The organism is Phocaeicola sp. ICN-14070 (assembly GCF_037892625.1).
In the GTDB taxonomy this organism is placed as follows: domain Bacteria; phylum Bacteroidota; class Bacteroidia; order Bacteroidales; family Bacteroidaceae; genus Phocaeicola; species Phocaeicola plebeius.
In genome coordinates this window covers 1-53,210 of sequence record NZ_JBBKBF010000020.1, presented here as the reverse complement: position 1 = coordinate 53,210, position 53,210 = coordinate 1, and the positions used below count along the sequence as shown (strand labels likewise).

At 47.3% G+C, this 53,210-nt stretch carries 34 protein-coding genes and 1 pseudogene; 20 read left to right on the top strand and 15 right to left on the bottom strand.

Annotated features, from left to right (window positions below; translation table 11 throughout):
- The 4 genes from WKT20_RS07685 to WKT20_RS07670 all read left to right on the top strand — a co-directional run.
- Positions 1-710, top strand: a 710-nt coding sequence (locus WKT20_RS07685) for a phage integrase SAM-like domain-containing protein (RefSeq protein ID WP_445323272.1), incomplete at its 5' end; no start/stop codon positions are given.
- Positions 711-814: 104 nt separating this feature from the next.
- Complete coding sequence (locus WKT20_RS07680) at positions 815-4,120, top strand: SusC/RagA family TonB-linked outer membrane protein (protein ID WP_118164448.1); 3,306 nt, start codon at positions 815-817, stop codon at positions 4,118-4,120.
- A 26-nt stretch (positions 4,121-4,146) separates the two neighbouring features.
- Positions 4,147-6,477 (top strand): RagB/SusD family nutrient uptake outer membrane protein, encoded by a 2,331-nt coding sequence (locus WKT20_RS07675; protein WP_118164450.1) that lies wholly within the window; start codon positions 4,147-4,149, stop codon positions 6,475-6,477.
- 145 nt (positions 6,478-6,622) lie between these two features.
- Positions 6,623-9,622: a glycoside hydrolase family 2 protein gene (locus WKT20_RS07670; protein WP_118441080.1), complete on the top strand. Its 3,000-nt coding sequence runs from the start codon at positions 6,623-6,625 to the stop codon at positions 9,620-9,622.
- Positions 9,623-9,695: 73 nt separating this feature from the next.
- Here the strand turns inward: WKT20_RS07670 and WKT20_RS07665 are convergent, their stop codons facing one another.
- Positions 9,696-12,134, bottom strand: coding sequence for a glycoside hydrolase family 2 TIM barrel-domain containing protein (locus WKT20_RS07665; protein ID WP_278454754.1), 2,439 nt, complete (start codon positions 12,132-12,134; stop codon positions 9,696-9,698).
- A 140-nt stretch (positions 12,135-12,274) separates the two neighbouring features.
- On the opposite strand from WKT20_RS07665, the gene leuS reads away from it, so the two are divergent.
- The 7 genes and pseudogenes from leuS to WKT20_RS07630 all read left to right on the top strand — a co-directional run bounded on the left by leuS (position 12,275) and on the right by WKT20_RS07630 (position 26,495).
- A complete protein-coding gene (leuS, locus tag WKT20_RS07660; RefSeq protein ID WP_117701123.1) occupies positions 12,275-15,109 on the top strand; it encodes a leucine--tRNA ligase in 2,835 nt (944 codons plus the stop codon).
- A gap of 69 nt (positions 15,110-15,178) precedes the next feature.
- Positions 15,179-16,075 (top strand): YitT family protein, encoded by an 897-nt coding sequence (locus WKT20_RS07655; RefSeq protein WP_007559540.1) that lies wholly within the window; start codon positions 15,179-15,181, stop codon positions 16,073-16,075.
- 117 nt (positions 16,076-16,192) lie between these two features.
- Positions 16,193-18,766 carry a beta-mannosidase gene (locus WKT20_RS07650; RefSeq protein ID WP_118164459.1) on the top strand — a complete coding sequence of 858 codons (2,574 nt, stop codon included), beginning with the start codon at positions 16,193-16,195 and terminating at the stop codon, positions 18,764-18,766.
- A gap of 33 nt (positions 18,767-18,799) precedes the next feature.
- On the top strand, positions 18,800-21,136 hold the full coding sequence (locus WKT20_RS07645) for a glycoside hydrolase family 20 protein (RefSeq protein WP_278454755.1): 2,337 nt from the start codon (positions 18,800-18,802) through the stop codon (positions 21,134-21,136).
- 5 nt (positions 21,137-21,141) lie between these two features.
- Positions 21,142-21,723, top strand: a complete 582-nt coding sequence (locus WKT20_RS07640; protein WP_118164464.1) for a non-canonical purine NTP diphosphatase — start codon at positions 21,142-21,144, stop codon at positions 21,721-21,723.
- A 178-nt stretch (positions 21,724-21,901) separates the two neighbouring features.
- Positions 21,902-24,990 (top strand): annotated as a pseudogene (locus WKT20_RS07635) (SusC/RagA family TonB-linked outer membrane protein).
- A 14-nt stretch (positions 24,991-25,004) separates the two neighbouring features.
- Positions 25,005-26,495 carry a RagB/SusD family nutrient uptake outer membrane protein gene (locus tag WKT20_RS07630; RefSeq protein WP_118243571.1) on the top strand — a complete coding sequence of 497 codons (1,491 nt, stop codon included), beginning with the start codon at positions 25,005-25,007 and terminating at the stop codon, positions 26,493-26,495.
- Here the strand turns inward: WKT20_RS07630 and WKT20_RS07625 are convergent.
- From WKT20_RS07625 to polA, 6 genes are all read right to left on the bottom strand, one after another.
- Entirely contained in the window at positions 26,492-27,460 is a 969-nt protein-coding gene (locus WKT20_RS07625; RefSeq protein WP_340417131.1) for a winged helix-turn-helix domain-containing protein, read from the bottom strand. The genes WKT20_RS07630 and WKT20_RS07625 overlap by 4 nt on opposite strands.
- 24 nt (positions 27,461-27,484) lie before the next feature.
- Positions 27,485-28,135 (bottom strand): chloramphenicol acetyltransferase, encoded by a 651-nt coding sequence (locus tag WKT20_RS07620; protein WP_007559524.1) that lies wholly within the window; start codon positions 28,133-28,135, stop codon positions 27,485-27,487.
- Positions 28,132-29,043, bottom strand: a complete 912-nt coding sequence (locus WKT20_RS07615; RefSeq protein ID WP_340417130.1) for a ketopantoate reductase family protein — start codon at positions 29,041-29,043, stop codon at positions 28,132-28,134. Before WKT20_RS07615 ends, WKT20_RS07620 begins: the two co-directional genes overlap by 4 nt.
- Before the next feature lie 66 nt (positions 29,044-29,109).
- A complete protein-coding gene (gene ychF, locus WKT20_RS07610) occupies positions 29,110-30,213 on the bottom strand; it encodes a redox-regulated ATPase YchF (protein ID WP_340417129.1) in 1,104 nt (367 codons plus the stop codon).
- 201 nt (positions 30,214-30,414) lie between these two features.
- Positions 30,415-30,801 carry a DUF3836 domain-containing protein gene (locus WKT20_RS07605; RefSeq protein ID WP_117701105.1) on the bottom strand — a complete coding sequence of 129 codons (387 nt, stop codon included), beginning with the start codon at positions 30,799-30,801 and terminating at the stop codon, positions 30,415-30,417.
- 153 nt (positions 30,802-30,954) lie between these two features.
- Positions 30,955-33,723: a DNA polymerase I gene (polA, locus tag WKT20_RS07600; RefSeq protein ID WP_340417128.1), complete on the bottom strand. Its 2,769-nt coding sequence runs from the start codon at positions 33,721-33,723 to the stop codon at positions 30,955-30,957.
- Between the two features lie 94 nt (positions 33,724-33,817).
- On the opposite strand from polA, the gene WKT20_RS07595 reads away from it, so the two are divergent.
- Positions 33,818-34,792 carry a polyprenyl synthetase family protein gene (locus WKT20_RS07595; protein ID WP_117701254.1) on the top strand — a complete coding sequence of 325 codons (975 nt, stop codon included), beginning with the start codon at positions 33,818-33,820 and terminating at the stop codon, positions 34,790-34,792.
- A gap of 64 nt (positions 34,793-34,856) precedes the next feature.
- Here the strand turns inward: WKT20_RS07595 and deoC are convergent, their stop codons facing one another.
- From deoC to WKT20_RS07555, 8 genes are all read right to left on the bottom strand, one after another.
- Positions 34,857-35,798, bottom strand: coding sequence for a deoxyribose-phosphate aldolase (deoC, locus tag WKT20_RS07590; protein WP_022053717.1), 942 nt, complete (start codon positions 35,796-35,798; stop codon positions 34,857-34,859).
- 5 nt (positions 35,799-35,803) lie between these two features.
- The gene (locus WKT20_RS07585; protein WP_007559509.1) at positions 35,804-36,124 is read right to left on the bottom strand and encodes a nucleotide pyrophosphohydrolase; all 321 of its coding nucleotides are present in this window, start codon (positions 36,122-36,124) and stop codon (positions 35,804-35,806) included.
- 2 nt (positions 36,125-36,126) lie between these two features.
- On the bottom strand, positions 36,127-36,579 hold the full coding sequence (dtd, locus tag WKT20_RS07580) for a D-aminoacyl-tRNA deacylase (protein ID WP_007559507.1): 453 nt from the start codon (positions 36,577-36,579) through the stop codon (positions 36,127-36,129).
- A gap of 32 nt (positions 36,580-36,611) precedes the next feature.
- Positions 36,612-38,444 (bottom strand): excinuclease ABC subunit UvrC, encoded by a 1,833-nt coding sequence (uvrC, locus tag WKT20_RS07575; RefSeq protein ID WP_340417127.1) that lies wholly within the window; start codon positions 38,442-38,444, stop codon positions 36,612-36,614.
- Between the two features lie 104 nt (positions 38,445-38,548).
- Positions 38,549-39,073 carry an adenine phosphoribosyltransferase gene (locus WKT20_RS07570; RefSeq protein WP_007559502.1) on the bottom strand — a complete coding sequence of 175 codons (525 nt, stop codon included), beginning with the start codon at positions 39,071-39,073 and terminating at the stop codon, positions 38,549-38,551.
- 57 nt (positions 39,074-39,130) lie between these two features.
- Positions 39,131-41,002, bottom strand: coding sequence for a tRNA uridine-5-carboxymethylaminomethyl(34) synthesis enzyme MnmG (gene mnmG, locus WKT20_RS07565; protein ID WP_117701102.1), 1,872 nt, complete (start codon positions 41,000-41,002; stop codon positions 39,131-39,133).
- A gap of 37 nt (positions 41,003-41,039) precedes the next feature.
- Positions 41,040-41,462, bottom strand: coding sequence for an rRNA maturation RNase YbeY (ybeY, locus tag WKT20_RS07560; RefSeq protein WP_007559498.1), 423 nt, complete (start codon positions 41,460-41,462; stop codon positions 41,040-41,042).
- Between the two features lie 8 nt (positions 41,463-41,470).
- On the bottom strand, positions 41,471-42,703 hold the full coding sequence (locus tag WKT20_RS07555) for a nucleoside recognition domain-containing protein (RefSeq protein ID WP_304216107.1): 1,233 nt from the start codon (positions 42,701-42,703) through the stop codon (positions 41,471-41,473).
- 99 nt (positions 42,704-42,802) lie between these two features.
- On the opposite strand from WKT20_RS07555, the gene WKT20_RS07550 reads away from it, so the two are divergent.
- From WKT20_RS07550 to WKT20_RS07515, 8 genes are all read left to right on the top strand, one after another.
- Positions 42,803-43,852: a DUF3810 domain-containing protein gene (locus WKT20_RS07550; RefSeq protein ID WP_340417126.1), complete on the top strand. Its 1,050-nt coding sequence runs from the start codon at positions 42,803-42,805 to the stop codon at positions 43,850-43,852.
- 315 nt (positions 43,853-44,167) lie between these two features.
- Positions 44,168-45,298 (top strand): N-acetyltransferase, encoded by a 1,131-nt coding sequence (locus tag WKT20_RS07545; RefSeq protein WP_007559490.1) that lies wholly within the window; start codon positions 44,168-44,170, stop codon positions 45,296-45,298.
- 20 nt (positions 45,299-45,318) lie between these two features.
- A complete protein-coding gene (locus tag WKT20_RS07540) occupies positions 45,319-47,256 on the top strand; it encodes a DNA topoisomerase IV subunit B (protein WP_007559488.1) in 1,938 nt (645 codons plus the stop codon).
- A gap of 34 nt (positions 47,257-47,290) precedes the next feature.
- Positions 47,291-47,746 (top strand): pantetheine-phosphate adenylyltransferase, encoded by a 456-nt coding sequence (coaD, locus tag WKT20_RS07535; RefSeq protein WP_040312467.1) that lies wholly within the window; start codon positions 47,291-47,293, stop codon positions 47,744-47,746.
- 9 nt (positions 47,747-47,755) lie between these two features.
- Positions 47,756-49,351, top strand: coding sequence for a S41 family peptidase (locus WKT20_RS07530; protein WP_181976288.1), 1,596 nt, complete (start codon positions 47,756-47,758; stop codon positions 49,349-49,351).
- A 263-nt stretch (positions 49,352-49,614) separates the two neighbouring features.
- Entirely contained in the window at positions 49,615-50,304 is a 690-nt protein-coding gene (locus WKT20_RS07525) for a succinate dehydrogenase/fumarate reductase cytochrome b subunit (protein WP_007559482.1), read from the top strand.
- Positions 50,305-50,337: 33 nt separating this feature from the next.
- Entirely contained in the window at positions 50,338-52,320 is a 1,983-nt protein-coding gene (locus WKT20_RS07520; protein ID WP_117701095.1) for a fumarate reductase/succinate dehydrogenase flavoprotein subunit, read from the top strand.
- Between the two features lie 35 nt (positions 52,321-52,355).
- Positions 52,356-53,111: a succinate dehydrogenase/fumarate reductase iron-sulfur subunit gene (locus WKT20_RS07515; protein ID WP_007559479.1), complete on the top strand. Its 756-nt coding sequence runs from the start codon at positions 52,356-52,358 to the stop codon at positions 53,109-53,111.
- Positions 53,112-53,210: the final 99 nt, after the last annotated feature.

Genomic DNA, 53,210 nt, shown 5'->3' with positions numbered 1-53,210 from the left:
TTCTAGAAAAAAGAGAACTGTCCAGTACAACCGTCCGTATTTATCTTACTCTGATAAAAGTTATCCTTAATTATGCTATTAAAATGGACTATATTCATTATAAAGTCCACCCATTTGCTGCATGTATATTGCCTTCTTCTCGTATCAGAAATCTTGATTTAACAGTTGATGAATTAAAATCATTGCGAGATGTTTCATTAAAAGAACAGAATCTATTAATCGTACGAGATTTATTTATGCTGACATATTATCTAGGAGGTATTAATCTAAAAGATTTATTAGATTATCATTTCGAGGAAAACAATCTGATATTATCCTACATAAGGCATAAAACTTATCGAACAAAACATGGAGAAAATGAAATCGTTTTTTCTATTCAACCTGAGGCACAACAAATTATTTCAAAATATAGAACTGATAAAGGTTTCTTGAAGTTTGGCCCTTATGAGAGTTACAATAAGGTTTATAGTTTAATTTATCGTTACCTTACCCGTATAGCTCGTGAAGCAGGAATTACTTCTTCTATTTCCTATTATTCTGCTAGAAAATCCTTCGCCCAGCATGGATATAATATCGGAATACAAATAGAAACAATTGAATATTGTATTGGGCATAGTATGAAAAGTAACCGTCCTATAGGCAATTATATTAGAGTTATGCGTTCTCATGCCGATATTGCGATGAGAAGAATTTTTGATGAACTTTTTTAAAGTTATTCTTCATAATTACATAGTAACAATTTTTAGCATCTAATAATCAAGCAATTGTATTAAGACTAGAACTAACTTTTGTTTAACTTAACCAAATTAGAGGTATGAAAGACAGAAATTGTTCTAGTCTGATGCGTTGCGCTTCCAGCCTGCAACGTTTGTTCTTCTTGGCCTTGTTGTCTATCATCGCGATTGGCGCGTATGCACAAGGCAAGACAGTGTCGGGAACTGTACTCGACAAAAGTGGGGAATCTGTAATTGGTGCGAGCGTAGTAGTAAAAGGAACTACCAACGGTACCATTACTGACTTTGACGGTAAGTTTACCTTATCTAATGTACCAAACAATGCTTCGCTTGAAATCAGTTTCGTGGGCTACAAGACTCAAGTGATTCCAGTACAAGGAAAAACTACATTCAATGTGACGATGGTAGAAGATACTGAAGTACTCGATGAAGTTGTTGTGGTAGGTTACGGTGTGCAGAAAAAGTCAGACGTTACTGGTGCGATGGCACGTGTAACGAGTAAAGTGATTGAAGACAGACCTGTACAGAATGCTTTGCAGGCTATGCAAGGTAAGGTAACAGGTGTGGATATTACTTCAAATAACCGTCCTGGAGAGTTAGGTGAGGTTCGTGTTCGTGGTAATCGTTCTATTACAGCTAATAATGATCCGCTTTATGTAATTGATGGTATACCAATGACAGCAGGCTCTATTTCTGATATTAATCCATCTGATATTGAGTCTATGGAAATTCTGAAAGATGCTTCTGCTACTGCTATTTATGGTTCTCGTGGTGCGAATGGTGTGATTTTGGTAACTACTAAAAAAGGAAAAGCAGGAAAAACTACTATTAGTTATGATGGTTCAGTGGTCTTTAGTCGCTTGAATTCAACTACTGATTATATGGATGCAGGTCAACTGCTGGATTATAATCGGCAGTCTGCAATTAATGGTGGAACTTATAATGGTGCTTATGGCACAGCACCGGATCCGAATAGAGACCGTGCTTTATGGTTGGGAACTCAGTCTTATATGGATGGAAGAGTGGCACAAGCTTATCAGTTGAATGCTGATGGAACTCCTGTTTTGCGCCAATCTACAGCAGAAGAAAGAGCTATGGGTTATGCCGATATGGTGCCTGTGTATGATGCTTCTAAGCTTCCGACTACAGATTGGGGAAAACTTGCGACTCGTACAGGGGTAACTCATACTCATCAGATTTCTTTATCTGCAGGTACAGAAACTGCTAAACTTTATTTCTCATTAGGTTATTTAGGTCAGGAATCACCAATGAGAGACCAGGATTATAAGCGTTATACAGCTAATTTGAATGGAGAAATCACTCCTATGAAATGGTTGAAAGTTGGAATGAGTCTGAATGCAAATACGTCTATTAAGAATTATGGTATTGTTAGTAACTTTTCAAATACCGTAGCTAAGGATTCATACGGGTTGGCAATGAACCTGATGCCATGGACACCGGCATATAATGAGGATGGAACTGTATTAATAACGAATGATGGAGATGCGGAACATAATATTGTACGTAATATTAATTCGGCTCAGAATGAATATCGCTATTATGGAGTGAATATGTCTTCTTATGCAGAAATTACAATCTTGCCTTGGTTGAAATGGAGAACAAACTTAGGTGCTCAGTATAGAAACTCACGTGAAGGAAGTTTTTACGGAGAAGATTTTTCTAATCCTTATGGATTTGATTCTACAGCTCCTGGAGCTGCGTACAATAATCAGAGTCAGAATTTGTCATGGGCTTTGGAGAACTTGGTGTATATCAATAAGAATTTTAAAGATATACATTCTTTGAATGTCACTTTGTTGCAATCTGCAGAACGAAGTAGATCTGAAGGATTGTATGTTAGAGCTTATGAAGTGGTTTATCCAACTTCTTTGTGGTATAACATCGGCCAGTCAAACAACTCCAAATATGGTCCGGGTTCAAGTTATTCTACTTGGTCTCGTGCTTCTTATATGGCAAGAATTAACTATGGCCTGATGGATAAATATTTGTTGACTTTGACAGGACGTTACGATGGAGCTTCTATGTTGGCAAGTGGAAATAAATGGGATTTCTTCCCTTCTGCAGCTTTGGCTTGGCGTATGGAACAGGAAGAATTTATTAAGAAAGTGAATTGGATTAATCAGTTAAAACTACGTGTGGGTTATGGTGTAACGGGTAACTCCGCTGTGACTCCTTACCAGACAGGTGGATCTGTAACTTCCGTATATGCCAATATACCATTTGGTGTAGGGAATATCTCTCAGAATACAACAGGAACAAAGACCAATGTGATGCCTAATTATGATTTGGGATGGGAAAAAACGGCCTCATTAAATGTGGGATTGGATTTTGCAGTGTTGAATAATCGTATTTCTGGTAGCTTGGAATACTATATTGCAAAGACTTCTGATTTGTTGATGAATAAAACAATTCCTGTAATTACAGGGTATGGTCAGGTCCTGAGTAATGTCGGAAAAACAGAGAACCGTGGGTTTGAAGTTTCTTTGTCTACAATTAACGTAAAAACAAAGGATTTTACTTGGCAAACAGACTGGACATTCTCATTGAATAAAGAAAAGATTACAGAATTGGCAAATGATGTAGATTTTGACTCTAATGGCCCTTGGAAAGTAGGTGAACCTATTAATGTGTTCTGGGATTATCAATATGATCGTATGTGGCAGGACACTCCAGAAGATAACCGCTTGATGGAGTTGTATTCTAAAATTGGTAAGCTGACATTCCTGGCAGGGCAATATAAGATTGTGGATCAGCCTTTGGTGGAAGTGCCGAAAGGAACAGAGAATTCCAAGACGGTAACGCTGGATTCTGGAGAAGAGGTGACTTATCTGGACAATGGATTTGGTACATTTAATGATGATGACAAAGTATTCTATAACAAATCTCCCAAATGGACAGGTGGTTTAAATAACTCATTTACTTATAAAAACTGGAACTTTAGTTTCTTCACTTACTTCCGTTTTGGAAATACATATTACGGTTTGACACAAACTATAGGTCGTCGTAAAGAAAGTGACACATGGTCTCCTAATAATACTGGAGCTAAATTTGCTCAACCTACTACTGCAACTCGAACTACGACTTATGATTACGTACGTAATTATACAAAAGGGAACATGGTATTGGTAAAGAATATCGCTCTTTCTTATACATTGCCTCAAAAGTTCTTGAAGAAGGTTGGTGCAAGTAGTGCTTCGGTTTATGCGCAGGTCCTGAATCCGTTCTTATGGGGAGGCGAGCTTGTGAAAGCAGGTATCAATCCGGATGATATTACCGGTTGGGATGCAGGAAACCATATTGGTGGTCAGACTAATAATACATGTATTACAAGAAGTTATGTGCTGGGATTGAGATTTAGCTTCTAATAATTGTTTGTTTAATTTATAGCGTTATGAAAAAGATAAAAAACTATATATATATGGGTGTGGCAGCCACTGCGTTAGCTTCATGTACAGACAGTTTTCTGGAAGAGAAAATGGTTGCGACTATCACCCAGGATTATTTGAATACGGAACAAGGTTTGGACCAGTTGATTGTGGGCACTTATAATGCGGAACGTGTAAACTGGGGAAATAGTGAGGGTATTTTTATGTTTGAGACAGGGCATGATTGTGCTCGCGCAAGTGGAAATAATGACTTGAATAAGTTTTCTACCTCTAAATGGAGTGCTACTGGGGAAATTGGTACTCAAACGAATTATTATATGGGATTTCAGTCTAAGCAATCTGACGGATTCCTGATAAATAATTATCCGATTATTGATAACTGTAATAAAGCGATTGAAGCTATCCGTTCTGGCAAGACAGAAGGAAGATATGCAAGTGATTCAGAGTATGCTGCTCAACGTTTGTCAGAAGCTCTTTTTAATCGTGCATATTGTTATTATGGTATGAATACGGTTTTGGGAGATGTTTATTTTTCTACGAAAAGCAGTACGTCTTTACCTGCCAATTATAATTATCAACGTACTCCTGCGGAAGTGATGTTTAAAGAGTTGATTGGAGATTTGCGTTATGCTTTTGAACATTTGCCTGAATCTTATGGAGATGCAGAATATGGTCGTGCTACAAAATATGCGGCTGCTCATTTGTTGGCTAAAATCTATTTGAATCGTGTTCAAGGACAGGAGTATGGAACTGAAGCTTACGGACGTAAAGCAGATGGTACGATTGATAATTCGAATTCTCAGTCTTATTTAGGAATGCTATATAAGGGGAAAGGTACAAACGATTTGGATTCTTGTATTTATTATGCTACACAGGTGATAAATGCTCACCCTTTAGCTTATGATTATTACGATTTGTTCCGTCATGATTTAGGTGATTTTTCAAATGAAAAAACATCGGAGAATGTGCTGAACGCCATATTCTCAGAGAGTGGAGATAACTACCGTTATGGAGTGCGTATCCTGTCTGTTTTTGTGGGGAATGTAGTAGATGAAAAGTATGGTATCCCTGATTATTGTTGGGAATATCCGACTAAACCAGCTAATTATTTCCATAATAATGATTTTGGATTGGATGTATTTACCGATAAGGTAAATGATTCCCGTTATCAGAAATCATTTTGGTTAGAGTTTAAAACCGCACTTAATACAAGTGGGGCTTCTACTCCGAGTGCTAATGCTGATTATTATTCATATAATAGCGCAGAGAATAAGACTTATGTATGGACTGAGGCTCAGGCAAATACATTTAATAATAAATATAAAGCAGATTATACGCGTGAATCTTGGGGAGGGCGTTCTGCTGTAGCTGGAGAACATAAGATGGGTACAGGTGACCTTGCTTATGCTATTCTTGAGAACACAAAAGAGACTGCTATTAATGTAGAAGATGCTGATGCTCAGCCTTACGTGCTTTATGCTCGTTGGATGAAAGATGGCAACAAATACTATTATCGTCCGGAAATCGTGAAGAATGGTGATAATTATACATTTAAGAATACAGCTAGTTTCTATGGCCTGGAAAAGAGTTCCAATACAGGGGTACCTACTTCTAAGAAGTATCATGACCCGAACCGTTCAGGAAAGAATTCATTTTATGGTGGGCGAGATGTACCTGTAATGCGTTCTGCTGAGATGTATTTGGTAAGGGCTGAAGCATACGGACGTCAAGGAAAATATAATGAAGCTATTGACGATATTAATGCGTTGAGACAGCGTGCTGCATTTAAAGCTGGAGAAAATCGTGCTGAGGTAATTGCCCGTTTTGCAGATTTGTATGCAGGAAATCATGTCTTGTCATCAACAGAGTCACATTATCCTTATACTGTTGCAGCTGATTGTTATGATAAGATAAAAGTTGACGCAAGTTATTGGGATGGTACATCAGCACATTCATTGGCTGAAAATTATTGTCCGTCTGCCAATACAAACGAAAAGCGTTTCTTGGAGTTTATTTATAATGAATATGCTCGTGAATTTAACCAAGAAATGATTTATTATGGGGTTATACACCATGCAGGTGTGCAGGCCGCGCGTATTCAATGGCATAACCAGCTGGCGGCAAATATGCAGAATGCTACTTATCAGACAGGTACGTGGGAAACTTCGGATAATTTGTTGGGAACAGATGGGCAAAATGGTCAGCCTAAAGGTGGTTTCCAGAATTATATGACTTTGAAACCGTTCCCACAGTCATTCTTGGATATGCTGACAGATGATAATAATGTATTATTAGATAATGCGGGTAAAAAGGCTTATCAAAATTATGGTTATTAAACTAATAAATAACTGAAGTGAGTGAAAAGTCCGGTGTTATGCCGGACTTTTCTTGTTTATGTACCAATAATTCCAGTTATAATCTTTATTTTTTCATGTATTCTTACAAGAGATAATGTATTTTTACACAAAATATTTAGATAATATGAGACTGAGATTTTTATGGATAAGTTTATGTCTGTTGATGGTTATAAGCAGTATTCATGCCGCAGGACGTGAAAAATATAATTTCAACAGCGACTGGAAATTAAAGGTGGGTGATATAGTTCAGGCAGAGGAGATGGACTATTCGGATGCAGAATGGAAGTCGGTTACACTTCCTCATGCATTCAATGAGGATGAAGCTTTCAAACTGAATATCAAGGATCTTACCGATACAATTGTGTGGTATCGAAAACATTTTCGCTTACCTGCTGATGTGAAAGGACGAAAGGTGTTCATTGAATTTGAAGGAGTACGGCAAGGAATTGATCTGTATGTGAACGGTCACTTGGTCGGCCAGCATGAAAATGGAGTGATGGCTTTTGGTTTCGACCTTACTGCATTTGTAAAGCCGGGTAAGGAAAATGTTATAGCTGCACGTATTGATAACAATTGGGACTATGCAGAGAAGGCTACTGGCGTGAAGTATCAGTGGAGTAACCGTAATTTTAATGCAAATTACGGAGGTTTACCCAAGAATGTGTGGTTGCATGTGACGGATAAATTATACCAGACCTTACCTTTATATAGTAACCTGCAAACTACGGGTGTCTATATTTATGCGGAAGATATTCAGGTACGTGCTCGTAAAGCTCGAATTCATGCCGAATCGGAAGTGAAAAATGAAACAAAGAAAAGCCAGACGGTTGGTTATTTGGTGGAGCTTTTTGACCGTGATGGGAAGCTTGTAAAGTCGTTCCGTGGCGCGGAGAAAAGAATTAATCCAGGAGAAAAAATAGTGCTTTCAGCTGAAAGTGAAGTGGAGGGCTTACATTTCTGGAGCTGGGGGTATGGCTATCTGTATACGGTAAAGACTGCTTTGTGCATAGAGGGAAAGAAAACGGATGAAGTAATTACGCGTACAGGTTTTCGCAAGACACGATTTGCTGATGGAAAAGTATGGTTGAACGACCGGGTGATTCAGTTGAAGGGATTTGCCCAGCGAACAAGTAATGAATGGCCTGCTGTAGGAATGTCGGTACCGGCCTGGTTGAGTGATTATAGCAATGGCCTCATGGTGAAAGCCAATGCTAATCTGGTGCGTTGGATGCATGTAACTCCCTGGAAGCAGGATGTAGAGTCATGCGACCGTGTCGGTTTGATTCAGGCCATGCCGGCAGGAGATGCAGAAAAAGACTGCAAAGGACGTCAGTGGGAACAGCGTAAACTGGTAATGAGGGATGCAATTATCTATAACCGCAACAATCCGAGTATCCTTTTTTATGAATGTGGCAATGAATCAATCAGCCGTGAACACATGCTGGAGATGAAGAAGATACGTGATGAGTTTGATTATCATGGTGGGCGTGCAATCGGTTCTCGTGAGATGCTGGATATTCGTGATGCCGAGTATGGGGGAGAGATGTTGTATATTAACAAAAGTGCTCATCATCCTATGTGGGCCATGGAGTATTGCCGTGATGAAGGCTTGCGCAAGTATTGGGATAATTACTCCTATCCATATCATAAGGATGGAGAAGGAAACAGTGCTTATCATTCTGCGGCCACCGGAAAAACGAAAAAACAGGCAGATGCCAGTGTATACAATCGCAATCAGGACTCTTTCACCATTGAGAATGTGATTCGTTGGTTTGATTACTGGCGTGAACGTCCGGGGACAGGGAAAAGGGTAAGCTCAGGCGGCGCTAAGATTATTTTTTCAGATACAAATACTCATTTTCGTGGGGTAGAGAATTACCGGCGTAGTGGGGATACAGACCCGATGCGTATTCCGAAAGATTCTTATTTCGCTCATCAAGTGATGTGGGACGGATGGGTAGATACGGAAAATCCTCGTTTGCATATCGTAGGACACTGGAATTATGAACCGGGAGTAGTCAAGCCTGTGTATGTGGTTTCTAATACGGATAGTGTGGCGTTATTTTTTAACGGAAAACCAATGGGACAGGCTCAGCGTGACTATCATTTTTTGTTTACTTTTGATAAAATCGCCTTCACTCCTGGAGTATTGGAAGCTGTGGGGTATAATGACGGAAAAGAAGCTGCGCGTATGCAGTTAAGAACCGCAGGTAAACCAGCTAAATTGAAATTAGCTGCCATTCAGCATCCGAAAGGATGGAAAGCCGATGGAGCCGATTTGGTGTTGTTGCAAGTGGAGGTCGCTGATGCGGAAGGGAATCGTTGTCCGCTGGCGAACGATTTGATTCATTTTACGGTAGAAGGTCCGGCAGAATGGCGAGGAGGTATAGCGCAAGGCCCGGATAATTATATCTTGTCGGAAAAACTTCCTGTGGAATGTGGGGTGAACCGTGCGTTATTGCGCTCGTCTGTTACAGCAGGGAAGGTGGTTGTACGAGCTGAAGCAGAAGGATTGGCTTCTGCCTCATTGGAACTGGTTTCTTCTCCTGTAGAAGTACAAAACGGACTGAGTACATACATTCCTGGAGATGATTTGGAAGGAAGTTTAGATCGTGGAGAAACCCCTTTGTCTCCTTCTTATATAGATCGTGCGGTGGATGTGGCTGTGCTCTCTGCAGAGGCCGGAATAAATACGGAGGAAGCTTGTAAGAGTTGTGATGACAATGAATTGAGTGAATGGAAAAATGATGGAAAAGCTTCCACTGCATGGATTAAGTATCATCTTGAAAGGATAGCGCGTGTGGATGAGGTATGTATGAAACTTACAGGATGGCGTATGCGCAGTTATCCTTTGGAAATTTATGCGGGCGATGAACTGATTTGGAGCGGAGAAACTGAAAAAAGTCTGGGTTACGTTCATCTGAAAGTGAAACCGGTTCCTGCTTCTGAAATAACTATCCGGTTGAAGGGTTCAAGTAAAGAGGATGATGCCTTTGGACAGATTGTGGAAGTGGCTGCTCCAGTAGCCAATGAATTGGATTTGTTTAAGGCGAAAGATGGAGATAAAACCAATCATGAACTTCGTATTGTAGAAGTTGAATTTAAGGAAAGCCTGAACAGATAGCAGGCTGGGTGAAAATATAAACGGGGAAAAGCAGACATAACGTGGTTGCTTTTCCCCGCTGTTGTTTTGAGGGTTATTTTACTTCGATTTGTATCTTTCCTGATTTCAGCCCTTTTGCGGTGACTTGTAACTCAAGGGTACCTGCTTCTTTTCCTGATTGCACAATTGCAGTCAGCATGCCGTTGAAGGCGTGCATCTGAGGCAGGTGGAACAAATCCAGACAAGTTGGATCTCCATTGGCTGAGGCTTTGTAGCTTCCAGCTCCTTTTACTTTAAATTTCACCAAGCGCATATCTGTGGGGCAGAGATTTCCGTCTTTGTCCACAACACGTACGGTTACGTAAGCCAAATCTTTTCCATCGGCTGTGAGCGACTGGCGTGAAGAAACCAATTCAATATGGTGAGGTTTGCCTGCCGTGCGGATTATCTTTTCTGCTTTAGCCGTACCGTGTTCATCGTATGCCACGACTTTTACTTCTCCCGGTTCGTAAATGGCGTTGTGCCACATCAGGCGGTAACGGTTCTCTACGCTTTGGTTGTTCTTCGTCTGTTTCCCATAACTTTTTCCGTTGATGAAAAGTTCGGCTGTCGGATAGTTGGTATAGACGAATACAGGTACCTCTTTTCCTTCTCTTCCTTCCCAGTTCCAATGAGGAAGAATATGAAGTGTTTCAGCTTGTTTGTTCCATACGCTGCGGTATAAATAGTACCGGTCTTTGGGCAAGGCAGCCAGGTCGATAATACCGAACATAGAGCTGTGGTTGGGCCATGCATCCGTATCGTATGGACTGGGTTCACCTAGATAATCAAAACCTGTCCAGACAAACTGCCCCAAAGTCCATTGGTGGTCATCAGCCAGAGCAAAGTCTATATCGGGAATGTTAGACCAGGAGCAGTATTCCAGGTCGTAAGAAGAAGACTGATGGTCTTCGTATTTTGCATCGGCTTTACGCTCTGCCGGGAATTTGTATATACCGCGTGAACTGACGGTAGAAGAGGTTTCTGAGCCTAATACAAGATTTTGAGGCAGGCGTTGGTAAGCTTCTTCATAGCGGTGTGCGCGATAATTGAATCCTGGAATATCGAGCATGGCCGCAAAACCGTTGTCGAGTACACAACTAACCTGGTCCATGCCGCAGGTAACCGGACGGGTAGGATCTTCCCGATGGCAAATGTCTTGCAGGAACTTGGCTACTTTGTATCCTTCACTGCTGCATTGGGTGGGTACTTCATTACCGATACTCCACATCACTACACAGGGATTATTCCGGTATTGCCGTAGCATGTTTACCATGTCTTTTTCGGCCCATTCCTTAAAATAACGATGGTATCCGTTTTCACATTTGGCAATGTCCCATTCATCGAAAGGTTCAATCATCATCATGAATCCCATTTCATCGCAGAGTCTGACAAGTTCGGGTGCCGGCATGTTGTGTGCGGTACGAATGGCATCGCAGCCCATGTCTTTTAATAATGTAAGCTGGTGGCGTAGAGCCGATACGTTGATGGCAGCTCCTAAAGGACCTAAGTCGTGGTGGTTGCATACCCCCTGGAATTTACGGTGCTGGCCGTTCAGGAAAAAGCCTTTGTCAGCTACAAATTCGATGGAACGGATACCAAAGCGGGTGGTATAAGTATCTGTTAGTTTTCCGTTGGCATAGATTTTAGATACGGCCTGATATAAGAACGGTGTTTCGGGCGACCACAATTGCGGGTTTTCTACAATAAAATTTTGTGTAAACGGTTGCCCGTGATTGATACGTCCGCTGTTTTTCTTGAAAGAAACTCTTTTTCCGTTCGGGTCCAGAATTTCTGTTTCTATGGTAATTTCTTCTTTTCCTGCATTCTGTAAAGAGGTACGAAGGCAAACTGAAGCATAGTCATTAGCAACGTGTGGGGTGGTAACCTGTGTTCCCCATACAGGTACATGTATTTTTTCTGCAGTAATCAGATGGACATTCCGGTAAAGTCCGGCTCCCGGATACCAGCGGGAAGATTGAGGACGGTTTTCCAGACGTACGGCCAATACATTGTCTTTTCCTTCTTTGTGCAGAAGCTCAGTAATGTCGCAATGGAAGGAATTGTAACCGAAAGGCCAGAAGCAGGCTTCTTTTCCATTGACATACACGCGGGCTTCACTCATGGCTCCATCAAAAACCAGTGTTGTCTTTTTGTCAGGGTCTGCATCGAAACAGGTACGATACCATCCTACTCCCACATAAGGAAGTCCTCCGGTACGTCCGGTCTTGACAGATGCCTGTTTCTCCAAGTTCTGAGTAATGGCTACATTTTGTAAATCATTATTACGGTCAAACGGTCCATAAATGGCCCAGTCGTGTGGAATACAGACAGATTCCCATTGAGAATCATTCAATGAAACAGTTTCAGCTCCATTGGTTTCTCCTTTGTGGAATTTCCAGCCGGTTTCCAAGAGTTGTTCATGTCGCTGTGCGTTGAGACTGCATACACTACAGAGGATAGTAGCGAGCAGAAAGAATTTACGGATGTACATAGATTTCTAAGATTAGGTTTTCATTTATCAAGCAAAGATAAACTTTTCGTTCGAAACTATCCTTATTTATTCCTGAACTCTTACTATATTTGCGGAGAAATTGGAGAAATACGTAATAATCAATCATATAATATTTCGCTATGGAATATAATTTCAGAGAAATTGAGAAAAAGTGGCAGCAGAGATGGGTGGAACGTAAGACCTATAAAGTTGTCGAAGATGAATCCAAGAAAAAGTTCTACGTGTTGAACATGTTCCCTTATCCGTCGGGAGCGGGACTTCACGTAGGTCATCCGCTGGGATACATTGCCAGCGATATTTATGCACGTTACAAACGATTGCAAGGATTCAATGTGTTGAATCCGATGGGATATGACGCATACGGTTTGCCTGCTGAACAGTATGCCATTCAAACGGGCCAGCATCCGGCCGTTACTACCGCAGCTAACATTGCACGCTATCGCGAGCAGTTGGACAAGATTGGTTTTTCGTTCGACTGGGATCGTGAGGTACGTACGTGCGAACCTGGATATTATCACTGGACACAGTGGGCTTTCCAGAAAATGTTCAACAGCTTCTATTGTAATTCATGCCAGAAAGCACAGCCTATCAGCAAACTGATTGCTCATTTTGAGGCTGAAGGAACCAAGGGGCTGGACGTAGCATGCAGCGAAGAACTGAATTTTACTGCAGAAGAATGGAAAGCTAAGACAGAAAAGGAACAGCAGGAAATTCTGATGAACTACCGTATCGCTTACTTAGGAGAGACCATGGTAAACTGGTGTCCGGCATTGGGTACGGTATTGGCCAATGATGAAGTAGTAGACGGGGTATCTGAACGTGGAGGCCATCCGGTGGTGCAGAAAAAGATGCGCCAGTGGTGTTTGCGTGTGTCTGCTTATGCACAGCGTTTACTTGACGGACTGGAAACGGTAGACTGGACAGATTCTTTGAAAGAAACTCAGCGTAACTGGATTGGTCGTTCAGAAGGTACTGAAGTACGTTTCAAGGTAAAAGACAGCGATTTGGAATTTACTATCTTTACTACGCGTGCCGATACGATGTTCGGTGTGACTTTCATGGTACTTGCACCTGAAAGTGAACTGGTGCCGATGCTGACAACCGAAGCACAGCGTGCAGAAGTTGAGGCTTATCTGGACCGTACAAAGAAGCGTACAGAACGTGAACGTATTGCTGACCGTCGTGTAACGGGTGTGTTCAGTGGTTCGTATGCCGTAAATCCGTTTACAGGAGAATCTGTTCCAGTATGGATTAGTGATTATGTATTGGCTGGTTATGGAACAGGAGCCATCATGGCGGTACCTGCGCACGATAGTCGTGACTATGCATTTGCCAAACATTTCAACTTGCCGATTGTACCGTTGGTAGAAGGTTGTGACGTAAGCGAAGAAAGCTTCGATGCGAAGGAAGGAATCGTTTGCAACTCTCCGAAAGCCGGGGTAACTCCTTATTGCGAGTTGACGCTGAATGGCCTGACAATTAAAGAAGCCATTGCAGCTACCAAGAAATATGTGAAAGAGCATAATCTGGGCCGTGTGAAAGTCAACTTCCGTTTGCGTGATGCGATTTTCTCTCGCCAGCGTTATTGGGGTGAACCGTTCCCGGTATATTACAAGGACGGCATGCCGTATATGATTGACGAAAGCAAGCTTCCGCTGGAACTTCCTGAGGTTGCTAAGTTCTTGCCTACAGAAAGTGGAGAACCTCCTTTGGGACATGCAACCCGTTGGGCATGGGATGTAGCCAAAGGTGAAGTCGTAGAAAATACGAAGATTGATAACGTGAATGTATTCCCTCTGGAATTGAATACTATGCCGGGATTTGCCGGTTCCAGCGCATATTATTTGCGTTACATGGATCCGCATAACAATGAAGCGATGGTTTCTGAGAAGGCAGACCATTACTGGCAGAATGTAGACCTTTATGTAGGAGGTACGGAACATGCTACCGGCCACTTGATTTATTCTCGCTTCTGGAATAAGTTCTTGTTCGACTTGGGTATCAGCATTAAGGAAGAGCCGTTCCAGAAACTGGTGAATCAGGGAATGATTCAGGGACGAAGCAACTTTGTATATCGTATCAAGGATACCAATACTTTTGTGTCATTGGGATTGAAAGACCAGTATGAAGTAACTCCGTTGCACGTAGATGTAAACATTGTATCGAATGATGTACTGGATGTGGAAGCCTTCAAGAACTGGCGCCCGGAATATCATAATGCAGAGTTTATTTTGGAAGATGGCAAGTATATCTGTGGTTGGGCAGTTGAAAAGATGAGTAAGTCCATGTATAACGTGGTGAACCCGGATATGATTGTAGAACGTTATGGAGCAGATACATTGCGTATGTATGAAATGTTCCTTGGCCCGGTAGAACAGTCTAAGCCATGGGATACCAATGGTATTGACGGAGTACACCGCTTCCTGAAGAAGCTTTGGAATTTGTTCTATGACCGTCAGGGTACTTTCTTGCCTGCTGAAGGAGAAGCTACCAAAGAAGAACTGAAAGCCATTCATAAATTGATTAAGAAGGTGACAGGAGATATTGAAACCTTCTCTTACAACACCTCTATCAGCGCCTTTATGATTTGTGTCAATGAATTGACTTCATTGAAATGTCGCAACAAGGCTGTGATGAGCAATCTGGTAGTGCTTTTGGCTCCGTTTGCTCCGCATTTGGCAGAAGAATTGTGGGAAGCTTTGGGCAATACTTCTTCTGTATGCGATGCACATTGGCCGGAATTCAATGAGGAATATTTGAAAGAAAACAGCGTAAAATATACTATTTCTTTCAATGGTAAGGCTCGCTTTACAATGGAGTTCCCTGCAGATGCAGACAATAATACCATCCAGGCTGCTGTACTGGCTGAAGAACAGTCACAGAAGTGGATTGAGGGCAAGACTCCGAAGAAGGTGATTATTGTACCGAAGAAAATTGTAAATATTGTACTTTAACCTTTTAAATGCTCGTCCGGAATGAACAGGAGGTATCTTCTGTTCATTCCGGACTGTTTTTTATTGTCTATGGAAGCTTTATTAAAGAAAAAGTTGGGCCGGGAGTCCAGAGACTATTTGGCCATAACCTTCGGGCTGATTTGTTATTCCATTGGCTGGGCTGCATTTATGCTTCCCTATCAGATTACTACCGGAGGAGTAACGGGTATTGCGGCAATTATTTATTATGCCACAGGCATAGAGATTCAGGTCTCCTATTTTGTGATTAATGCAATATTCTTGGGTTTTGCCTTGAAAATATTAGGGCCTAAATTTAGTATTAAGACCATCTTTGCCATCTTTATGCTGACTTTCCTGCTCTGGTTCTTTCAGATGATTTTGAAGGATGAGAATGGCAATCTTCCTCAGTTGTTAGGTCCTGGTCAGGATTTTATGGCTTGTGTGATAGGTGCTGGTCTGCTGGGTTTTGGAATTGGTATCGTGTTCTGTAATAATGGAAGTACGGGTGGAACGGATATCATTGCCTGGATTATCAATAAGTATAAGGATGTTACGTTGGGGCGGATGATGATGTATTGCGATATCGTCATCATTTCATCCTGTTATTTTATTTTTCACGACTGGCGCAGGGTATTGTTCGGTTTTTGTGTCTTATTTGTGATGAGTATCGTCATTGACTATGTGATTAACAGTACACGGCAGTCTGTGCAGTTTCTGATATTCTCACGCAAATATGAGGAGATAGCCGAAGGGATTGCGACAAAGATTGATCGTGGAGTGACTTTGCTTGATGGAAAGGGATGGTATAGTAAACAGGAAATAAAGGTAGTAGTGGTTTTGGCTAAAAAAAGGGAATCACTCGATATCTTCCGTTTAGTAAAGGACATTGATCCGAATGCCTTCATTTCACAAAGTAATGTAGTTGGAGTATATGGCGAAGGCTTTGATAAGCTTAAAGTAAAATAAACTTTTCCCTTAAAAAACTAAAATAAAATAAGTTTTTTCGATTAATTTGGCTTATCGGAAAAACTTATTTTATTTTGTACCTGATATTGCGATACTTGAATCTATAACGTGAAAAATATGTCAAAAGTCACTCTGATGATGTTACTGGCCTTTTTACTGACTTATGGAAATCATGCGTCGGGCAGTAGTTTATCTCAAATCCATCAGCTGCATACTGGATGGGAATTTTCAACGTACGGTAGTAATGAATGGTTGTCTGCACAGGTGCCGGGCACGGTGCATCAGGACCTGATAGCTCATGATAAATTGCCTGATCCTTTTTATGGCATGAATGAGCAGAAAATACAATGGGTAGAAAAGGAAGACTGGTTGTATCGCACTTCATTTGTACTGACAGAAGAGCAGCTACATCATGAAGGGGTGTATCTGGTTTTTGAAGGGCTTGATACCTATGCAGATGTTTTCTTAAATGGTTCTTTGTTGCTGAAAGCAGATAATATGTTTGTGGGATATCGGGTACCTGTCAAGTCTGTTTTAAGAAAAGGAGAAAACAGACTTGTAGTACGTTTTCGTTCGCCTATTCGTGAACTGATGCCTCAATGGGAGAGCAACGGTTTTGATTATCCTGCAGATAATGACCATTATCCTCAAAAATTAAGTGTGTTTAGTCGGAAAGCACCTTATTCCTACGGATGGGACTGGGGCATCCGTATGGTGACTTGTGGTATTTGGCGGCCAGTGTATTTGCAGTTTGCAGACCGGGCGGTAGTGGAAGATTATTTCGTGCACCAGCAGTCAGTCAGTGCTGAACAGGCAGAGGTAGACAATCGCCTAGAAATAAATAATATTGGTAATCATACACAGCAGGCTGTGGTACGTGTGACGTACAGTTATGCGGGTGAGTCAGATAAAAGCATAGAAAAGGTGGTGGAATTGCAGCCAGGGCTTAATCATATTTCTCTTCCTGTAACAGTGGAGCGGCCGCACTTGTGGATGCCTAACGGTTGGGGAGAGCCTGCGTTGTATATGTTTGAGGCTTCAGTGTCGGTCGATGGGCAAGTGGTGTCACAGAAGAGTCACCAGATTGGTCTGCGCTCGATACGTGTAGTCCAGGAGGAGGATAAGGACGGTCAGAGTTTCTACTTCGAAGTGAACGGGGTACCGATGTTTGCTAAAGGTACGAACTTGATTCCGTCGGATGCCCTGCTGCCGCGTGTCACACGCCAGCGCTACAGCCGTCTGCTGGAGGATGTGCAGTCATCCAATATGAACATGATTCGTGTGTGGGGCGGTGGTATCTATGAAGACGACGCGTTCTTTGAGGAAGCCGATAGGCGCGGCATTCTGGTATGGCAGGACTTCATGTTTGCTTGTACCACCTATCCCCATGACCCGGCCTTTCTGCGTCGTGTAGAAGCGGAAGCGGAATATAACATTCGTCGTCTGCGCAACCATGCGTCGCTGGCCATGTGGTGCGGCAATAATGAGATTTACGAGGGTATGCGCTATTGGGGGTGGAAGGAGAAATATTCGCCCGAAGTCTATCAGCAGATGCAGGAGGGATATGATATACTTTTCCGTCAGCTTTTGCCACAGAAGGTGAAAGAATTTGATCCGGGTCGCTTCTACCTGGAAGGCTCGCCGCTGGAGGCCAACTGGGGCAGGCCGGAGAGCTGGAAAGTGGGCGACAGCCATAACTGGGGCACGTGGTACGGGCAGAAGCCTTTCGAGAGTTTAGATAAGGAGATACCGCGTTTCATGAGCGAGTACGGCTTTCAGGCCTTTCCGGAGATGAAGACCATCCGCACCTTTGCTTCGCCCGAGGATTATGAGCTGGAGTCGCCCGTAATGAATGCGCATCAGAAGAGCACGATAGGGAATGCCTTGATTAAGAAAACCATGAGCCTGTATTATCCGGTGCCGGAGAAGTTTGAAGACCTGGTGTACGTGGGGCTGGTGCTGCAGGGCCACGGCATGCGCCGGGGCATGGTGGCGCACCGCCGCAATCGTCCGTACTGCATGGGCAGCTTGCCCTGGCAGCTGAACGACAGCTGGCCCGTGGTGTCGTGGTCGGCCATCGATTATTACGGCAACTGGAAAGCCATGCAGTATCACACGCGCCGTGCCTTTGCGCCCGTGCTGGTGGATGCCATCCGCCAGGGCGACAAGCTGCGCTTTTATGTGCTGTCCGACCGCCTGCAGACGGAGAAGGTGACACTGCACCTGGCGCTGACGGACTTTCAGGGAAAGGTGATCCGCCGCCATCGGGTGGAAGGGATGCTGCCGGTAAATGCTTCGGAGGTGTTCTTTGAGCAGGACTGGCAGAAGGCTTTCGAGGGCTGGGATACTACGGCTTCGTTCATCCGCATGACGCTCAAGGGCGCGGACGGACGGGAGGTGCTCTCGGACGAGGTGTTCTATCCGGTGCATCCCAAGGAGCAGCATCTGCCTAGGGCTGAAATCTCCTGCCGCAAGGTGAAGAAGGGCGGGGTGGTGGAACTGACGCTGAAGTCGCGTGTGCTGGCGCGCGACGTGTTCGTGGAGGTGCCCTTGCAGGGGGCGCGTTTCTCCGACAATTTCTTCGACCTGCTGCCGGGCGAGATGAAGCGCATCACGGTGTCTTCGGCCGACGGTACGCCGCTGGAGGACGTTTCCGTGGTGATTCACCAGCTGGCCGATGTGAGGGAATAAAATCTGATTACTAATCTTTTATATGTATTGATTATGAAACCATTTTCAAAAATGAATTGTATGGGGCTGGCATTTGCCGGAATGCTGATGGCCTCGTGTGCGGACAGTCCGACGGCAGTGGCTGACTATCAGGTGGTGCCCATGCCGCTGGAGATTACGGCAGCATCGCAGGGTTCGTTCCTGCTGAAGAGTGGGGAAACTATCTGCTATACGGCAGGGAATGACAAGATGAAGAAGAACGCCGAGTTCCTGGCGGCTTTTATCAAGGAACAGACGGGCATCGCGCTGAAGGTAGCGGAAGGTGACGGGGAAGAGGGCATCGTGCTCCGACTGGGGCTGGAAGCTGATTCTCCGGAAGCGTATCAGCTGAAGGTGGACGACCGCAAGGTGGTGATTGCCGCTCCTTCGGAAGCGGGTGTGTTCTATGGCATCCAGACGCTCCGCAAGTCGGTGTCGGTGCATGAGGGGGCAGGAGCGGTGGAACTGCCGGCAGTGGAAATCAACGACTTGCCGCGCTTCAGCTACCGTGGTATGATGCTCGATGTGGGCCGTCACATGTTCAGCATGGATGAAATCAAGACGTACATCGACATGCTGGCTTTGCACAACATCAACCGCTTCCACTGGCATCTGTCGGAAGATCAGGGGTGGCGTATCGAAATCAAGAAGTATCCCAAGCTGACGGAAATCGGCTCCAAACGCAGCGAGACGGTGATCGGACGTAACTCGGGCGAGTATGACGGCAAGCCTTACGGCGGTTTCTATACGCAGGAACAGGCCAGGGAAATCGTGGCTTACGCGGCGGAACGCTATATCACGGTCATTCCGGAAATCGACCTTCCGGGTCACATGCAGGCGGCGCTGGCGGCTTATCCGGAACTGGGATGTACGGGCGGTCCGTATGAAGTATGGCGCATGTGGGGTATTTCCGACAACGTGCTTTGTGCGGGTAACGACAAGACCATCCAGTTCATCAAGGATGTGCTGGCTGAAATCATCGACATCTTCCCGTCGGAATACATCCATGTGGGTGGCGACGAATGTCCGAAGGTGAAGTGGGAGACTTGTCCGAAGTGTCAGGCCCGTATCAAGGCGCTGGGCATCAAGGGCGACAGCAAGCACTCGAAGGAAGAGTATCTGCAGAGCTACGTGATACATGAAGCAGAGAAGTTCCTCACCGAGAACGGACGCAGCATGATTGGCTGGGATGAAATCCTGGAAGGCGGTCTGGCTCCGAATGCCACGGTGATGTCGTGGAGAGGGGAAGCCGGTGGTATTGAAGCGGCTCGTCAGCAGCACAATGTCATCATGACGCCGAACACGTACCTGTATTTCGACTATTATCAGGCAAAGGATACGGACAGTGAACCGCTGGCCATCGGTGGCTATCTGCCTATGGAACGGGTGTACAGCTACGAACCGATGCCGTCTGCCCTTTCTCCGGAAGAACAGAAGTTCATTACCGGTGTGCAGGCGAACCTCTGGACGGAATATATCCCGACCATGGCACAGGCACAGTACATGGTATTGCCGCGTATGGCTGCGCTTTGTGAAACACAGTGGAGTGCTCCTGAAAAGAAGCAGGATTATCAGGGATTCCTGAAACGCACGGCTCGTCTGACAAAGATTTATCAGCTGAAGGGATGGAACTACGCGACGCATATCTTCGATGTGAATGTGCACATCGCTCTCAACACGGAAACGGGCAAGCTGGATGTAACGGCAAGCACCATCGACGATGCGCCTGTGTACTATACCCTCGACGGTACGGAACCTACCACTGCTTCGTCCAAGTATGAAAACGGACTGACCATTGATGCGGCATGTGTGCTGCGCATGATGGCCGTGCGCCCGGAAGGCAACTCGCGCATTACGCGTGACAGCATTGCGTTCAGCAAGTCTACGGCGAAACCCATCATCCTATTGCAGCCTATCAATAAGCCTTACGAGTTTAAGGGCGCCACTACGCTGGTAGACGGTATGACGGGCGACCGCAACTACAAGACCGGACGCTGGATTGCTTTCTACAAGAATGACATGGAGGCGGTGATTGACTTGAAGGAGGCTACCGAAATCAGTTCCATGACCCTGCGCACTTGCGTGGAAAAGGGCGACTGGACGTTTGATACCAGAGGCATTACCGTAGAGGTGTCAGACGACAACAAGACTTTCAAGAAAGTGGCTTCGGAAGTTTATCCGGCTATGAAGGAAACGGATGCCAACCAGATTTATACCCATACCCTGACGTTTGACCCGGTAAAGACCCGTTACGTGAAGGTAACGGCTTTGTCCGAAAAGAATATCCCGGCATGGCACGGCGGCAAGGGCAATCCCGGATTCTTGTTTGTAGATGAAATCGTATTGAACTGACGGCTATGCGTAAACTGGTTTTTGCTACTAACAATGCCCATAAACTGGAGGAGATACGTGCCATTCTGGGAGATAAAGTGGAAGTGCTGAGTTTGAAAGATATCCGTTGTGAGGCCGATATTCCGGAAACGGCGGATACGCTGGAAGGAAATGCCGCGCTGAAGGCGGAATATATTCATGCGCATTATGGCATGGATTGCTTTGCCGACGATACCGGTCTGGAGGTGGAAGCGCTGGACGGGGCTCCCGGGGTGTATTCGGCACGTTATGCGGGCGGTGAAGGGCACGACTCGGAAGCCAACATGAAGAAGCTGCTGGCAGAACTGGAAGGCAAGGAGAACCGGAAGGCGCAGTTCCGCACGGCCATCTGCCTGATAGAAGGAGGAGAAAAGCACTTGTTCGAAGGCATTGTGAAGGGAGAAATCATCCGGGAGAAAAAAGGAAGCTCCGGCTTCGGCTACGACCCGGTGTTCGTGCCGGAAGGTTATTCCGAGACTTTTGCGGAGATGGGGGCTGAAGAAAAGAACAGGATCAGTCACCGGGCAAGAGCCGTACAGAAGCTGTGTGACTATCTGAACAGTAAATAAAGCAGAATAAAGGCTGTGGATTATTTCTACAAATGTGCAGAAATTCCACAGCCTTTCTTTTTTTTAATCGCGTGTAACGTTCTTGTAATCAAATTTTTAAAAAATAAAGTATAAAAAGGCTGTTTTTGGCGTGTGTTTTGCGAAGTATTCTACGGAATTAAAAACAAAAATCGTCAAAATGCAAAGAATCAGACTTTTAGTTTTATTGCTGCTGTGTGTGGTGTGTCAACAGACTTTTGCACAACAGCGTACCATCAGCGGACTGGTTATTTCAGCTGAAGATCACGAGCCGCTTATCGGTGCTACGATTTCCGTACAGGGAAACGAAGCGCATGGGGTAGTGACCGACATTGATGGAAAGTATACATTGGAAGTGGGACCGGATGACAAGATTCTGGTCGTGGCTTACCTGGGTATGAAAACTCAGTTGATAAAGGTTCCTAAGAAAGAACACCTGAACGTGGTGCTCCAGCCTGAAACCATGAACCTGGAAGAGGTGGTGGTGACGGGATACGGTAATTTCACCAAGTCTTCTTTTACGGGGTCTGCCAATACCCTGAAGGGAGACATGATGAAAGACATCCCCGTGATGAGCGTGGAGCAGAAGCTGCAGGGAATGACCACGGGCGTGTCTATTACCAGCAGTTCTGGACAGCCGGGAGCCAATCAGGGCATCCGTATCCGTGGTATGGGCTCGTTCAATGCCTCTCAGGAACCGCTGTTCGTGATTGACGGGGTGCCGGTCACTTCCGGTAGCCTGAGTGCCGGAGGAGCCGATGCGGCCTATATGAACAACTCCAAAACCAATATCATGAGCACGCTGAATCCGGCCGATATTGAAAACATTACGATTATCAAGGATGCGGCGGCAGCCTCTCTGTATGGTTCGCGTGCAGCCAATGGCGTAATCCTGATTACGACCAAGAAAGGAAAGGCGGGCAAGGCACAGGTTTCCTTTAACATGTCGGGAGGTTTCTCGAATGCGGCGGTTGATTTCCGTCCGACACTGAACGGCGACCAGCGCCGTGAACTGTTGTACGAGGGCCTGGTGAACTACGCTACTGACAAGCAGATGGCAGACCCTACCGGCTATGCAGACGGTGAGATTGACAAGTATGCGTCTGTGCCTTCCATGGGCTATACCGACTGGAGAAAGGAACTGCTTCGTACCGCCATCCAGCAGGATTACGAGGCATCTGTATCCGGAGGAAACGAGAAGACCACTTTCTATGCCTCTTTGGGCTATAACAGCCAGGAAGGACTGGCCAAGAACTCCAGCCTGGATCGCTACTCCGCCCGTCTGAACATGACCCAGAAGGTAGGCCGGTACGGTGAGGTAGGCGCCAACATGATGTTTACCCAGATGAACCAGGAGATGAACGAAGAACGTGGCTCTGCCATCAACCCGTATTTGTGTGTGGCAATGACCATGACTCCTTCCATGCTGGTGAGAGATGAAGCCGGAAATTATGTGGGAGCGTACGACGGTACACAGTTGAACCCGCTGCGTGATATTCTGACGGACTATAACCGCACGCGGATGACGCGTATGTTCTCCACCGGTTATGCGGCCGTAGAACCGATAAAGGGCCTGAAAATAAAGGAAACGTTAAGCTATGACTATACCATCCAGAAGGATTCGCGCTACTACAATCCGTTGAGTTCTGCAGGACCGAAGAGCGGTTCCGATGCACAGTCCTCCAAAGGATTCATCGAGTATGGAAAGCTGATTTCTTCTACTTCGGTGAATTACGTGAAGACCTTTGCGCAGAAGCACCACCTGGATGTCTTGGCTGCGTACGAAGTGGAAAGCTACCAGACGGATAAGGCATCCGGCGAACGTTCCAAATTGCCGTCGTATGTAGGGCTTACTGAACCTGATAACGGAGCAGTGTTGAACAGCTTCGTTTCATCAACGCAGGATTATCGTATGCTGTCGTATATTTCACGTTTGAACTACGATTATGACGACCGTTATTATGTGGCAGGAAGCTTCCGTCGCGACGGTAGTTCCCGTCTTTCACCCGATAACCGTTGGGGAAATTTCTGGTCCGTATCTGGTCCGTATCGGGTATGTGGCATGTAAGCAACGAAGCCTTCATGCAGCCCGTGAAGCACATTCTGAGCGATTTGAAGATTCGTGCCTCTTACGGTGTGAACGGTAACCAGCCAGGCTCTCTGTATGGCTATATGGGATTGTATTCTTTGGGACAAAGCTATATGGGAGGTTTGGGTTCTTATGAATCTGCTATCTCCAACCCCAACTTGGGATGGGAAAAGAACTATAATCTGAACGTGGGACTGGACGTGTCGTTCATCAACCGTATTTTCCTGAGCGTGGAATACTATAACCGCGATACGAAGGATTTGCTGTACAGCCTTCCCATCAGTGCCACTACCGGATTTACGAACTACCTGAGCAATGTGGGACAGTTGAATAACCGGGGCGTGGAACTGGAATTGCGTACCATCAACTTCGCCAATGACAACTTTAACTGGACCACGGTCTTCAATCTGAGTCACAACAAGAACAAGATTGTGTCACTCAACGGACAGCTGGAGCAGTCAATCGAGGGCACATGGTTCATCCACAAAGTAGGATTGCCCTACTACACCTTCTACGTAAAAGAATACGCCGGGGTAAATCCGGATACAGGTAAGGCCATGTATTACCGTAACCAGGAAATACCTCAGGAAGACGGTTCGGTGATTGTAGACCGGAGCCTGACGGAGAGTGCCAGTGAGGCGCAGGCCATTCCTTATAAGTCGGTTAACCCGAAAGTGTCTGGCGGTCTGACGAACATGCTGAACTACAAATGGCTGGACCTGAGCTTTACGCTGACCTATTCCTTGGGCGGATATTCTTATGATAAAACTGGCACCTATATAGAGAATGGTACCAAGAACATTTATGATTCAAGATATAATCTTCCGATATATGCCATGGACCGCTGGCAGGAGCCGGGCGACCAGACCAATGTGCCGCGCTTTGTGTATGGGGAAGATGCCGGACCTCAGAACTCTTCGCGTTACATTCACAGCACCAATCATCTGCGTCTGAAAAATCTTACGTTCGGATTTACGCTTCCTTCTGAATGGACCCGCAAGGCCCTGATAGACAAAGCTCGTATTTATTTCTCAGGCAGCAACCTGCTGACATGGGCCAAATGGAAACAGTATGACCCCGAAACTCCGGTTAACGGAGAAGTGTTCTGCGAGGCACCCGCCATGCGTACCTTCAATTTCGGCGTACAATTAACTTTCTAAAAACGAATTGGATTATGAAACCACTCTATATTTATTTTCTTGCCGCCTCACTGGCATGTACCTCTTGTTCGGACAGCTGGCTGGACCTGAATCCGTCCACGTCCGTACCCACCGACCAGGCTTTCTCTTCTTTGGAAGATGCCCAAAGCGCATTAAACGGCATTTATAGGCTGGCGTCAGCACATAGTTATTATGGTGACAATTTTTTTTATTTTGGCGATTGCCGGGCTGCGGATGTGCAGGCTCGTATGACGAAAGGAGACGGACGTAGGGTTTCACCTTATTATGAGTATAATGTGAAGGCTACTGACAGTTTTAATTCAAGCCTGCCGTGGAATCAGGTCTATAAAGTGATTCGACAAACCAACAATCTGATAGCCGCAACTGAAAGTGGGTTGATAAAAACTACTGATGAGGCTGCTCTGAATGAGATTAAGGCTCAGGCCTTGGCCATGAGAGGGCTTGCTTTATACGATCTTATACGCGTGTTTGCCATGCCTTATTCGTATGATAACGGCCAGTCATTAGGGGTGCCTATCGTTACAACAGCCACAGATCAGTCTTCGAAGCCAGCACGCAATACGGTGGCCGAATGCTATGACCAGATTATCACTGACCTGACCAACTCGCTGGCCGGCCTTAGTAAGGAGAAGAAGGACGGCTGTCTGAACTACTGGGCCGTGCAAGGTATTCTGTCAAGAGTTTATTTGAACAAGCTGGATTATCCGAACGCCTATAAGGCAGCTACAGATGTCATCGAAAACAGTAAAAGCCTGTATCAGTTGTACACCCGCGACGAGTACCCCACCGTCTGGGGAAAGGAATATACCAGCGAGTCGCTTTTCGAATTCTACTTCTCGCTGACGGAACCTTCAGGTGGTTCGGGTGGAGAAGGAGCTCCTATGGTCTATGCCAATGAGGAAAAAGTGGACTGGAACAACCTGATACTGTCGGAAGACTACCTGAACCTGCTGGATGAAGACCCGCAGGACGTGCGCCACAGCGTGATGCAGGTGTCTGCCATTGCCAATAACACCGACCTCCCCGAAGCAGCCCGTGACAAGAAAGTCTATCTGGCGAAGTTCCCCGGCAAGACTGGCGATCCGCGCGACAACAACCTCTGCATCGTGCGCCTATCAGAGATTTATTTGAATGCAGCCGAGGCAGGCCTGAAAATAGGGGGCGAGCAGGCGACCAAGGGAATGGAATACCTGAACGAAGTGATTACCAACCGTACCACGAATACCGCCATGAAGGTAAATGCCGCTGCCGATTTCACCCTGGAGCGCATTCTGAAAGAAAGAAGAAAGGAACTGGTGGGCGAGGGCCTGGCAGTGTACGATTATACGCGTAATAAATTGCCCGTGGAGCGTAAGGGAAGCTGGCACCTGACTTCGCTGGATACTTCCGGTGCCTATACCATCCAGCCGAATGACTCACGTCTGGCCATCCCCATTCCGCAGACCGAGATAGACGCCAATCCTAATCTGGTGCAGAATCCTTAACTGGAGGCAGCAGTCAGATAATATCCCCGTCCTCTGGCGGTGGAAATCCGATAATCCGGGAAGTCTTGCAGGACTTTCCGGATTGTTTGTATATGCGCGTCTAATTTCTCATCCGCCTGCGGGTCGTGCGGCCAGCAAGCCGTTTTCAAGTCTTCACGGTTCACACATTCTCCTTTCTTTTCCCATAGCAGGTAAAGAAGCTGCAAGTCGAGACTGGAAATGGCACACTGCATGCCGTCGATAAGCAATATCTGCTGCTTCAGGTCGATGTACAGCCCTTTTTCAGGCTTATTTTGCCGTTTTTTCAGGTAAAGGCAGACTTGTATACCTGTGGCCGCAAGCAGCAGGCACAGCAGCCCGTAAAACCCCGCGTGGATATGGCGGAGTAAAGTCAGCCGGTCGTAGTCAGCCCACCCTTGCAGTTGCAGGCTGTGAGTCAGGTCGAGCGAGCAGACCGGAGTCTTATAGGCTGAGGATGTGGGTAAGATACCTGCCCGTGTGCGGGTGCGGGCCGACTTGTCGGAATAAAACACACCCGCCGTTCCGCTGACATGCCTTTGTTCGAGCTGTTCCTGAAACAGCCGGTTCACTTCCTCCACCCTGACAGGCTGTATGTCTGCCAGCAGGTATTCGTTCAGCAGTTTCCGGGCTTTCTCCTCCGGGATGCTGTCCTTGAACAGGTAAGTGGTTTTCCCTTCTGTAGTCTGAAGCGTATAGCTTTTGATTTTCCGGCTGGAGACGGGCGCGAAAAGATAAGCCTTCAGGGCCGGGTCTACGTAGATGTGCGGGTTTCTGCTGAACGCATTCAGACGGTCGTTGTAGTGAAGGCGTTCGGCTTCCTGCAAGGATTGATTGATAAGGGCATGCACCTGCGTCCGGCTATGCCGCAGCGCCGCGTAACCGCCCCCCATGAGTACGATGACAGTGGCGGCTACAGACAGGAACCAGCTTGTTTTCTTTGTCATAACAATATTCTTTAAGAAGCAGGTTTATCTTTCCTTCAGGTACTTTTCTACCTTCTCGAAGAACAGTGAGATGTGCGCCCCGTCTACAAAGGCATGGCTTACGGTCAGTGCAATGGGCATGACCAGCCTTCCCTCACGCGTCACCGCCTTGCCCGCGTTCATCAGCGGATAGTCCAGCGGATGGCCCGGGGCATACTGCGTGTAAGAGATGGAAGTAAAGTACAGCTTGGGCGTGGCACTGAGCAGGATGACGTCAAAATCGCCCTGAGCCGCAATCTCCTTGTCGGTGCCGTACGGGTCTCCGTCCTCCGGGATAGAAGTGATGATGCGCCGGGCTTCCTCGTAGAAAGCCTTGAAATCACTGTTCCAGGGAATGCGAACAGTGTAGAATGTCTTTCCCGGCACGGCGATGGGCGTCGTGATGTCTACCGTATCGTGGTAGACCACCTGCCCGTGCTTGTCCCACCGGTAACGGAACTCCTTGATTTCATTTGCCGCACGAAGAATGGCGTACAGGTAATACAGAAAGAAGGAACGGCCCTGTGCCTTCGCTTCCGCATACGCCTCCGTGCAGTCCACTTCGCTGGTCATGGCAATCCAGGAATTATGGAAATCGCGGAAGAAAAGATAGTTCTCCTTCCGCTCCCAGGTGTCAATATCGATAAGATGCTTCATGCTTGCTGGAATTTTTGCGCCACCTTCCGGTAGGTAGGCATGTCAATGTGTAACTGTGCGCCCAGGTCAATCATATCGAACAGCAGACCCTGAATCTCCGACTCATGCCCCCGGGCAATGTCCTTCTGCATGGAAGCCGTGCTGTGCGGGTCGAGCTTGTCAATCACCATCAGGTTGTAGGCCACGGGGTCGCCGGGGTAGGCGATGCCCAGTTTCTCCCCAATCTGCGCACTCTCACGCGACAGACCGACGAACGTGTCGCGCACCTCACCCTCGTGCTGCACTTCGCCCATCGGCACGTCGTGATAGGCACCCGTGCAGGCCATGGCCGAGATGAACGACCATTTGATGAACGTATCCCGGTTGATGTCGTCCGACACGTCCACCTTGATACCACACTCGCGGAGTTCACCGGCAATCCTCTCCAGCCGTTCTGGAGCCACCTGCTGCTGCGGACGCGCACCGAACACCAGGCGGAAGATGCTACCCATCTGGCTGATTTCCCCTTCGCCCGACACGAAGCCCACGATGTAGATACACCCGTCGAGCACCTTGACCGAAGGCACCAGGCGACCGATGCGGGGCCCCGTGCCATACACATTCAGGATGGGGATGACCAGGGTGTGGGGGGTAGCCGCACGCTCCAGCACGGGGCGGATGGAGTCAATGGAATAGCCTTTCACGCACACCAGGATGACATCCGCCTTTCCCTGATATTCTTCTGCGGTGCATGCCTTTACGGGGAGGAAATGCTCCCCCTTCAGGTCCGATTTCAGGTGCAGCCCCTGCCGGCGGATGGCTTCCAGGTGCTTTCCGCGGGCAATGCAGGTCACGTCCTTGCCTGCCAGTGCCAGAAAGCCGGCGATGCATCCTCCTACACCGCCCGTTCCGATGATGAGATAATTCATGGTGAAAAAAGTTATAAAGAAAAACAAGCACGGAGCGTGTAAGCCCGTGCTTGATAAATAAGTTGATTATACGTTGAAACGGAAGTGCATGATGTCGCCGTCTTCCACCACGTATTCCTTGCCTTCCACGTTGAGCTTTCCGGCCTCACGTACGGCAGCTTCCGAGCCATAGTGGATAAAGTCGTCGTACTTGATGACCTCCGCGCGGATAAATCCCTTTTCAAAATCCGTGTGGATGACACCGGCACACTGCGGAGCCTTCCATCCCTTGTGGAACGTCCAGGCACGCACCTCCATCTTTCCGGCCGTGAAGTACGTCTCCAGGTTCAGCAGCTTGTAGGCCGCACGTATCAGCCGGCTCACGCCCGACTCTTCCAGCCCCACTTCCTGCAGGAACATCTGGCGGTCTTCGTACGTCTCCAGTTCGGCAATGTCGGCTTCCGTCTTGGCCGCTACAATCAGGATTTCAGCACCTTCCTCTTTCACTGCCTCACGCACCTGCTCCACGTACTTGTTGCCGCTTACGGCACTGGCTTCGTCCACGTTGCACACATACATCACCGGCTTCGAGGTGAGCAGGAACAGTTCGTGTGCTATTTTCTGTTCGTCTTTCGTTTCAAACTGCACGGTACGTGCCGATTTGCCTTGCAACAGCGCCTCACGGTAACGAACCAGCACCTCATACGTCTGTTTGGCCACCTTGTCGCCCCCGGTCTGCGCCTGTTTCTGCACCTTCTGAATGCGGCTTTCAATGGTTTCCAAGTCCTTCAACTGAAGTTCCGTATCAATGATTTCCTTGTCGCGTACCGGGTCCACACTGCCGTCCACATGCGTCACGTTCTCATCGTCGAAGCAGCGCAGCACGTGCAGAATGGCATCCGTTTCACGAATGTTGGCCAGGAACTTGTTGCCCAGCCCTTCGCCCTTGCTGGCCCCTTTCACCAGTCCGGCAATGTCCACAATTTCCACGGTAGTGGGCACGATACGGTCGGGGTCCACCAGCCCGGCCAGTTTGTTCAGACGGTCATCGGGCACCGTAATCACGCCCACATTGGGCTCGATGGTGCAGAACGGGAAGTTGGCCGCCTGGGCTTTTGCGTTTGATAAGCAGTTGAAAAGTGTCGATTTTCCCACGTTTGGCAAACCGACGATACCACATTGTAATGCCATAATTTATTGTTTATTTCTAATTTATTTCTGATGCATAATACTCTAATTCTCTGCAAAGATAGTTATTTTTTAAGTTCCTGCCTATTCTTCTATGGAATGAGCGGTAATTTTAGCGGACTTCGTCGGTCGGAAATAAAAAAGAGGCGCTTCATCACGAAGTGCCTCTTTTGTAAAAGAGAGTTTATGAATTTTCTTATTTAATCATTTGTCCATTGTAACAGTCATTTCAGGAATCAGAATGAAATCATTCTTCTTGGAATTCCATTTGTAGTATTCTGTAGTTACGCTCTTGTTATCGTATGTATAACGAATACACAAATCGCTTTCCCAGCAGTTCTTGTTTACATTCCATTTCTGTGACATATTTTCAGTTATCTGGTTGTTGTCATTGTATTTGTAGTTATACTTCATGTAGTTTGTCAGCATGTTACCGTCTTTCTTGTATACAGTTTCTGCAACTTTCAATCCGTTAACTTCTTGTGCATTGTAAATCAGGTTGTTATTCATTTTAGCAGCATAAGTTGACAAGCTTGCAACAAAAGTTATAACTAAAACAGCTACACACTTTGCTAAATTCATCTTTTTCATATCTTTTTGATGTTAAGGTTTTACTTACGTTTTGTTCTTTTTGACGATGCAAATGTAGTAAAAGCTTTGATATGTTGTATGTATTTCGGCGAAAAAAATGCGATAAATTAGCAAAATGTCACTAATTAAACATTAGTTAACAATCTAGGTGGCTTAGTGTGCTTCCAGCCAATTATGTCCCCAACCATGGTCTGCACGCAGTGGAGCTTTCATTTTGTAAGCAGCCTCCATCTCGCTTATCACAATTTGCTGCACTTTTTCTTTTTCTTCCGGCAAGACGCTGAAGTTTAATTCGTCGTGTACCTGGAGAATCATTTTCGAGCGGATACCTTCTTCCTGGAAGCGCTGGTATATGCGTATCATGGCTACCTTAATAATATCGGCAGCACTGCCCTGGATGGGAGCATTGATTGCATTTCGTTCGGCATATCCTCTGACGACTGCATTTTTTGAGTTGATGTCCGGCAGATAGCGTTTGCGTTTGAAGATGGTTTCAATGTATCCTTTTTCGCGTGCTTCCTGAATGCTCTGGTCCATATAGGCTTTTACATTCGGATAGTTTTCAAAGTATCCGTCAATAAGGGCTTTGGCCTCCTTGCGGTCAACGTTCAGACGTTCTGCCAGTCCGAATACTGAAATTCCATAGATGATACCGAAATTGGCAGTCTTGGCCTTGCTTCTTTGTTCGCGTGTCACTTCCTCCAATTTTACCTTATATATTTTAGCGGCAGTAGCTGCATGAATGTCCTGGTCTTTCTGGAAAGCTTCAATCATGTGTGGGTCATTGCTCAGATGTGCCATGATGCGCAACTCAATTTGTGAATAGTCGGCCGAGAAGAATTCGCATCCTTCATCGGGGATGAAAGCCTTTCGGATTTCCTTTCCGTCTTCGTTGCGGATAGGAATGTTCTGCAGGTTCGGGTTGCTAGAACTCAGTCGTCCGGTAGCTGTGACCGTCTGGTTGAAAGAAGTATGGATGCGTCCGGTAGCCGGATTGATAAGTTGAGGGAGGGCATCAATGTAGGTACCCAGCAACTTCTTCAGTCCGCGATGTTCCAGAATTTTTCCTACGATTTCATGCTTTCCTCTCAAACTTTCCAGTACTTCTTCCGAAGTGACATATTGCCCGGTTTTCGTCTTCTTGGCTTTCTCCACGATTTTCAGGCGGTCGAACAATACTTCACCTACCTGTTTGGGAGAGGCTATGTTGAACCCCATTCCGGCCAGCTGGTGTACCTCTTCTTCTATCTGGTTCATCCGGGCTGTAAAATGCCGTGAGGTTTCTTTCAGCGCATCCGTATCAATACGTACTCCGTTTCTTTCCATATAAGCCAATACCGGCACCAAAGGCATTTCTATCTCTTCGAACAGTTTCTTGACTCCGTTTGTCTCCAGTTCGTTTTCGAGAACCAGCTTCAGCTTAAGTGTTACATCGGCATCCTCACAAGCATATTTGTAGACTGCTTCGGGAGCAAGGTCGCGCATGTTTCCCTGCTTTTTCCCTTTCGCCCCAATCAGTTCTTCAATTTTGATAGTTTCGTATTTCAGGTAAATCTCGGCCAGGTAATCCATGCCGTGACGAAGTTCGGGCTGTAGTACATAATGTGCAATCATGGTATCGAACATCTTTCCCTTCAGGGTCACTCCGTAATTAGCCAGCATGATAAGGTCGTATTTGATGTTTTGTCCAATTTTGAGCGAATCGGGATTTTCGAAGGCCGGTTTAAATATATTCACAATTGTAAAGGCTTCTTCACGATTGGCCGGTACAGGTACATAAAAAGCCTGGTTTTCGGCAAAACTGAAGCTCATTCCCACCAGTTCTGCCGTGATGGAATCGATTCCGGTGGTTTCCGTGTCTAGACTGAAAAATTTCTGAGCAAGTAATTTTTCGGCTAAAACCGCCATTTTCTCCTTATTATCAACTAGTTGATAGTCGTATGACAGGTCTTCTAACCTCGTGAGAATTGAATTTTTGGCGTCAGCTGTATCTTCCTCCGCAAAAAAGCCAAAGAGATCGGGTTGAGCGGCAGGAGAGGAGGGAGCCTTTTTTTCTGTTTTGATTACCCGGTCAATCAGGCTTCGGAATTCCAGCATTTCAAACAGGCGGCGCAGTTCCTCTTCATCGGGCTCTTCTCTTTTCAGTGCTTCCATGTCGAGTGTGATGGGCACATCCGTTTTGATGGTAGCCAGAAATTTTGAGAATGTGATTTGCTCTTTGTTTTCTTCCACCTTCTTCTTGATGGCTCCTTTCAGCTCGTCGGTGTGAGCCAGCAGATTCTCGATGCTGCCGAACTGGGCTATCAGTTTCTGTGCCGTTTTCTCTCCCACACCCGGGCATCCCGGAATGTTGTCGGCTGTATCCCCCATGAGTCCTAGCATGTCGATGACCTGCAAAGGTGACTGGATGTCGAACTTGGCCTTGACTTCTTCCACTCCCATCACTTCAAAATCTTTGTCACCGTATTTGGGGCGATACATGAACACGTGTTCACCCACCAGCTGTCCGTAGTCCTTGTCGGGAGTCATCATATAAGTATTGATGCCTCTTTTACCGGCTTCCGTAGCCAGTGTACCGATTACGTCGTCGGCTTCGTATCCGGCAATCTCCAGAATAGGAATATGATAGGCACGTATGATATCCTTTATGACAGGAACCGACTGCCGGATAGCTTCCGGAGTCTCTTCCCGTTGCGCTTTGTATGCTTCATAAGCTTCGTGGCGAAACGTAGGCCCCGACGGGTCGAAGGCAATTCCGATGTGAGTGGGATTTTCTTTCCGTAGCACTTCTTCCAGCGTATTGACAAATCCCAGGATAGCAGAGGTGTTAAAACCCTTCGAGTTGATGCGAGGATTCTTGATAAAGGCGTAATAAGCACGGTAAATCAGTGCATAAGCGTCTAATAGAAATAGCTTCTCCATTCGTGTAAAAATATTAAGTTTTTTCATGTAAAAGTACAAAAAAATACGGTATTCAGTCTTTTATTATTACTTTTGTGGGCCTAAATAAATGTACATGAACAAAATTGATTTAATAAAGCAGCCTGTAGAAAAAGAATTAGAGGAGTTCAGAGGGCTTTTTGAGGACTCTTTGACGAGCACAGACCCTCTCTTGGGAGAGGTGTTGGCTTACATCAAGAAACGGAGCGGAAAGATGATGCGTCCTATTCTGGTGATGCTGACGGCTAAACTGTTCGGTACATTGAATGAATCAACCTTTCATGCGGCACTGTCGCTGGAATTGCTTCATACCGCCAGTCTGGTACACGATGATGTGGTAGACGAGAGCGACAAGCGTCGGGGGCAGTCTTCTGTAAACGCAATCTATAATAACAAAGTTTCCGTACTGGTGGGCGATTACATGCTGGCCACAAGTCTGAAGCATGCCGCACTGACCGGTAAGGTAGAACTGGTAGAACTGGTGGCTACTTTAGGGCAGGAATTGTCGGAAGGTGAGATTCTGCAGTTAGGCAATATTGGTAAGGAAGATTTCTCAGAGGAGGCATATTTCGATGTCATCCGGAAGAAGACAGCCGCCCTGTTTAAAGCCAGTTCGCAGAGTGGAGCCGTATCGGTAGGAGCCGTGCAGGAAGAGGTGATGAAAGCCGGATTGTTGGGTGAAATGATTGGTATCGCTTTCCAGATAAAGGATGATATCTTTGATTATTTCGAGAGTCCGGAACTCGGTAAGCCTACAGGAAACGATATGCTGGAAGGAAAACTCACGCTTCCTGCCTTGTACGTGTTGAGTCAGACAGGAGATGACAGTTTGAAGCAGACTGCTTTGAAGATACGTTCCTTGGAAGCTTCAAAAGAAGAAATAGCGTCCTTTGTAGAAACCGTGAAAGAAAGGGGAGGAATTGAATACGCCACCCGCATGATGTACGAGTTCCGCGATAAGGCATTGGCATTGGTTCCTGCTTCGGCCGATTCCAGTTTGAAAGAAGCTCTGACTGCCTACATCGATTATGTGATTGAACGAAATAAATGATTCAAAAAAAATCCCCTTTCTTCAATGAAGAGAGGGGATTTTTTTATCCTTATGCGAAGTCTTTTTAGAAGAACTTGGTTTCACTTCCCACAATGTCGGAAAGTAATAGGTTGGCCATGCGGCTTGTACCCAGACGGAACAGCTCGTTGGTCAGCCATTCTTCTCCTAACAGCTCTTTTACGATGGTGTAGTACACCAGTGCGTCGTGCACGGAGTTAATGCCTCCAGCGGGCTTAAATCCGACTTTCCGGCCAGTCTCCAGGAAGTATTCCTTGATGGCCTGACACATCACGTAAGCAGCTTCCGGTGTGGCAGCCGGACTTTCTTTTCCGGTAGAAGTCTTGATAAAGTCAGCTCCTGAATACATAGAAAGGATAGAAGCTTTCTTGATGTTCGAAGCACTTCCCAATGCACCGGTTTCCAGAATCACTTTTAAGTGCTTGTCGCCGCATACTTCTTTCAGCTCTTCGATTTCGTCGCACATGCCTTCGTAGTCACCGCTCAGGAATTTGCCCACAGAAATCACGATATCTATTTCGTCTGCGCCACTATGGATGGCCATGGCAGTTTCGGCCACTTTCACCTCAATGAAAGTTTGTGAAGAGGGGAAACCTCCCGATACGCAGGCAATCTTCACGTCGTCTGCTTCCAGTGTATCGTTGACGATTTCAGCCATGTTGGGATATACACAAATAGCAGCCACGTTCTTCAGGTCAGGGTAGCGGTCGACAAACTCATTGACCTTCTCCGTGAACTTCATCACGCTGGTGTCGCTGTCTGTACACTTCAGTGTAGTCAAGTCAATACAGTTGAAAAGGAACTTCTTTACTTCCTTCGTATTGTTTTCTTCCAGGTGCTTTTCGATGAGACGGGCTGTCTTCTCCGCAATTTCATCGTCCTTCAGATTCGTTTGATATTTACTCAACGCATCTTCGTACTTGTTGTACTGGTTCTCTTCTTCGTGCGTGTGTTCGCATCCGCACGCATGTTCGTGATTAGGATTCATATACTTTATAGTTTAGGGTTGTTTTTATGTCTTTCCTTGTCTCGGCTTGTTTTCTTCTCCAGGTTCTTTCTGAACGCTTCCGTCAGGTCCACTCCCGTCTGGTTGGCCAGACAGAGCAACACCCAGAGCACGTCGGCCATTTCGTCGCCCAAGTCCGTTTTTTCGCCTGCCTTGAACGACTGGTCGCCGTAGGTGCGTGCCATGATGCGTGCCAGTTCGCCCACTTCTTCCGTGAGCACAGCCATATTGGTCAGCTCACTGAAGTACCTTACTCCGTACGTCTTTATCCATTCGTCTACGGTTTTCTGTGCTTCTTCCAGTGTCATGGTTATTCCTTGTTTTTGGTGTCCATGCAAATGGTCACCGGTCCGTTGTTCAATAATTCTACCTTCATGTCGGCACCAAACTCACCGGTTCCTACTTGTTTTCCCAGGGCAATACTCAATTCATTGCAGAAGTATTCGTACAGAGGAACGGCAATTTCATGTCCGGCAGCTCGGATGTAAGAGGGGCGGTTTCCCTTCTTGGTCGAGGCCATCAGTGTGAACTGGCTTACTACAAGGATTTCTCCCTGCACATCCAGAATGGACTTGTTCATTACTCCATTCTCATCGTCAAACACACGAAGGTTGACAATCTTCTTGCAGAGCCAGTCTGCATCTTCCTGCGTGTCGGCAGCTTCAATGCCGAGCAGAATCATGAAGCCTTCTTTGATGGCTGATTTACAAACTCCGTCAATGGTCACGGATGCGTGTGTCACGCGCTGTATAACTACTCTCATGTGATTCGTCTTGTTTCTACAAAAATAGCAATTTATTTGGATTCAGATAGTGATTCCTTCACGCTTTTCGCTGCACTTTCTCCAATTATTTCGGCAATCTCTTCCAGGCTGGCTTGCCGGATGCGGGCCACACTCTTGAACTTTTTCAGCAGGGCCGTTTTCCGCTTGTCGCCGATGCCTTTGATATTGTCGAGGGCAGAGGCAATCTGGCTTTTGCTTCTTTTTTCCCGATGGAAGGTGATGGCAAAGCGGTGCACCTCATCCTGGATATTTTCCAGCAGATGGAAAAGGGGAGTGCCCTGCTTGATGCCGAGCGTCTGCGGCGGAAAACCAAACAGCACTTCCGACGTGCGGTGGCGGTTGTTCTTGGCAAGTCCCACAATGGGAATCTGCAGGTGCAGCTCGTCTTCTATCACCTGCCTTACCACTTCCATCTGTCCTTTTCCTCCATCCGTCAGAATGAGGTCGGGCAGTTCGCCCTGCTCTTCCAGAATACGGCTGTAGCGGCGGCGTACCACCTCCTGCATGGAGGCATAATCGTCCGGTCCCACCACCGTTTTGATAAGGTATTTCCGGTAGTCTTTTTTGCTGGGTTTGGCTTTCTTGAACACCACGCAGGCAGCCACTGCATCCGAGCCCTGAATGTTGGAGTTATCAAAACACTCAATGTGGTTCGGCATTTTCTCCAGTTGTAACTGTGCCTGGATTTCTTTCATCAGCCGCACGCTCCGTTGCTCCGGATTCAGTTTTTCGGCCTGCTTCAGGCGGTCCACTTTATATTGCTTCACGTTCATCAGCGAAAGGTCGAGCAGGTGTTTTTTCTCGCCCTTTTTAGGAATCGTGAACGTTACGCCGTTCATTTCCATGTCCAGTTCAAAAGGCACGATGATTTCCTTCGATGTGCTTTTATAGCGTTCGCGCATTTCCACGATACCTAACTGCAGCAGCTCCTCCTTGCTCTCGTTCATACGTACTTTGTATTCGAAGGTGAAAGCCTGGTTGATGCATCCGTTGGTAATGTGCAGGTAGTTGATGTACGCCGTATTTTCGTCCGTTTCTATGGAGAACACATCGATGTGATGAAGCACCGAACTCACCACTTCACTCTTGGCGCGATAGCTTTCAATGAGCATGTATTGCTCCTTGAGTTTTTGTGCTTCCTCAAACTTCATCTCTTCTGCCAGGCATTTCATTTCTTCCATCAGCGCATTGCTTACCTTCTGGGTATTGCCTTTCAGCAGCTCCCTTGCCTGCGCTATCTGCTGCATGTATTCTTCGTGCGACTGCTTCCCGATGCAGGGCCCTTTGCAGTTCTTGATGTGGTATTCCAGGCAGACCTTGAACTTCCCCTGCGCAATGTTTTCGGGCGTCAGTGCCAGGTGGCAGGTACGGAGCGGATACAGCTTTTTAATCAGCTCCAGCAAGGCCATCATGGAAGGCACGTGGCTGTACGGACCGAAGTAATTCGAACCGTCGCGAATAATCTTCCGGGTCTTGTAGATGCGCGGGAAATACTCGTTGCTGATACAGATGGAAGGGTAGGTCTTATCGTCCTTCAGCAGCACGTTGTATCTTGGCTTGTATTTTTTAATCAGGTTATTCTCCAGCAGCAGGGCATCCTCTTCCGAGTTCACTACGATGTAGCGGATGTCGGCAATCTTGGAAACCAGCATGCGCGTCTTGGCCGACTGGTGATCCTTGGAAAAATAAGAATAGACACGGCGCTTCAGATTCTTGGCTTTTCCCACATAGATGATGACTCCTTCCTTGTTCAGGTATTGGTAGATGCCCGGACCTTCCGGAAGGTTCAATACGATTCCTTTCAGGTATTCGCTGGTGTTGCTTGTCTTTTCTGTTTCTTCCATGTCGTAGGGTTCTTGTCAGGGTGAATACAGCCTTCCTTGAGGAGAGGTTTCCTGCAAAGAAGGCTGCATATAATTACCCCTTTCTGTAGGGGATTCTTCTCGTGTTATAGTTCTAAAAGGGTAGTAACTTCTACATCCTTTTCGAAGGCGTTTCTTCCGTTCAACCCTTTCAGTTCGATGACGAAGTTAACGTATGCTTTCTCCACGCCGCAGCGTTTTACCAGTCGGTAAGCTGCTGCCATCGTTCCGCCTGTAGCCAGCAAGTCGTCGTGCAACAATACCACGTCGTCTTTGCTGATGGCATCCTTGTGAAGCTGTATGGTGTCGGTACCATACTCTTTGGCGTAAGTTTCTTCAATGACTTCAGCCGGCAACTTTCCGGGCTTGCGAGCCATGATGAATCCGGCTCCTAAGCGGGCCGCCAGGGCACCACCCAAAATGAATCCTCTGGACTCGATACCTACCACTTTGGTAATTCCTTTGTCCTTGTATAGTTCATACAGTTCGTCTATCATGCCCTGCAAGCATTCCGCATTTTTGAACAGGGTAGTGACGTCGTAGAACAGAATTCCTGGCTTGGGGAAATCGGGTATTTCTCGAAGGTTTTTCTTTAATGTTTCTTTATTCATATCCAGTATTTTATGTGTATTCCTTAAACAAATTGTTTCACGTGAAACATGCCTGCTTTATCGTCCCAGAAGCACTAGCAGCACGTTGATGTCGCTCGGTGATACGCCGGGAATGCGGCTGGCCTGTGCCAGGGTTTCCGGGTCTATCTTCACCAGCTTCTGGCGGGCTTCGGTCGACAGTGATTGCAAGTTGGCGTAGTCAAACTTGCCCTTGATTCGGATGGACTCCAGCCGGTGTATCTTGTCGGCAATCGTACGCTCCCGGTCGATGTAGCCTTTGTACTTGATGCGGATTTCGGCAGCCTCAATCACCTCTTCTTTTCGCTCCTCGATTTTGTCGAGTGCAGCCTGGAAGGTGGGGATGTAAGGAGCGATATTTTCAATCGTAATCTGCGGGCGGCTGATTAAGTCAACCAGCTTGCATCCGTGAGTAAGCGGAGCTGTTCCTAACTTTTCGAGGGCGTCGTTTATCTTGTCGGCCTTCACGGAGAAGGTGCTTACGAAGTTTACGATGCGGTCTATTTCGGCCCGTTTCTTTTGCAGGATTTCGTAGCGGTCGGCCTTCACCAGTCCCAGCTGATAAGCCCGTTCGGTCAGTCGCATGTCGGCGTCATCCTGACGGAGCAGGATGCGGTATTCCGCTCTCGAAGTAAACATACGGTACGGCTCATCCACGCCTTTGGTCACGAGATCGTCAATCAGTACACCGATGTAAGCTTCGTCACGTCCCAGCACGAACGGCTCGCCGCCGTGGCAGTTCAGGTGCGCGTTGATACCTGCAATGATACCCTGTCCGCCGGCTTCTTCGTATCCGGTTGTGCCGTTCACCTGTCCGGCAAAGAACAGGTTTTTCACCACCTTCGATTCCAGCGTATGCTTCAGCTGTGTCGGATCGAAGTAGTCGTATTCGATGGCATATCCCGGACGGTACACCACCAGGTCTTTGAAGCAAGGAATCTTCTTCAGAGCCTCCAGCTGGATGTCCATCGGGAGTGAAGAAGAGAAGCCGTTCAGGTAAAGTTCCTGTGTGGTTTCACCTTCCGGTTCCAGGAACAACTGGTGTTGCGGCTTATCGGGGAAGGTCACGATTTTGGTTTCGATACTCGGACAGTAACGCGGTCCGATGCTCTGGATTTGTCCGTTGAAAAGGGGAGAGTCGGCCAGTCCTTTCCGGAGCGTGTCGTGCACCTCTTCGTTGGTAAAGCAGGTCCAGCATTGCAGTTGTTTCAGGTGGCGTGGTTCGCTGATAAACGAGAAACGGTGGAAATCATTCTCGCCGTCCTGCGTGTCCATTAGGTCAAAGTGTACGCTCTTTCCGTCGATGCGCACCGGAGTACCCGTCTTCATGCGTCCGGCCGTAATGCCGTGTCGGGTGATGGATTCAGTCAGGTGATACGATGCCGGTTCCGCACAGCGTCCTCCTGCCAGCATCTTGTGTCCGATGTGCATCAGACCGTTCAGGAAAGTACCGGCAGTCAGCACCACGCATTTAGCATGAAACGTCACTCCCCAGCAAGTCACCACGCCGGTCACTTCGCCGTTCTCCACCAACAACTCTTCCACCGTATCTTGCCAGATATGCAGGTTGGGCAGGTTCTCTAGAATTTCTCTCCAGGCCCAGATAAATTTTCCTCGGTCGCACTGGGCGCGCGGACTCCACATGGCCGGTCCCTTGGAGCGGTTCAGCATACGGAACTGGATGGCGGTCTTGTCTGTCACCAGTCCCATGTATCCTCCCAGGGCGTCAATCTCTCTGACGATTTGTCCCTTGGCAATACCCCCTACGGCCGGGTTACAGCTCATCTGCCCGATTTTGTTCATGTCCATTGTAATCAGGCAGGTCTTTGAGCCCAGATTGGCAGCCGCAGCCGCCGCTTCACATCCGGCATGACCGGCTCCGATTACGATTACATCATACTTGAAATCCATTAGCTTTTATGTTTTTAATCCTTTGCAAAAATACGAATTACATGAAATCTTTCCGCATTTCCAGTGCTTTGTTTTCTGCGGCTTCCATGATTTCGCGTTCTCCCGGCCCTTTGTCATTGATGCCGCAAAGATGCAGTATGCCGTGTATGATTACGCGGTAGAGTTCCGTCTCATACGCTGCATCGAACTGTTCGGCGTTGGTGCGTACCGTGTCCAGGCTGATGAACAAATCGCCCGACAGTTTCTTGCCTTCGCAGTAGTCGAATGTAATGATGTCCGTGTAATAATCATGCTGCAGATACTGGCGGTTTACTTCCAGAATCTTCTCGTCCGAGCAAAAGATGTACGCGATTTCACCTACCTTCTTGCCGTAAGTTTCGGCCACGGCTTTGATCCATGCGGTCGTTTCGCGCTTCTTGATGGCGGGCATTTCCACGCCTTCTGTCTGATAACTAATCATAGCTTATGTCAATTGAAAAATAAATATCCGATGAAAATGGCAGCCAGTATTCCGGTGAAGTCGGCAATCAGTCCGCAACTTAATGCATGCCTTGTGCGGGTTACACTGACGCTTCCGAAATACACCGCCAGAATATAAAATGTGGTATCTGTCGACCCCTGGAAGATGCAGGCCAGACGGCCGACAAACGAGTCGGCTCCGTAGGTGCTCATGGCATCCACCATCAGTCCGCGGGCTCCGCTGCCGCTTAACGGCTTCATCAGTGCCGTGGGCAGTGCGCCGACAAACTGGTCGTCTATTCCGCAACTCCGAACCACTCCGGCGATGCCCTGAATCAGAAAATCCATGGCTCCCGAAGCACGGAACACGCCGATGGAAACCAGAATCGCCACCAGGTAAGGAATGATGCGCACGGCAGTAGAAAATCCCTCTTTGGCTCCTTCCACGAACGCGTCGTACACATTGATTCTTTTCCGCATACCCGACACGATAAAGCCGATGATGACGAGAAAGAGGAACACATTGGCAAAGGTCGTAGAGTAGAGGTCAATCTGTTCCCGGCTAAGCTGAAGGAAAAGCCAGATGATGCCCGCAATGAGCAGGCTGGCTCCACCGAGAAACAACAGGATGGTCCGGTTCAGCAGGTTGATGCGCTGGTACAGGCTGACCGCAATGATGCCGGCCATTGTCGAAAAGAAAGTCGCCAATAGAATCGGAACAAACACGTCCGTGGGTTGTGCGGCTCCCATTTGTGCCCGGTATACCATGATGCTGATGGGAATCAGTGTCAGTCCCGACGTGTTCAGCACCAGAAACATGATCATCGGGTTGCTAGCCGTGTCCTTGCGCGGGTTCAGTTCCTGCAGTCCCTCCATGGCTTTCAGGCCGAGCGGTGTGGCGGCATTGTCCAGTCCCAGCATATTCGCCGCCAGGTTCATGAAAATACTTCCCGTCACCGGATGCCCTTTGGGGATTTCCGGAAACAGTTTCGAAAACAGCGGACTCAGCAGACGGGCGAAAAGCTGTATAACGCCTCCTTTTTCTCCAATCTTCATGATGCCCAGCCAGAGCGACAGTACCCCCGTCAGCCCCAATGAAATTTCGAACGCCGTTTTAGAAGAAGCAAAGGTAGAATTGATAATCTCCGGAAATACGGCCGTGTCGCCTAAAAATATGAGCTTGACCAGTGCCACCACAAAGGCCAGAAGGAAAAATGCAATCCAGATGTAGTTTAAAGCCATTTCTATCTAAGTATAATTCATGATTAATCTGTGTTACAAAAATATATAATTTCTTTGTCACTTCCTTCACCTTATCTGAAAACATATAACTTTGTGTGTATGAAAAGTTTTCCCTTGCGTTATGTACGTTGGACCGCAGAGGGACTAGGATTGTGCCTCGTCCTCCTTTGCCGTTTTTTCCCGGATATGGGCGAGCTGTACGCCCGTCACCTTTATCCCGTTCTGTCCGCCTTCCTGTCGGCCCTGGTTTCCTGGATTCCTTTCTCCATGGAAGAATGGTTCTTTGCAGGGGCGTGTGTCCTGCTTGTCGGGATTCCGCTGTGGAGCTGGAAGAAAAAGAAAGGCTGGAAATGGACCTTGCGGGCAGAAGCCGAACTGCTGGTAGGAGTGTACCTCTGGTTCTATGTGGGCTGGGGAATCAATTATTTCCGGAAAGACTTCTTTACGCGTTCCTCGTTAGAATATGTGGCCTACCAGGATTCTACCTTCCATCATTTTCTGGCCGACTATACCCGTCGCCTGAATCAAGCCTACACGCAGTCGCCTTTTCCTTCGCACGAAGTTATCGAAAAAGAAGCCAAGCAACTCTTTGCCCAAGTGCCTTCCCGCTTTGGCCTTTCTTCACCGAAAGCTTACCAGCATCCCAAGCAGGTCATGTTCAACACACTCTATTCCGGTGTCGGCGTGTTGGGCTACATGGGTCCTTTCTTTGCCGAGTCACAGCTCAACCGTGAGCTGCCTTCCTTGCAATGGCCGTTCACCTATGCCCATGAGTATTCCCATCTGCTGGGAATAAGCAGTGAAGCCGAAGCCAACTTCTGGGCCTATCAGATTTGCATCCGTTCCGTTTCGCCTGCCGTCCACTACTCCGGCTATTTCGGTCTGTTGCCTTATGTGCTTTCCAACGCTGCCGCATTGTTGGAGGAAGCAGACTACCGGCAACTGCTTTCTTCCATCCGTCCGGAGATTTTGCAGACCCTTCGCGAAAAGCAGGCTTACTGGCAGGCGCGCTATAATCCGGTGGTGGGACGTGTGCAGGAACTGATGTATGAGTATTACCTGAAAGGGAACCAGATTCCTTCCGGACAGAAGAATTATGCCGAGGTGGTGGCCATGATACTTTCCTTACCCGACGAATGGTGGAGCTAACCGTTGTGAGAATTGAAAAATCCCGACCATCTGCCGGGGAAAAGCTGATTTTTCAATTCTCAGAAAGGAAAAGTGTTCTATTTTTCTGTAAAACAGCAACTTACTGATTTGTCGGATTTTTTATTCTGGACGCAGAATGAAAAGATAGCTTAAAATCATGTCAAATCCTTAATTTCCTGTCTGCCTTCACCTCCTCCGTAAAAATTCCTTAAAGTGTGAAAATCAGTGAATAGCCCGCTTTTTAGGAGAAAAAACACTATCTTTACAGCCTTAATTTTTCTAAACTCAAAGCGAACGAAAGAAAATTATACCACAATGACTATCACGATTAAAAAAGTCACTACGAAAAAAGAGCTGAAGAAGTTCATCCGTTTTAATTACGAACTTTATAAAAATAATCCCTATTCCGTTCCCGATTTGTACGATGACATGCTGAATACCTTCAATCCCAAGAAGAATCCGGCATTTGAATTTTGTGAGGCAGAGTATTTCCTGGCCTACAAGGGCGAGGAGATAGTGGGGCGTGTGGCTGGCATCATCAACCACCGTGCCAATGACACCTGGAACAAGAAAGAAGTCCGTTTCGGCTGGCTGGACTTCATCGACGAAGAAGAAGTGTCTTCAGCCTTGCTGAAAGCCGTAGAACAATGGGGAAAAGAAAAAGGTATGGAAGCCATTGTCGGTCCGCTGGGATTTACAGATATGGATGCCGAAGGAATGCTGGTAGAAGGATTCGACCAGCTGAGCACCATGGCTACCATCTACAACTATTCTTATTATCCGGAACACATGGAGCAGCTGGGCTTTGAGAAAGAAGCCGACTGGGTGGAATACAAACTGAGCGTGCCTCACCAGCTTCCGGAAAAGTTTGTGCGCATCTCCGAAATCATTCTTCAGAAATACAACCTGAAAATCAAGAAGCTCAAGCGGAGCGAAATCAAGAAGCAGAACTACGGGCAGAAAATCTTCGATTTGATTAACGAAGCCTACGCTCCCCTTTACGGATATTCAAAAATGACACAGGGACAGATTGACCAGTATATAAAGATGTATCTGCCGCTCATCGACCTGCGCATGGTGTCGCTGGTAGAAGATGCGGAAGGCAATCTGGTGGCAGTGGGAATTGCCATGCCTTCTTTGTCGAAAGCCTTGCAGAAAGCCAAGGGGAAGATGTTGCCTTTCGGTTGGTTCCACCTGCTGAAAGCCCTCTTCATCAAGCGTCCGCGCGTGCTCGATTTGTTGCTGGTAGGAGTGAAGCCCGAATACCAGAGCAAGGGAGTCAATGCCCTCCTGTTCTATGATCTCGTGCCCATTTTCCAGCAGATGGGATTTGAATATGGAGAAAGTAATCCGGAGCTTGAGCTCAACAAGAAAGTACAGGCACAGTGGAGCGCGTTCGAATCCGTGCAGCACAAACGTCGCCGTGCTTATAAGAAAATGATTTAAAAAACGAGGGGAGAATAGATATGGAAGAACTCAATGAACAAACCGTTTCCTCTGCTGCCTATACAGAAGAGAACATTCGCCACCTGAGCGACATGGAGCATGTGCGTACTCGTCCCGGTATGTACATCGGTCGTCTGGGCGACGGTTCGCAGGTGGAAGACGGAATTTATGTGCTGTTGAAGGAAGTCGTCGACAACAGTATCGACGAGTTCAAGATGGGAGCCGGAAAACGTATTGACATCCAGATGGAAGACAACCTGCGTGTATCCGTGCGTGACTACGGACGAGGCATTCCCTTGGGAAGTCTGGTCGATGCCGTTTCCATGCTGAATACTGGGGGTAAGTACGACACCAAGGCCTTCAAGAAAAGTGTCGGACTGAACGGAGTGGGAGCCAAGGCGGTCAATGCATTGAGCCGCCGTTTCATTGCCTGGAGTGCCCGCGACGGACAGATGCGCAAGGCCGTGTTCGAACGCGGTGAACTGGTCAGCGACGAAACCTGTGCTACGGATGAAGAAAACGGAACCTATATCTTCTTTGAACCCGACGATACCCTGTTCCTGAACTACCACTTCCGTCCGGAGTTCATTGAGACCATGCTCCGCAACTATACCTATTTAAATACGGGGCTTTCCATCTATTATAACGGCCATCGCATTGTAAGCCGCAACGGACTGGAAGACCTGCTGAACGATAACATGACTGCACCGGGGCTGTATCCCATCGTGCATCTGACGGGCGAAGACATTGAGATAGCCTTTACCCACAGCGCGCAGTATGGCGAGGAATACTATTCCTTTGTCAACGGTCAGCACACCACGCAGGGAGGTACCCACCAGAGTGCGTTCAAGGAACACATTGCCCGCGCCATCAAGGAATTCTACGGAAAGAATCTCGAATTCCAGGACATCCGTAACGGACTGGTGGCCGCCATTGCCATCAACGTGATCGAGCCGACTTTCGAAAGTCAGACTAAAATCAAGCTGGGTTCACTCACCATGGCTCCTGAGAAAGATTCCGAAGGCAATCCCTATCCGTTTTCCGGTATCAGCGTCAACAAGTTTGTGGGCGATTTCGTGAAAGAGCAGGTAGACAACTACCTTCACAAGCATCCCGATGTGGCGGAAGTGCTGCTGCAGAAGATTCAGGAATCAGAGAAAGAACGTAAGGCCATTGCCGGTGTCACGAAGATAGCCCGTGAACGTGCCAAGAAAGCCAACCTGCACAACCGTAAGTTGCGTGACTGCCGCATCCACCTGAACGACCAGAAAGGCGGAAAGAAAGAAGAAGACGATCCCCGTCTGGAAAGTTCCATCTTCATCACCGAGGGAGACTCCGCCAGCGGTTCCATTACGAAAAGCCGCGATGTCAATACGCAGGCCGTGTTCAGTTTGCGCGGTAAACCGCTGAATTCCTTCGGACTCACCAAGAAGGTAGTCTACGAGAACGAAGAGTTCAACCTCCTGCAGGCTGCCCTGAACATTGAAGAAGGGCTCGACGGACTGCGGTATAATAAGGTAATCGTGGCTACCGATGCCGATGTGGACGGTATGCACATCCGCCTGCTGATGATTACCTTTTTCCTCCAGTTCTTCCCCGACCTGATCAAGAAAGGTCATGTATATATCCTGCAGACACCTCTGTTCCGCGTGCGAAACCGCAAGAAAGGCGTGTACGAAACCATCTACTGCTATTCGGACGAAGAACGGGTGGCTGCCATCGAGAAACTGAGTCCCAATCCGGAAATCACCCGATTCAAAGGACTGGGAGAAATCTCTCCCGATGAGTTCCGTCATTTCATCGGCAAGGACATGCGCCTGGAGCAAGTCACCCTTCGTAAGACCGACGCCGTGAAGGAACTGCTGGAATTCTACATGGGAAAGAACACCATGGAACGCCAGAACTTCATCATCGATAACCTGGTGGTAGAAGAAGACTTGATTAAGAATGAAGAATGAAGAATTAATAATTAAAAACTGCCAGTCATCAGTGATGAAAAGAGCGATATTTCCGGGCACCTTCGACCCGTTTACTATCGGGCACTACTCCGTGGTGAAGCGTGCCCTGACCTTTATGGATGAAATTATTATCGGTATCGGGATAAACGACAAAAAGAAAACCTGGTTCCCCACCGAAAAGCGTGTAGAGATGATTCGTAAGCTTTATGCCGACGAGCCACGCATCAAGGTAGAGGCATACGACAATCTGACCGTTGATTTTGCCCGCGAGCGCGAGGCCGGATTCATTATCCGCGGTATCCGTACCGTGCACGACTTTGAGTACGAAGAAACCATTGCCGACATCAACCGCAAGCTGGCCGGCGTAGAAACCATCCTGCTCTTTACTGAGCCCGAACTGACCTCCATCAGTTCCACCATCGTGCGTGAGCTTTTGCAGTATGGAAAAGATGTATCCGACTTTCTGCCCGAAGGCATGGAAGTGGAATAAAATGAAAGAATGCACATGAAAATCAGAAAATACGTATTTGCTTTATTGGCAGGGTGGTCGGCATGGACGGCACTTCCCGCCCAGAACAAGCTGCTCGATTCGCCTTCGCGCAAACTGCAGCTGGCCGAGTTCGCCATCTCCAATCTGTATGTAGATAAGGTAGACGAAGACAAGCTGGTGGAAACCGCCATTGTCAGCATGCTGGAAGAGCTTGACCCGCATTCCACCTATTCCGATCCGGAAGAAGTGAAGCGGCTCAACGAACCCCTTCAGGGAAACTTTGACGGCATCGGTATCCAGTTCAATATGGCTACTGACACCCTGTTCGTCATTCAGCCCGTGTCGGGAGGTCCCTCCGAGAAGGTCGGCATCCTGGCCGGCGACCGCATCATTGAAGTGAACGACACGGTCATTGCCGGCGTGAAGATGAATACGGAAGAAGTGATGCGCCGTCTGCGCGGACCGAAAGGCTCTACAGTAACGGTAAAGGTGCTGCGTGCCGGTGTGAAGGAGCTGTTGCCTTTCACCATCAAGCGCGACAAGATTCCCGTATACAGTCTGGATGCTTCGTACATGGTGGAAGGAAAAATCGGTTACATCCGTGTGAGCCGCTTTGCCGCTACCACCGGAAAAGAATTTACCGATGCCCTCCACAAGTTGCAGAAACAAGGTATGAAAGACCTGATTCTCGATTTGCAAGGCAACGGAGGCGGTTACCTGAATGCCGCCATCAGCCTGTGCGACCAGATTCTGGGCAAGAAAGAACTTATTGTCTATACCGAAGGACGCCGCAACCCGCGTTCAGAGTTTGAAGCCAAGGGCGACGGCGATTTCCAGAAAGGCCGTCTGGTGGTGCTCGTCGACGAATTTTCGGCTTCCGCCAGTGAAATTGTGACCGGAGCCATTCAGGACTGGGACAGAGGTATCGTAGTAGGCCGCCGCACCTTCGGAAAAGGACTTGTGCAGCGCCCCATCGATTTGCCCGACGGTTCCATGATTCGCCTGACGGTAGCCCGTTACTACACCCCTTCAGGCCGTTGTATCCAGAAACCTTACGAAAGTATCGAGCAATACAATAAAGACCTGATAGACCGCTACAACCGGGGTGAAATGATGAGTGCCGACAGCATCCACTTCCCCGATTCCCTCAAGGCCAAGACCCTGAAATTGGGACGCACCGTGTACGGCGGCGGAGGCATCATGCCCGACTATTTTGTGCCCATCGACACCACAATGTACACCGATTATTACCTGTCATTGCGCGACAAAGGCGCCATGGTGCAGCTGAACATCAAGCTGATTGACCGCCACCGGAAAGAATGGCTCCAGCAGTACAAGACGTTCGACCGCTTCAACCGCGAGTTTGAGGTGAGCCAGGCCATGCTCGACGAGCTGGTGGCACAAGGCACCTCCATGGGAATCACCTATAACGAGCCCCAGTTCCGCACGGCACTTCCGCTGATCAAGACACAGCTGAAAGCCCTGCTGGCCCGCGACATCTGGGACATGAACGAATACTTCCAGGTGATTAACACACTGAACGACAGCATGAAAAAGGCCATCGAACTGCTGCGCAAGCCCGGCATGAATTTCCCCAAAAGATAAGCTCCGGAAAACGTACTTGCGTTTGACGAAAAACACAAGTACGTTTTCCCTGAAACGCAAGTGCGTTTGAATTGAAACTCTTCGACGTTTTGGTTCAAACGCACTTGCGTTTTTTTTGCGTGTGGCTCACAACCTCCGATTACAGAATTTTTTCCATAATCTGTTGCGTTATCTCAATAAATCTTCTAATTTTGCATCATAATTTGGACCTTCGAGTGCGAATTTATAGTTCTAACAATTAAATAATTTAAATTCAATCATTTATGTGGTTAAGTAATTCATCTATTGGAAGGAAAGTGGTGATGAGTGTTACTGGTATCGCCCTTGTCCTGTTTCTGACATTTCACATGGCGATGAACCTTGTTGCATTGTTCTCGGGCGAGGCGTACAACATGGTTTGTGAGTTCCTCGGTGCCAACTGGTATGCGCTGGTAGCTACTGTCGGACTGGCTGCCCTGTTTGTAATTCACATCATCTACGCTTTCTGGCTGACGATGCAGAACCGTGCAGCTCGCGGTCACGAACGCTATGCAGTGACAGCAAAACCGAAAAACGTGGAATGGGCATCTCAGAACATGCTGGTACTGGGTATCATCGTAATCCTGGGTCTGGCTCTTCACTTCGTAAACTTCTGGTACAAAATGCAGTTCGCTGAAATCATCGGCAACCCGATGATGGGTGGTCTTCATGCAGCCGACGGTTACGGCTACATCATGCAGACATTCTCTAATCCGGTGTTCTTCGTGTTGTATATCATCTGGCTGATTGCCTTGTGGTTCCACCTGACTCACGGATTCTGGAGCTCTATGCAGACTTTGGGTTGGAACAACACCATCTGGATTAACCGTTGGAAATGCATCTCTAACATCTATTCTACCATCATCGTACTTGGCTTCATGCTGGTAGCCGTTGTGTTCTTCCTGAAAAACATGATGGGTTGCGGTGCTTGCTAATTTAAGTGTAACTGATTAAATTGAAAAAACATTATGACTAAGATACTTGATTCTAAGATTCCTGAAGGCCCGATAGCTGAGAAATGGACCAATTATAAAGCTCACCAGAAACTGGTGAACCCGGCTAACAAACGTCGTCTGGACATCATCGTGGTAGGTACAGGTTTGGCAGGTGCTTCTGCAGCTGCTTCTCTGGGTGAAATGGGATTCCGTGTGTTCAACTTCTGTATCCAGGACTCTCCTCGCCGTGCACACTCTATCGCTGCACAGGGTGGTATCAACGCTGCCAAGAACTACCAGAACGACGGTGACTCTGTTTATCGTCTGTTCTACGATACAGTGAAAGGTGGTGACTACCGTGCTCGTGAAGCTAACGTATACCGTCTGGCTGAAGTATCAAACAACATCATCGACCAGTGCGTGGCACAGGGTGTTCCTTTCGCTCGTGAATACGGTGGTACACTGGCTAACCGTTCATTCGGTGGTGCGCAGGTATCTCGTACATTCTACGCTAAAGGTCAGACAGGTCAGCAGCTGTTGCTGGGTGCTTACTCTGCATTGAGCCGTCAGGTAGGTGCCGGTACTGTAAAACTGTACACTCGTTACGAAATGCTCGACGTAGTATTGGTTGACGGTCGTGCACGTGGTATCATCGCTAAGAACCTGGTAACTGGTAAGTTGGAACGCTTCGCTGCTCACGCAGTAGTTATCGCAACCGGTGGTTACGGAAACACTTACTTCCTGTCAACTAACGCCATGGCATGTAACGTAACAGCTGCCATGTCTTGCTACCGTAAGGGAGCTATGTTCGCTAACCCGGCTTACGTACAGATTCACCCGACTTGTATTCCGGTACACGGTGACAAGCAGTCTAAGCTGACTTTGATGTCAGAATCTCTGCGTAACGACGGTCGTATCTGGGTTCCGAAGAAACTGGAAGATGCCAAAGCATTGCAGGCTGGAACAAAGAAAGGTAGCGATATTCCTGAAGAAGACCGTGACTACTATCTGGAACGCCGTTATCCGGCATTCGGTAACCTGGTTCCGCGTGACGTGGCTTCACGTGCCGCTAAAGAACGTTGCGACCACGGTTTCGGTGTAAACAACACTGGTCTGGCCGTATTCCTTGACTTCTCTGAAAGTATCGAACGTCTGGGCTTGAACGTAGTTCGCCAGCGTTACGGTAACTTGTTCGATATGTACGAAGAAATCACCGACGTAAATCCGGGCGAACTGGCTCGCGAAATCAACGGTGTGAAATACTACAACCCGATGATGATTTATCCGGCTATCCACTACACAATGGGTGGTATCTGGGTAGACTACGAACTCCAGACTACTATCAAGGGTCTGTTCGCTATCGGTGAATGTAACTTCTCTGACCACGGAGCTAACCGTCTGGGTGCTTCTGCATTGATGCAGGGTCTGGCCGACGGATACTTCGTATTGCCTTACACTATTCAGAATTACTTGTCAGACCAGATTACTGTTCCTCGCTTCTCTACTGACTTGCCTGAATTTGCAGAAGCAGAAAAGGCTGTACAGGCTAAGATTGACCACCTGATGAACATCAAGGGTAAGAAGTCTGTAGACTCAATTCACAAGGAACTGGGCCGCGTAATGTGGGAATACGTAGGTATGGGACGTACTGCAGAAGGTTTGAAGACCGGTTTGGCTAAGCTGAAAGACATCCGTAAGGAATTCGAAACAGAATTGTTTATTCCGGGAGCAAAAGAAGGTATGAACATCGAGCTTGACAAGGCATTCCGTTTGGACGACTTCATCACAATGGGTCAGCTTATCGCATACGATGCATTGAACCGCGAAGAATCTTGTGGTGGTCACTTCCGTGAAGAACATCAGACAGAAGAAGGTGAAGCAAAACGTGATGACGAAAACTTCTTCTATGTAGCTTGCTGGGAATACCAGGGAAGCGACGACAAGGCTCCGGTATTGTACAAAGAACCGCTGGTTTACGAAGCTATCAAGGTACAGACTCGTAACTACAAGAGCTAATCAGTGAAGTTAAACAATTAAAGAATCTAAGTAAAATGGATAAAAATATATCATTTACGCTGAAAGTTTGGCGTCAGAACGGACCTAAGGAAAAAGGTCATTTCGATACATTCCAGATGAAGGACATCCCGGGCGATACTTCCTTCCTGGAAATGCTGGATATCTTGAACGAACAGTTGATTGAAGACGGAAAAGAACCGGTAGTGTTCGACCATGACTGTCGTGAAGGTATTTGCGGTATGTGTTCTTTGTACATCAACGGACATCCGCACGGACCTGCTACAGGTGCTACTACCTGCCAGATCTACATGCGTCGTTTCAAAGACGGTGATGTAATCACTGTAGAACCGTGGCGTTCAGCCGGTTTCCCGGTTATCAAGGACTTGATGGTAGACCGTACAGCTTACGACAAGATTATGCAGGCAGGTGGTTTCATCAGCGTACGTACAGGTGCTCCTCAGGATGCCAACGCTATCCTGATTCCGAAACCGGTAGCTGACGAAGCAATGGATGCCGCTTCTTGTATCGGTTGCGGTGCGTGTGTAGCTGCTTGTAAGAACGGTTCAGCCATGCTGTTCGTTTCTGCTAAGGTAAGCCAGTTGAACCTGTTGCCTCAGGGAAAACCGGAAGCATTGCGTCGTGCAAAGGCTATGATTGCCAAGATGGACGAACTGGGCTTCGGTAACTGTACCAATACCCGTGCTTGTGAAGCAGAATGTCCGAAATGCGTTTCAATCAGCAACATCGCTCGCTTGAACCGCGACTTCATCAAAGCAAAACTGAAAGACTAATCCTCTTTGCAGACAGATAAAGATTCGCCCCGAAGCACGCGCTGTTTCGGGGCGAATTCTTTTTTGTCTTTTAAAAACTTTTAAAAAGCTGAAAATCAG

What these genes read in the sequence shown, in the direction of transcription:
- WKT20_RS07680 (WP_118164448.1), top strand. Translation starts at nt 815, where the DNA reads ATGAAAGACAGAAATTGTTCTAGTCTGATGCGTTGCGCTTCCAGCCTG.
- WKT20_RS07675 (WP_118164450.1), top strand. Translation starts at nt 4,147, where the DNA reads ATGAAAAAGATAAAAAACTATATATATATGGGTGTGGCAGCCACTGCG.
- WKT20_RS07670 (WP_118441080.1), top strand. Translation starts at nt 6,623, where the DNA reads ATGAGACTGAGATTTTTATGGATAAGTTTATGTCTGTTGATGGTTATA.
- WKT20_RS07665 (WP_278454754.1), bottom strand. Translation starts at nt 12,134, where the DNA reads ATGTACATCCGTAAATTCTTTCTGCTCGCTACTATCCTCTGTAGTGTA.
- leuS (WP_117701123.1), top strand. Translation starts at nt 12,275, where the DNA reads ATGGAATATAATTTCAGAGAAATTGAGAAAAAGTGGCAGCAGAGATGG.
- WKT20_RS07655 (WP_007559540.1), top strand. Translation starts at nt 15,179, where the DNA reads ATGGAAGCTTTATTAAAGAAAAAGTTGGGCCGGGAGTCCAGAGACTAT.
- WKT20_RS07650 (WP_118164459.1), top strand. Translation starts at nt 16,193, where the DNA reads ATGTCAAAAGTCACTCTGATGATGTTACTGGCCTTTTTACTGACTTAT.
- WKT20_RS07645 (WP_278454755.1), top strand. Translation starts at nt 18,800, where the DNA reads ATGAAACCATTTTCAAAAATGAATTGTATGGGGCTGGCATTTGCCGGA.
- WKT20_RS07640 (WP_118164464.1), top strand. Translation starts at nt 21,142, where the DNA reads ATGCGTAAACTGGTTTTTGCTACTAACAATGCCCATAAACTGGAGGAG.
- WKT20_RS07630 (WP_118243571.1), top strand. Translation starts at nt 25,005, where the DNA reads ATGAAACCACTCTATATTTATTTTCTTGCCGCCTCACTGGCATGTACC.
- WKT20_RS07625 (WP_340417131.1), bottom strand. Translation starts at nt 27,460, where the DNA reads ATGACAAAGAAAACAAGCTGGTTCCTGTCTGTAGCCGCCACTGTCATC.
- WKT20_RS07620 (WP_007559524.1), bottom strand. Translation starts at nt 28,135, where the DNA reads ATGAAGCATCTTATCGATATTGACACCTGGGAGCGGAAGGAGAACTAT.
- WKT20_RS07615 (WP_340417130.1), bottom strand. Translation starts at nt 29,043, where the DNA reads ATGAATTATCTCATCATCGGAACGGGCGGTGTAGGAGGATGCATCGCC.
- ychF (WP_340417129.1), bottom strand. Translation starts at nt 30,213, where the DNA reads ATGGCATTACAATGTGGTATCGTCGGTTTGCCAAACGTGGGAAAATCG.
- WKT20_RS07605 (WP_117701105.1), bottom strand. Translation starts at nt 30,801, where the DNA reads ATGAAAAAGATGAATTTAGCAAAGTGTGTAGCTGTTTTAGTTATAACT.
- polA (WP_340417128.1), bottom strand. Translation starts at nt 33,723, where the DNA reads ATGGAGAAGCTATTTCTATTAGACGCTTATGCACTGATTTACCGTGCT.
- WKT20_RS07595 (WP_117701254.1), top strand. Translation starts at nt 33,818, where the DNA reads ATGAACAAAATTGATTTAATAAAGCAGCCTGTAGAAAAAGAATTAGAG.
- deoC (WP_022053717.1), bottom strand. Translation starts at nt 35,798, where the DNA reads ATGAATCCTAATCACGAACATGCGTGCGGATGCGAACACACGCACGAA.
- WKT20_RS07585 (WP_007559509.1), bottom strand. Translation starts at nt 36,124, where the DNA reads ATGACACTGGAAGAAGCACAGAAAACCGTAGACGAATGGATAAAGACG.
- dtd (WP_007559507.1), bottom strand. Translation starts at nt 36,579, where the DNA reads ATGAGAGTAGTTATACAGCGCGTGACACACGCATCCGTGACCATTGAC.
- uvrC (WP_340417127.1), bottom strand. Translation starts at nt 38,444, where the DNA reads ATGGAAGAAACAGAAAAGACAAGCAACACCAGCGAATACCTGAAAGGA.
- WKT20_RS07570 (WP_007559502.1), bottom strand. Translation starts at nt 39,073, where the DNA reads ATGAATAAAGAAACATTAAAGAAAAACCTTCGAGAAATACCCGATTTC.
- mnmG (WP_117701102.1), bottom strand. Translation starts at nt 41,002, where the DNA reads ATGGATTTCAAGTATGATGTAATCGTAATCGGAGCCGGTCATGCCGGA.
- ybeY (WP_007559498.1), bottom strand. Translation starts at nt 41,462, where the DNA reads ATGATTAGTTATCAGACAGAAGGCGTGGAAATGCCCGCCATCAAGAAG.
- WKT20_RS07555 (WP_304216107.1), bottom strand. Translation starts at nt 42,703, where the DNA reads ATGGCTTTAAACTACATCTGGATTGCATTTTTCCTTCTGGCCTTTGTG.
- WKT20_RS07550 (WP_340417126.1), top strand. Translation starts at nt 42,803, where the DNA reads ATGAAAAGTTTTCCCTTGCGTTATGTACGTTGGACCGCAGAGGGACTA.
- WKT20_RS07545 (WP_007559490.1), top strand. Translation starts at nt 44,168, where the DNA reads ATGACTATCACGATTAAAAAAGTCACTACGAAAAAAGAGCTGAAGAAG.
- WKT20_RS07540 (WP_007559488.1), top strand. Translation starts at nt 45,319, where the DNA reads ATGGAAGAACTCAATGAACAAACCGTTTCCTCTGCTGCCTATACAGAA.
- coaD (WP_040312467.1), top strand. Translation starts at nt 47,291, where the DNA reads ATGAAAAGAGCGATATTTCCGGGCACCTTCGACCCGTTTACTATCGGG.
- WKT20_RS07530 (WP_181976288.1), top strand. Translation starts at nt 47,756, where the DNA reads ATGCACATGAAAATCAGAAAATACGTATTTGCTTTATTGGCAGGGTGG.
- WKT20_RS07525 (WP_007559482.1), top strand. Translation starts at nt 49,615, where the DNA reads ATGTGGTTAAGTAATTCATCTATTGGAAGGAAAGTGGTGATGAGTGTT.
- WKT20_RS07520 (WP_117701095.1), top strand. Translation starts at nt 50,338, where the DNA reads ATGACTAAGATACTTGATTCTAAGATTCCTGAAGGCCCGATAGCTGAG.
- WKT20_RS07515 (WP_007559479.1), top strand. Translation starts at nt 52,356, where the DNA reads ATGGATAAAAATATATCATTTACGCTGAAAGTTTGGCGTCAGAACGGA.